Here is a 51,411-nt window from a genome sequence, read left to right on the forward strand (position 1 = left end):
CAACCAGCGCGGCGAGGTCGCGCTCGAGTGGTGCCGCTGGGTGATGGTGCACAAGCGGGATGTGGACGCTCCCGCCCCCGAGGCGATCTTGCCCGAGCTGAAGCCGGCACTGGCCGCGACCGACCTGGTGATCCCGGCGGGGCTGGACTTCTCGGCGTACGACTTCGTGGCAGCGGGCGAGCCGCACCGGTACGACGACTACGCGGTCGGCGAGAAGATCGACCACGTCGACGGCGTCACGCTCAGCGACTCCGAGCACAAGATGGCGACCCGGCTCTGGCAGAACACCGCCAAGGTCCACTTCAACGTCGAGGCCCGGCCCGACGGGAACTGCCTCATCTACGGCGGTCACATCATCTCGATGGCGCGCGCGCTGTCCTTCAACGGCCTCGCCAACGCCCAGCTGGTCGTCGGCATCAACGCCGGCTCGCACGTGGCCCCGGCGTTCGCCGGCGACACCGTCTACGCCTGGTCCGAGGTCCTCGACAAGGCCGAGATCTCCGACTCCGTGGGCGCGCTCCGGCTGCGGCTGGTCGCGACCAAGGGCCGCGACGCGACCACCACGCTGCGCGGCGAAGACGGGAAGTACGCCGCCGGCGTGCTGCTCGACCTCGACTACTGGGTGCTCATCCCGCGTTGACGTCGCGGATCACGTAGGTCACGCCGGCGTCGGCGGCGCGCTGCATCGGGTTGACGGCGACGCTCCGCGGGGCGTCGGCGCCGGCCGGCCAGTCGACCTTCACGTCGCCCGACTGCGGGTCGTTGGCGATCGCGATGATGTCGTTGATCGTCTTCTTCACGTACGTCGGCACCGGGCCGCCCTTGTGCATCCCGCCCACGATCTTCGCGCCGGCGACCTGACCGTTCTTCACGGTGATGTCGACCGGGCCGACGAGCGGGCAGTAGCACAGGACCTGGAGTCGGTAGGTGTAGTCGGCCGGGGAGTAGAGCGGGTAGCTGCCGGCGCTGGCGGAGGTCGTCGTGGTCGGCGACGTGGACGTGGTCGCCGGGTCGGCGGCGACCTGGTCGTCGCTGCCGCAGGCGGAGAGCGCGGCGAGGAGGCCCGCCGCGGCTGCTGCGGTGACCAGGGGACGGTTCCAGGTGCTCATGCTTCCTCCGACGTTCGCGGGTCCCGATGGGTTCCGGTGCTCGCCAGCCGATACCGGTGAGGACCCCCGCTCTCGATCCTGGCACGGTTGACCCGTGGACAGCAGCGAACTCTGGATCGTCCGGCACGGCGCCACCGAGTGGAGCACCAACGGACGGCACACCTCCGTCACCGACCTCCCGCTCCTGCCCGAAGGGGAGGCCGGCGCGGCCGACCTCGCGCCACGGCTCGCGGGCGTCGGGTTCGCGCAGGTGCTGACCAGCCCGCTCGCGCGGGCCCGGAAGACGGCGGCGCTCGCCGGCTTCCCGGACGCCGAGGTCGACGACGACCTCGTCGAGTGGAGGTACGGCGACTACGAGGGCCTGACCACGCCCCAGATCCGCGAGTCCGTGCCGGGCTGGACGGTCTGGTCCGATCCGTGCCCGGGCGGCGAGTCCGCCGAGCAGGTGGGGGAGCGGCTCGACCGGGTGGTCGCCCGCGTCCGCGCGGTCTCGGGACGCACGCTCGTGTTCGCCCACGGTCACAGCCTCCGCGTGCTCACGGCGCGGTGGCTGGGACTGCCCGCCACCGAGGGCCGGCTGTTCCGGCTCGACACCTCGACGCTGTCCACGCTGGGCTACGAGCGCGAGAACCCGGTCGTCCTGCGCTGGAACGCTTGACGTCGGGCGCACCGCCCACCACGGTTGGGGCCATGAGCTCGCCCCTGGTCGCCGGATGCACCCGCTGCGCCGCACCGATCGCGCAGCTCGACGAGCTCACCTGGTCGTGCCCGGAGCACGGTGAGGTGATCCCGGTGTGGCGCCCCAGGGCCGCGACGTACGACGGCTTCGCGGCCCACCTGGAGCGGGCCGGCTCGTTCCCGACATACCTGCCGTGGCCGCTGGGCCCCGGCTGGACGGTGACCGACTTCGCGGTCGTCGCCAACGCCGAGTCCGCGCGCGCCACGCTGACGTGCGTCACCGGCAGCAGCGCGCTCGACGGACCCGTGGACGTGATCGTGATCAGCGAGGAGCCCGGCACCGGCCTCGGCGCCCGGGTGGCGGGCCTGCTCACGGGTGATCTCGGCGAGCGCGTGGACCCCGGTGGGGAGGTGGGCGAGGGGACCTCGCTGGTGAAGGTGCGGCTCGGCACCTATCCCGTCGGCCTGTGGCCGGTGTCGGTCAGCGGTGTCGGTGGCGAGCTCGACCGCTCGGTGCTCGCGGGCGAGGCCGAGGGGCGCTGGCTGTGGCTGGTGCTGCGGCCGGCCTCGGCGATCCTGCTGCTGCGCGACGACTGGATCCTGCGCGACGTCTCCGCGACCGGACCGCAGCTGGTCACGCTGCCCTTCGGAGGGCCGGCACCGCAGTGGTGAACCTCGTCCTGATGACCGAGGTCTTCGTGACGCTGTTCGTGATCATGGACCCGGTCGGCACGGTCCCGATCTTCCTGTCGCTCACGGCCGGCCGCTCGCCGGCCACGACCCGCCGCGCGGCCTGGCAGGCGGTCGGTGTCTCGTTCCTGGTCATCACCGCGTTCGCGCTCGTCGGCCAGCAGATCCTCAGCTACCTGCACATCACGCTGCCCGCTCTGCAGGGCGCGGGCGGACTGCTCCTGCTGCTCGTCGCGCTCGAGCTGCTCACTGGCAACGACCAGGAGCCCCAGGCGAACGGCGAGGTCAACGTGGCGCTGGTGCCGCTCGGCACCCCGCTGCTCGCCGGCCCCGGCGCCATCGTCGCCACCATGCTGTTCGTACGCCGGATCGACGGCGTATCCGACGGCCTGGCGGTCGCCCTCGGCGTGATCGGCGTGCACCTGACGATCTGGCTGGCCATGCGCTTCTCGCTGCCCATCGCCCGGATCCTGCGCGACGGCGGCGTGCTCCTGGTGACCCGGATCGCCGGCCTGCTGCTGTCCGCGATCGCGGTGCAGATGGTGGCCGACTCGGTCCGGGCCTTCGTCAACCAGGGCTGAGCTACTTGCGGCCCATGCCCTGCAGCCGCTGCAGCGCCGGGCGGGGGACCAGCCGGCTGACCGCCACGATCGCCTTGTAGCGCTTCGAGGGGATCGACATCGCCTTGCCGGCGTCGAAGTCGGCCAGCGCCTCGCGGACCAGCCGCTCGGGCTCGAGCCACAGCACCCGCGGAGCGCTCGCGTCGCGGTCGATGCCGAGCCGCCGGTGGAACTCGGTCTTCACGAAGCCCGGGCAGAGGGTCATCACGTTCACCCCGGCTCCGGCGTACTCCTGGTGCGCCCAGGCGCCGAAGCTGTTCACCCACGCCTTGGCAGCGCTGTAGGTGCCGCGCGGGAGGAACGCCGCGACGCTCGAGACGTTGATGACGCCGCCGTGGCCGCGCCGGACCATCCCGCCGAGCGCGGCGTGCGTGAGCCGTAGGACGGCGGTCACCAGGACGTCGTGCTGGGCGACCTCGAGCTCGACCGGGTTGTCGAGGAAGCGCTCCTTGAGCCCGAATCCGGCGTTGTTGACGAGCAGGTCGACCGGGCGGCTCGCGTCGGCGAGGCGGTCGGCGACGGTCTGGAGCTGGGCGGGGTCGGTGAGGTCCGCAGGGATCGTCTCCACCTGGACGCCGTACGTCGCCCGCAGGTGCTCGGCCACCTCGGCCAACCGGGCCGCGTCACGGGCCACCAGGACCAGGTCGTCGCCGCGGGCGGCGAGCTGGACGGCGAACTCGTGGCCGATGCCGGCGGTGGCCCCGGTGATCAGGTCGGTCGACATGCGGTCAGTCAAGCACGGGGATGCGGGCGCACGCGGGGTGAGTCCGGCATGATGGGCCACGATGTCCACGCCCCAAAGCACCGTGCTCGCCGTCGCCAACCAGAAGGGTGGCGTCGCGAAGACCACGAGCGTCGCCTCCATCGGCGCGGCGCTGGCCGAGGCGGGCCAGCGCGTCCTGCTCATCGATCTCGATCCTCAGGCCTGCCTGACGTTCTCGCTGGGCATCGACCCCGAGGACCTGGAGCTGTCGGTCCACCAGGTGCTGACCAAGGGCACGGCGGTCACCGACGTGATCATCACGACCGAGGACGGCGTCGACCTGCTGCCCGCCACGATCGAGCTCGCGCGCGCGGAGGCGGACCTGCTGACCCGCACCGGTCGCGAGCACGTCCTGCGCGGCGTGATCGAGGACCTCGTGGCCGCCGGCGAGCACTACGACTGGGTGCTGCTGGACTGCCCGCCGTCGCTCGGCGTGCTCACGGTCGCGGCGCTCACGGCCGCGAACGGCGTGCTGGTGCCGCTGCAGTGCGAGACCCTGTCGCACCGCGGTGTCGGCCAGCTGCTCGACACCGTGCACGACGTACGCCGCTTCACCAACCGCGACCTCGAGGTCTGGGGCGTCCTCCCCACGCTGTACGACGGACGCACCAACCACGCGCGCGCCGTGCTCGACACGATCAGCGACACCTACAGCCTCGAGGTCATCGAGCCGCCGATCCCGAAGACCATCAAGTTCGCGGAGGCCCCGGCCGCGGGCCGGTCGATCCTCGCGACCAGCCGCACCAGCAAGGGCGCGGCGGCCTACCGCGAGGTCGCGGCCAACCTGATCGAGCGGGCAGGACGTCGTGGCCGCCGGTAAGCGCGCCGCCCGTCCCGAGCCGAAGCGGCGCGCGACGCCGCCGAGTGGCCGGCACCGTGCGGTCAAGCCGCGCTACGGACGCATCGTCGCCGCCTCCATCGCCGCGGTCGTGACCCTGGTCGCGGTCGTGGGCGGATTCGGTTGGCTGCCGCATGGCGGCTCGCCGTCGGCGGCAGCGGCACGTCAGGCGGCCGCCCAGGTCCGGCAGCCCACACCCCCGGCCACGACGCCGAGCAGCAGCCCGTCGACCACGGCCTCAACCAGCGTGACGCCCCGCACCACCCAGGCCCGCACCGTGGTCCCGAGCACCGCCCTGCCCGCCGACTCAGGCAGCGGTCGACGCGTCGTCTTCAGCCAGAGCGAGCAGCGCGTCTGGCTGGTCAACCACAACGACGACGTACGCCGCACCTACCTGGTCTCGGGAAGCGTCACCGACAACCTGCAGCCCGGCACCTACCAGGTCTACTCGCGCTCCCGCTGGGCCGTCGGCGTCGACGACTCCGGCACCATGCAGTACTTCGTGCGCTTCACGCACGGCCCGACCGGCGCGGCCATCGGCTTCCACACCATCCCGCAGAAGGACGGCCAGCCGCTGCAGACCGCGTCCCAGCTGGGCACGCCGCAGTCGCACGGCTGCATCCGCCAGGCCACGCCGGACGCCATCGCGCTGTGGGACTTCGCGCCCGAGGGAACGACGGTCGTCGTCACGCCCTGACGGCCACCAGAGCCCAGGAACGCAACAGGCCCCGAGGCGAACCTCGGGGCCTGGTTGCATTGCATCAGCTCGCGTCGGCGGCGGGCTTGGAGCCGCTCGAGCGCCGGCGGCGGCGCCGGTTGCCCGAGCCGGCCGGCTTCTCGCCCTCGGCCTTGGGCCCGGACGCGGCGGGCGCGCCGCCCTCGACCGGGGCGCCACCGCGGGTGCGGGTGCGGTTCCGGTTGCGGTTGCGCGGGGCCGACGTACGCTCGCCGCCCTCGCGGGAGTCGCGCGGCTTGCGCTCGACGGGCGCCGGGGCGACGATGCGGCCCTTGGTGCCCTCGGGGATGCCCTGGTCGTGGAACAGGTGCGGCGAGGTCGAGTAGGTCTCGACCGGCTCGTCGAACGGCAGGTCCAGCGCCTTGTTGATCATCTTCCAGCGGTGCACGTCGGTCGCGTCGACCAGCGTGATCGCGATGCCCGAGGCACCGGCGCGGCCGGTGCGGCCGATCCGGTGGACGTAGGTCTTGTCGTCCTCGGGGCAGGTGTAGTTGACGACGTGCGAGACGCCCGCCACGTCGATGCCGCGCGCGGCCACGTCGGTCGCGACGAGGACCTGGATCTTGTCCTCGCGGAACTTCGCCAGCGCCTTCTCGCGCGCCACCTGGGCCATGTCCCCGTGCAGCGCGCTGGCCTTGAAGCCGCGCTCGACCAGGTCGTCGGCGACGCGCTGCGCCTGTCGCTTGGTGCGGGTGAAGACGACGATCTTGCCGACGTCCTCGGCCTGCAGGACCCGGCCGATGATCTCGGGCTTGTCCAGGTCGTGCGCCAGGTAGATGAACTGGGCGGTGGCGGGCACGGTCGCGTTCTCGTACGACGACTCCGCGCGGATGTTCATCGGGTGCCGCATGTGCATCCGGGCCAGCGCCACGATCGCGGACGGCATGGTCGCCGAGAACAGCATGGTCTGCCGGGTCTCCGGGGTGAGCCGGAGCAGCTTCTCGACGTCCGGCAGGAAGCCGAGGTCCAGCATCTCGTCGGCCTCGTCCAGCACGAGCGCGTGCACGTGGGAGAGGTCGAGGACCTTGCGGTTCGCCAGGTCGATGAGACGTCCGGGAGTGCCGACGACGATGTCGACGCCCGCCTCGAGGGCCTCGATCTGCGGCTCGTAGCCGACACCGCCGTACACGGCGAGGGTGCGCAGGCCGCGGTCCTCGGAGGCCAGGGTGACGTCGCTGTAGACCTGCAGCGCGAGCTCGCGCGTCGGCGCGACGATGAGCGCCTGCGGCTTGCCCTGCGGGATCTCGGAGTAGTCGGGGTCGCTCGGCGCGACGCTGCGCTGGATCACCGGGATGCTGAAGGCCAGCGTCTTGCCGGTGCCGGTGCGTGCCTGGCCGATCAGGTCGGTGCCCATCAGGGCGACCGAGAGGGTCATCTCCTGGATGGCGAAGGGATGCACGATCCCCTTGCGCTCCAGTGCGTCGCAGATCTGCGGCATGACGCCGAGGTCGCGGAAGGTCGGGGTGGTGCTCTGTTCAGTAGTCAGTGTCGTGTCGCTCTCAGGAGTGTCGTCAGCCGGTCGGCAGGCGCCAAGGTTTCGAAGCGGCTGACTCACACTCAGCCGCGCACATACGTGGGTCGGGGTGACCCGGGCGGGCGGCCCGATCGCTCTCTCGAGCGGCCCGGGCAGCGTCTCACCGGTTTCGATGGTATCGGTACCCTGCGCGCATGCCTGCATCCAGCGGCTCGGGGGACGGCACGGAGGTGCCGGAGGACCCGACGTACCGGGCGGCCGTGGTGGACCTGCTCGGCGCCGTCGCGTACGGCGAGATCTCCGCGTTCGAGCGGATGGCGGACGACTCGCGGCTCGCGCCGACCCTCGAGGACAAGGTCGCGCTGGCCACGATGGCGAGCACCGAGTTCGGCAAGGTCGCCCGGCTGCACCAGCGGATCCGGGACCTGGGCGGCGACCCGTTCGCCGCGATGGCGCCGTTCCGCTCGCCGATCGACGACTTCCACGCCCACACCGGCCCGGCCGACTGGTTCGAGGGCCTCGTCAAGGCGTACGTCGGGGATGGGCTGGCCGACGACTTCTACCGCGAGATCGCGGCGACCCTCGATCCCGAGACCCGCGACCTGATCCTGTCCTCGATGCAGGAGGGACCGCACGCGGCCTTCGTCGTGGCGCGGGCGCGTGCCGGCATCGAGGCCGACCCGCGGCTCGGTGGACGCTTGGCCCTGTGGTCGCGCCGGCTGATGGCCGAAGCGCTCACCCAGGCCCAGCGGGTCGCGGCCGAGCGCGAGTCGCTCACGGCCTTCCTGGTGGGCGGGGCCGCCGGCGTACCGGCCTGGGACCTGGTGGAGATCGGCCGGATGTTCGGCAGGCTCAGCGACCGCCACGCGGAGCGGATGCGACGACTGGGTCTGCAGCCGTAGGTCGGCTTCGCCGACGGCTCGCAGGCTCGCCGAAGGCGCTCGCTCCGCTCGCCGCTCAGCTGTTCCGCGCGACCAGGCTCGCTTCGCTCGCGGTCTCGCGGGGCATCCACCCGGGCGGCCCGAACACGTAGCCCGCCCGCTCCCGCCAGCTCGACGTCGACCGGACGCTGCGGATGATCTGCGCGTAGTCGCCGTACTGCAGCTTGAGCATGTTGTAGGTGTTGACCGGCTTGGTGAGTCCGTACGTCGGCCGCTGGAGCTCGGGCTGGAAGGTGCCGAACATCCGGTCCCAGATGATGAGGATGCCCGCGTAGTTCTTGTCCAGGTAGATCGGGTCCGAGCCGTGGTGCACCCGGTGGTGCGACGGGGTGTTGAAGACGAGCTCGATCGGGCGGGGGAGCTTGTCGATCTGCTCGGTGTGGGTGAAGAACTGCCAGATCAGGTTGATCGAGAACGCCAGGTAGAGCGTCCACGGCGCGAAGCCCAGCAGCGGCAGCGGCAGGAAGAAGACCGCGTCGAACCAGGGGTTCCACTTCTGGCGGAGGGCCGTGCCGAAGTTCATGTACTCCGAGGAGTGGTGGGCCTGGTGGGCGGCCCAGCCGAGGTTCACCCGGTGCACGAAGCGGTGCACGGTGTAGAAGCACAGGTCGAGCCCGGCGATGACGAGCACCCAGTACCACCAGGTGTCGGTGGGGAGGTGCCAGGGCGCGAGGTGGTCGTAGGCCCAGACGAACAGGAAGAACGAGGCGATCTTGAAGCCGGTGGTGAAGACGAGCGAGATCGCGCCCATGCCGATGCTCGTCCCGGCGTCCTTGGCGTTGTAGCCGGTCGACTCGTCGTGGTCGAGCCACTTCAGCGCGGCCAGCTCGAGGGCGATGCTGAGCAGGAAGAACGGGATCGCGTACGTCAGCGGGTTCTTCCAGGGGTCCAGCAGCTCGTGCATCGGTCGTCCTCGGGCGGTCGATGGGATGTGACTTGGCGGTAAGTTACCACGAAGTCATATCGCGCGCTAGGGTGTTCCCGTGACCAGGGCGAAGACGGGTGGACGCACCGGGACGAAGGGTGTCGCGCGGGCCGACCGGGAGGCGCAGATCCTCGCGGTCGCCGGCGAGGTCTTCGCCGAGCGCGGTGCCGCGCTGGCGTCGGTCGCCGAGATCGCCGAGCGTGCGGGCATCTCCAAGCCGCTGATCTACAACTACTTCGGCTCCCGCGAGGGCCTGCTGTCGGCGTGCCTCGCGCACGCCGCGGAGGTCATCGTCGCCGAGATCGAGCGCTCGGCGGGCCTCGGCGAGGTGGGCCTGGCACGCGCCCTGGTGACCCTCGACGGCATCTTCGTCGCGCTCGCGGACCGCCCCTGGATGTGGACCCTGGTCAACGACCCGACGCTCGCGTCGGTGGCGGAGGTGGCTGACGTGCTGGCGCCGTACCGGCACAAGGTCGAGGCGCTCGCCGTCGATGGCGTCGGCGAGCTGATGCACCTGGCCGGCGACGACGACGAGGACGACGTGTCCGCGATGGTCGCCGTGTGGAGCAGCGTCTTCGACGCGCTGGTCACCTGGTGGGTCGCCCACCCCGGCACGACCGCGGAGGAGATGAGCGCACGGTGCGCTCGGCTGTTCGGGGCCGTCTTCGGGGCGATCCTCGCCTCGGCCGACCCGGTCAGCGAATGACGGTGGCCGCCAGGGCCGTGAGGACCAGCAGCCCGACGCCGACCGCGAAGACCATGCCGCCGGTGAAGCCCGGCATGGAGGCGCCGGTCCGCACCGCCACCTCGGTACGCCGCCACCGCAGGTAGGCCTGGCTGACGGCGACGGCCGCCAGCACCAGGGCGATCACGGACAGCGTGACGCTCACCCACGTGGGGAACCCGAGGGCCGGTGCGTGCACGGCGACGGCGCCGCCGGTCAGGGCCAGGGCGGTACGGATCCACGCCAGGAAGGTGCGCTCGTTGGCGAGCGAGAAGCGCGGGTCGGGGTCGGTGCCGCGGTCGTACACGCTGTGGGGGAGGCGCGGGGTCACGGCGCACAGCATGGCACCGCACCATGTCGTCGCGCTCAGGCCGTGTCGCCCGCACGGTGGGTGCTGCCGGATCCGGCCGGTCGCGGCGACTAGGGTTGCGTCACGACAGCCCCCTCCCAACTTCCTGGAGCAACGCACGTGGCAGCGATCGAAGCCGTCGGAGCTCGCGAGATCCTCGATTCTCGCGGCAACCCCACCGTCGAGGTCGAGGTCCTGCTCGACGACGGGTCCTTCGCCCGGGCCATGGTGCCCAGCGGCGCCTCCACCGGTGCCTTCGAGGCCGTCGAGCTGCGCGACGGCGGCGACCGGTACGCCGGCAAGGGCGTGCAGAATGCCGTCGACGCGGTCATCCAGAAGCTCGGCCCGGCGCTCGAGGGTCTCGACGCGGCCGACCAGCGGCTGATCGACCAGACGATGCTCGACCTCGACGCCACGCCGAACAAGGCGAACATCGGCGCCAACGCGATCCTCGGCGTCTCGCTCGCGGTCGCCCGCGCCGCGGCCGACTCCGCGGACCTCCCGCTCTACCGGTACGTCGGCGGCCCGAACGCCCACGTCCTGCCGGTGCCGATGATGAACATCCTCAACGGCGGCGCGCACGCCGACACCAACGTGGACATCCAGGAGTTCATGATCGCCCCGATCGGCGCTCCGACCTTCCGCGAGGCGCTGCGCATGGGCGCCGAGGTCTACCACGCGCTGAAGTCGGTCCTGAAGGACCGCGGCCTGTCCACCGGTGTGGGCGACGAGGGCGGCTTCGCCCCCGACCTGGAGTCCAACCGGGCCGCGCTCGACCTGATCGCCGAGGCCGTCGGCAAGGCCGGCTACGAGCTCGGCAAGGACGTCGTGCTGGCGCTCGACGTGGCGGCCACGGAGTTCTGCACCGACGGCTCGTACACCTTCGAGGGCGCGCAGAAGTCGGCCGACGAGATGATCGCCTACTACGCCGACCTCGTCGCGAGCTACCCGATCGTCTCCATCGAGGACCCCCTCGACGAGGAGGACTGGGACGGCTGGAAGTCGATCACCGACCAGCTCGGCGGCAAGACCCAGCTCGTCGGCGACGACCTGTTCGTGACCAACGTCGAGCGGCTGCGCCGCGGCATCGCCGGCGGCCAGGCCAACGCGATGCTGGTCAAGGTCAACCAGATCGGCTCGCTCACCGAGACCCTCGACGCCGTCGAGCTCGCCCACCGCAGCGGCTACCGCAACATGATGAGCCACCGCTCCGGCGAGACCGAGGACACCACCATCGCCGACCTCGCGGTCGCGACGAACTGCGGCCAGATCAAGACCGGCGCCCCGGCCCGGTCCGAGCGGGTGGCGAAGTACAACCAGCTGCTCCGCATCGAGGACGAGCTCGGCGACGCCGCCGTGTACGCCGGCGCGTCCGCCTTCCCGCGCTACCAGGGCTGATCCGGAGGACTCGCCATGGCCGACCCGCGTCGCACCAGCCGCAAGCCGGGGCGCCCCGCCAAGGGACGCACCAGCCCGGCAGCGGCGGCGCGGTCGGCCGAGGCGGTCGCCCGGCGGGACGCCCAGCGGGAGAAGGTCGCCGCCCGGGCCAAGGCCGTGGCGGAGGAGAAGCACCGCACCCGGCTGACCGGTCGGGCCGCGATCCTCGTGCTCGTCCTCGCCGCGCTGGCGGTCTCCTACGCCTCGTCGCTGCGTGCCTACCTGGCCCAGCGCAGCCAGACCGACCAGACGTTGAGCCACATCAACGCGGTGACGGGCAGCATCACCGAGTCCCAGCGCGAGATCGAGCGCTGGAAGGACCCGGCGTACGTCGCGCAGCAGGCGAAGTCGCGCTTCGGGTACGTCGCCCGCGGTGAGACGCCGTACGTCGTCGTCGACGGCAACGGCAGGCCGCTCGACGGCACCTCCCAGCTCTCCGACCCTGCGACGGTCGGCAAGGCGTCGACCCCGACCTGGTACTCCACGGCCTGGGCGTCGATGAAGGTCGCGGGTGACCCGCCGACGACGATCCCCGCCCCGCAGGACGGCACCATCACCGCGCCGAAGGGATCGACCGCCCAGTGAACGACTTCGCCGGCCCCTTCACGGCCGACGACGAGGCGGCCGTCGCCGCTCAGCTCGGTCGTGAGTCCCGTGGCGTGCACGCCGTCGGTCACCGCTGCCCGTGCGGCAACCCCGACGTGGTCGTCACCGAGCCCCGGCTCCCGAACGGCACGCCGTTCCCGACCACCTACTACCTCACGTGTCCGCGGGTGAACTCCCTGATCGGGACCCTCGAGCAGTCCGGGCTGATGCGCGAGATGCAGGAGCGGCTCGGCACCGACGAGGAGCTCGGCGCGGCGTACCGTGCCGCGCACGAGGCCTACCTGCGCGACCGCGCCGAGGTCGGTGCCGCGCACGATCTCGACGTCCCCGAGATCGAGGGCATCTCGGCCGGCGGCATGCCGGACCGGGTCAAGTGCATCCACGTGCTCGTCGCGCATTCCCTGGCCGCGGGCCCGGGCGTCAACCCGCTCGGTGACGAGGCGCTCGAGCTGCTCGGCGACTGGTGGAGCAAGGGTCCGTGCGTGTAGCGGCGATCGACTGCGGCACCAACACCATCAAGCTGCTGATCGGCGACCTGCCCGAGGTGTCGGTGCGAGAGAGCCGGATGGTGCGGCTCGGTCAGGGCGTCGACGCCACCGGACGGCTGGCCGACGAGGCACTGGTCCGCGTGTTCGCGGCCATCGACGAGTACGCCGCACTCATCCGCGACGCCGGCGTCGAGCGGATCCGGTTCTGCGCCACCTCTGCCACCCGCGACGCTTCGAACGCTGCGGTGTTCACAGCCGGTGTCCAGGAGCGGCTCGGCATCACGCCCGAGGTGCTCTCGGGCGAGGAGGAGGCCCGGCTGTCGTTCGCGGGGGCCGTCCTCGGGTTGCCCGACCTCGCGACGCCCGTGATGGTCATCGACATCGGTGGTGGGTCCACCGAGCTCATCCTCGGTACGCCGGACGGCGGGCCGACGCACGCGCACTCCATGAACATCGGCTCGGTGCGCCTGCACGAGCGCCGGCTCGGTGGCGACCCGCCGACCGACGAGCAGATCGCGGCCTGCGTCGCCGACATCGACGCGGCCCTCGACGCCTGCCCGGTCGACCCTGCCGACGCTGCCACGATCGTCGGCGTGGCCGGCACCATCACGACCATCGCCGCGGGCGTGCTCGGCCTGGCGGCGTACGACCGCGAGGCGATCGACCGCCAGGTCCTGGACGTCGCCGACGTGCAGCGGCAGGTCGACGAGCTCGTCGCGATGGCGGTGGCCGACCGCCTCACCCTCGGCTGGATGCACCCGGGTCGTGCCGACGTGATCGACGCCGGCGCGCTGGTGCTGTCGCGGATCCTGCGTCGCTCGCAGCTGTCCACCATCACCGTCGCGGAGACCGACATCCTCGACGGCATCGCCTGGTCCATAATCGGCCGGTGACCTCCGACCTCTACGCCGTGACCGTGCTCGGCCACGACCGCCCGGGCATCATCGCCGCCACGACCGCGGGTCTGGCCGGCCTCGGGCTCAACGTCGAGGACTCGACGATGACGCTGCTGCGCGGGCACTTCTCGATGATGCTGCTGTGTCGCGGCGACGTCGCGGCCTCCGACATCGAGGCGGCCCTGGCGCCGCTCGCGGCCGACGGCTCGCTCGACGTCGCGGTGCGGCCGGTGGGCGACGACCCGGCCGCCACCGCCCCGGGGTCGCAGTGGGTCCTCACCGTGCACGGTGGCGACCGCCCCGGGATCGTGTCCGAGGTCGTCGGCGAGGTGGCCGCGGTCGGCGGCAACATCACCGACCTGACGACGCGGCTGGCCGGCGAGCTCTACCTGCTCGTCGCCGAGATCGACCTGCCGGCCTCGGCCGACGCGCAGGCGCTGGAGCGGGCCGTCCGGGAGGCCGCGGGGCGGGTCGGTGTCACCGCGACGCTGCGCCCGATCGAGGCCGACGAGCTGTGAGCGAGGGCCCTGGGGCGAGCGAAAGGCTCGCTGCCTGGACCGAGGCCGAGCTCGGCGTCGAGGGCAGGGTGCGCGACGTCGTACGTGCTCCTGCGGAGGTCCTCTCCGTCCGCGGTGCCGACGTCGACCCCACCGATCCCGAGGTCGTCCAGCTCGCGGCCGACCTCGTCGCCACCCAACGCGTCAGCCCGGGCTGCGTGGGGCTGGCGGCCAACCAGGTCGGCGTCTCGGCGCGGGTGTTCAGCGTCGACGTCTCCGAGCACCCGAAGGCCCGCACCCACCACGGCATGTTCGTGCTCTGCAACGCCGAGGTCGTCGCCGCGTCGCGCAACGAGAAGGCGCGCGAGGGCTGCATGAGCGTGCCCGACCTGACCGGCGACGTGAAGCGCGGGTCGCGGATCACCGTGCGCGGTCAGCTGCCGGGCACGGGGGAGTGGGTCGAGGTCGCCACCGATGCCTTCGAGGCGCGGGCGCTGCAGCACGAGATCGACCACACCGACGGCTACCTGTTCCTCGACCGGGTCGCCGGTGCGCACGCGATCTTCGCGCGCCAGACCTACTTATGACCGGGATGACACAGTGAGCGCACGCCCCCGTAGCCCAATCGGTCAGAGGCAGCTGCCTTAAAAGCAGCCCAGTCTGGGTTCGAGTCCCAGCGGGGGCACATGGCCGAACCGCACCGCCACCACGAACCCCATCACCACGACGCCCACTCCCTCGAGGAACTGCGCGCCAACCTCACCGCGCGCGTCTGGGACGAGAGGTACGCCGGCAGCGACCGCGTCTGGTCCGGCAACCCGAACGTCCGGCTGGTCGAGCAGGCCGCCGACCTGGCGCCCGGACGCGCCCTCGACGTGGCCTGCGGCGAGGGTGCCGACGCGATCTGGCTCGCCGAGCAGGGGTGGACCGTGACGGCCGTCGACGTGTCACCGGTGGCGCTCGGCAAGGTGCGGGAGCACGCGCTGAGCCGGGACGTCGCCGTGACGACCGCCTCCTGGGACGCGCTGGGTGACGAGGTCCCCGGAGGCGAGGCGTCCTTCGACCTCGTGACGGTCAGCTTCCTGCACGTCCCCGTGGAGGACTTCGCCGGCATCTATCGGCGGATCGCCGCTGCCGTCGCCCCCGGCGGGCGCCTGCTGGTCACCGCCCACCACCCGCACGACGTCGACTCCGGCGTACGACGCCCGCACGGGCCCGGTCTGCTGTTCGAGCCGGACCGGGTGCTGGCGGCGCTCGACGTCGGTGCCGGTGGCTGGGAGGTCGAGGTCGCCGACACCCCGACCCGCACCCAGCACGGTCCGGACGGGCCGATGGAGGTGCGCGACACCGTCGTACGCCTGCGGAGGTCGTGACCAGCGGGAACGCGAAGCGATCGCCGTACGTTGACACGGGTGAGCCCTAGACTGGCTCGCACAACCCTGGCCGTTCCTGGAGGAGACCATGCAGAGCAACAACCCGGTGTTCCGGCGTTCGGACGAGTTCAAGGCCGGCAACGCCTACGGCAACCCCACGTACGCCGGCAACGGCGCGCCCTACCAGGGCTTCGGCGACCAGCCGACCTACAGCCAGTACGGCACGCCCACCCACACGCCGTACGGCGGGACCGAGGCCGACACGGGCCGGATGACCATCGACTCGGTCGTCCAGAGCACCGCGCTCACGCTGCTGGTCACGATCGTCGCTGCGGCGATCACCTGGGTGGTCACCCCGCCGGTCGACTCCTTCACCGGTGAGGTCCCGCGCGCGCTCATCGCCGCGTCCGTCATAGGCTCGGGCCTGGCGTTCGTGCTGTCGATGGTCAACTCGTTCAAGCGGGTCATCAGCCCGGCCCTGGTGCTGGCCTTTGCGGCCGCCGAGGGTGTCGCGCTCGGCGCGGTCAGCGAGTACTTCAACACCTACGCGCCCGGTGTCGTCATCCAGGCCGTCCTCGGCACCTTCGCGGCCTTCGGCGGCACGCTCGCGGTCTACAAGTTCATGAACATCCAGGTCGGCGACCGGTTCCGCCACGGCGTCATGGCCGCGATGTGGGGCATGGTCGGCCTGAGCATCATGGAGCTCGTCCTCAGCATGTTCGGTGCGGGCCTCGGCCTGTTCGACAGCGGCGCGATCGGCCTGCTCTTCGCCGTCGCCGGCCTGGTGCTCGGTGTGTTCATGCTGATCCTGGATTTCGACTTCGTCGAGCAGGGTGTGCGCAACGGCCTGCCGCGTCGCGAGTCGTGGCGCGCCTCGTTCGCCCTGCTGGTGAGCCTGGTCTGGATCTACACCAACCTGCTCCGCATCCTCGCCTCGCTGCAGAGGAACTGACCCACAACGCGAACGCCCGGCCCCGATCGCATCGGGGCCGGGCGTTCGGCATGTCCGGGAGCTACTCGTTCGCCTCGGGTGCCTCGCCGACGACCTGGGCGCGGCGCTGGCGGTGGCGCAGCTCCACCCACAGCCCGCGGACGCCGGCGCGACGCCCGGCGATCTCGGTGCCGTCCAGCTCGGTACCCGGCTGGCGCACGGCCTGCACCGCGGCACGGGTGATCGGCAGGACCCCCTCGCCCCGGTACGCCGCCAGCACCGACTCGGTCTCCGGCTGCTCACCCACCGAGGCCAGCAGGGTCGGGATCAGGACGTGCGCGAGGGCGCGGTAGCCCTCGGCCGACGGGTGGAAGTGGTCGGGCCCGAAGAACAGCGCGGGCGCGGCCGCGAACTCGGGCCCGAGCAGCGATCCGATCGACACGGTCCGGCCGCCGCCCTCGACGACGGCGATGGTCTGCGCGGCGGCGAGCCGCCGCGACCAGGAGCGCGCGATCTGCCGCAGCGGCGGGGCGATCGGCTGGACCGTGCCCAGGTCGGGGCAGGTGGCGACGACGACCTCGGCACCGGCCGCGCGGAAGCGACGTACGGCCTCGGAGAGGTGGCGCACCGACTGCGACGGCGAGACGGTGTGCGTCACGTCGTTGCCGCCGATGATGATCACGACGAGCTCCGGCTCGATGGGCAGCGCCCGGTCGACCTGCGCCCCGAGGTCCGAGGAGCGCGCCCCGACCACGCAGAACTCGCGCAGGTAGACGCGGCGGTCGGCGTGCTCGGCCACGGCGCTCGCGATGAGGGCGCCGGTGGTCTCCTCGACCCGGTCCACCCCGTAGCCGCACGCGATCGAGTCACCGAGGAGCGCGATCCGGATGGCCGGCCCGGGCCGGCCGCGGCCGTACCACCCCGTCGAGTCCGGCGGCGGGTCCTCGCGGACGGGCCCGATCACCTTCCGCGCCAGCTTCGCCTCGCCGACCAGGACGCCGTACAGCCCCGCCCCGACGACAGAGAGCCCGCCGCCCCCGTACAGGGCGGCGGACGCCAGCTTTCTAGCCGCCCCAGCCTTGCTCACGCGGCAACTTTACGGACCGCCCACTAGGTTGACTCCATGGAGTACGTCGAGTCGCTTCTGGACCTGATCGGCAACACCCCGCTGGTGCGGCTGAACCGCAGCCTGGACGCGGAGGACAGGGATGGCCCGCTGGTGCTGGCCAAGGTCGAGTACCTCAACCCGGGCGGCTCGGTGAAGGACCGGATCGCGACGCGGATGATCGACGCGGCGGAGGCGTCCGGAGAGCTGCAGCCCGGTGGCACGATCGTCGAGCCGACGTCCGGCAACACCGGTGTCGGGCTGGCGATGGTGGCGCAGAAGCGCGGCTACAAGTGCATCTTCGTGTGCCCCGACAAGGTGAGCGAGGACAAGCGCAACGTCCTCAAGGCGTACGGCGCCGAGGTGGTCGTCTGCCCGACCGCCGTCGCTCCCGAGCACCCCGACAGCTACTACAACGTGTCCGACCGGCTCGCGAGCCAGCCGGGCGCCTGGAAGCCGGACCAGTACTCCAACCCGAACAACCCGCGCTCCCACTACGAGGAGACCGGTCCGGAGATCTGGCGGCAGACCGAAGGCAAGATCACCCACTTCGTCACCGGCATGGGCACCGGCGGCACGATCAGCGGCGTCGGCCGCTACCTCAAGGAGCAGAACCCCGACATCCAGGTCGTCGGCGCGGACCCCGCGGGGAGCGTCTACTCCGGCGGCACCGGCCGCCCCTACCTGGTCGAGGGGGTGGGCGAGGACTTCTGGCCCGACACCTACGACCGCTCCGTCGCCGACCGCGTCATCGAGGTCTCCGACGCCGACTCCTTCGCCTTCACCCGCCGGCTCGCCCGCGAGGAGGCGCTGCTGGTGGGTGGATCGGCCGGCATGGCGGCGTACGCCGCGAAGCAGCTCGCCGCCGAGCTGGCCGCCGAGGGCCGCACCGACGCCGTGATCGTGGTGCTGCTGCCCGACAGCGGCCGCGGCTACCTGAGCAAGGTGTTCAACGACGACTGGCTCGCGCAGTACGGCTTCGCGACCGGGGGCGAGCAGTCGGCGCAGACCGTCGGCGAGGTGTTGCGCACCAAGTCCAAGGGGCTGCCCGCGCTGGTGCACACCCACCCCACGGAGACGATCGCCGAGGCCATCTCGATCCTGCAGGAGTACGGCGTCTCCCAGATGCCCGTCGTCCGGGCCGAGCCCCCGATCGTGGCGGCCGAGGTGGCCGGCTCGGTCTCCGAGCGTGCCCTCCTCGACGCCCTGTACGCCGGCAAGGCCCGCCTCGCCGACTCCGTCGAGCAGCACATGTCGGAGGCGCTGCCGACGATCGGCTCCACCGAGGCGGCGACCGACGCGGTGGCGATGCTCGAGAACGCCGACGCGGTGCTGGTCCACGAGGACGGCAAGCCCGTCGGTGTGCTCACCCGGCAGGACCTGCTGGCCTTCTTGGCCAAGGGATGATCCGCGAGGCCACGCCCGCCGACGTCCCGGACGTGCTGCGGTTGATCCGCGCGCTCGCGACGTACGAGCGCGAGCCGGACGCCGTCGTCACGACCGAGGACGACCTGCACCGCTGGGTCTTCGGCGACGACGCGGTCGCGTCCGTCCTGGTCGCCGAGGCCGAGGGACGGGTCGTCGGGATCGCCCTCTGGTTCCGCAATTTCTCGACCTGGACCGGGCAGCCGGGCATCTACCTCGAGGACCTGTTCGTGGAGCCCGAGCACCGGGGGAGCGGCCTGGGGCTGGCGCTGCTGAGCGCCCTCGCCCGGATCGCGACCGAGCGCGGCTACGCGCGGGTCGAGTGGGCGGTGCTCAACTGGAACCAGCCCTCGATCGACTTCTACGAGTCCCTTGGCGCCGAGCGCCAGGACGCGTGGTCGACGTACCGGCTCACGGACGGGGCGCTGGAGTCGCTGGCCCGTCGATGACGGTCAGTGAAGGTGGTCGGTGAGCGTTCCCTGCTCGCCGAACAGCCGCGCCCGCCACTCCTCGAGCACGACGGTGTCGTCGTGGTCGTCGGGGTGGAAGCCGGTACGCCGGTAGTCGCGCAGCCGGGCGATCACGTCCCGCTCCAGGAACGGCGAGTGGCGCAGCGCGGCCAGGCTGCGCCCGAGCCGCAGCGGGTTCCACGCGGCGCGGTCGCGCAGCAGCGACAGCAGCGTCGCCACGACCACGAGGCCGATCAGCCCGACGCTCTGGATGGCGAACCCGAGCCGGCGTACGCGCTCGGAGCCGCCGGCCGCGCGGAACACGTCGAACGCCACGGCCTTGTGCTCGGTCTCCTCCAACGCGTGCCAGAGCAGGATGTTGCGCACCTCGGTCTCGCCGAGGAGGCGCTGGGCGTCCGGTTTGCCGAGCAGCGCGGAGGCGATCGTGGCGGTGTAGTGCTCGAGCGCGGCCGTGTAGGACAGGCACAGGATCGCGGGAGCCCGCTTCGTCGCGTCCGCGAGCGACCACTTCACGAACCGGGAGACGCGGTGGGTCGGGTAGCCCATCTCCTGCAGCCGCCGGTTGAGCTCGCGGTGCTCGCGGCCGTGCGTCACCTCCTGGCCGATGAAGCCGCGCACCTGCTCGGCGAGCACGGGGTCGGTGACCCGGTCGGCGTAGCGGCGTACCGACCGCACGAAGAAGTCCTCGCCGGGTGGGAAGGTCGCCGACAGCACCGCGACCACGTGGCTCATCACCAGGTCCCCGTCGGCCTCTCCGGGGCGCGTCGACGGGACGTAGTGCTTGCGCAGCGACCCCTCCGGATAGCTGAACCGGATGCGCCGTACGTGGAGGTCCCGCGGAGCGGTCATGCCGCCAACCTACGCCGCCCGGTTCGCATCTGCGCCGCGTTTGTGATCTGGTGCAGGGGCAGACCACGACGACCGACAGCCGATTTCTCCGGGGCGGACGGGCGACCCCGACGTGGTCCGCAGGAGGTCTCGGGACCGTGTGGCAGTTCATCAGCGACCGCAGAGGCGTGATCGCTTTCAACACCTACCAGCACGCGTTGCTGGTGTTCGAGGCCGTGCTCCTCGCGACCGTCGTCGCGGTGCTGCTCGCGGTCGTCGTGACCAGGTTCCGCTGGCTCGACGGCGTCGCGAACCAGCTGAGCGCGATCGCCCTCACCATCCCGTCGTTCGCACTGATCGGCCTGCTGCTGCCGGTGCTGTCGATGGGCCCGGCGCTGGGCTTCGCGGCCGTCGCCTTCTACGCCGTGTGGCCGATCCTGCGCAACGCGGTGGTCGGGCTGCGCGGGGTCGATCCGGTGCTGCTGGAGTCCGCGCGCGGCATGGGGATGGGTGAGCTGGCGACGCTGTGGCGCGTCCGGCTCCCGTTGGCGTGGCCCGTCATCCACGCGGGCATCCGCATCTCGACCCAGATGTCGATGGGCATCGCGGCGATCGCGGCGTACGCCCTCGGCCCCGGCCTGGGCTCCTACATCTTCACCGGCCTGAGCAAGGGCGGCACCGCCGCCAACGGCCTCAACTACACCGTCGTCGGCACCGTCGGGATCGTCGTCGTCGCACTCATCGCCGACGGCCTGCTCCTGCTGCTCGGCCGCCTGACCGTCTCGAAGGGGATCCGCTGATGACCGAAGACCACGTGAGCGGCGCCGAGATCGTGCTCACCGACGTGACCAAGAGGTACGCCGGACAGGACGCACCTGCCGTCGGCGGCCTCTCGCTGACGATCCCCGCGGGGGAGATGGTGATGTTCGTCGGCCCGTCGGGCTGCGGCAAGACCACGTCGCTGAAGATGATCAACCGCCTGATCAACCCGACCTCGGGCACGATCGAGATCGACGGCAAGGACATCCGCACCCAGAGCGAGAACCAGCTGCGCCGGCAGATCGGCTACGTCATCCAGGGCGGCAGCCTTTTCCCGCACATGACCGTCGAGAAGAACATCGGCATCGTGCCGCAGCTGCTCGGCTGGGACCGCGACCGGATCCGCGACCGGGTCACCGAGCTGCTCGACCTCGTCGGGCTCGACCCGGCCCGCTACCGCGACCGCCACCCCAAGGAGCTGTCCGGCGGGCAGCAGCAGCGCGTCGGCGTCGCGCGGGGCCTCGCCGCGGACCCGCCGGTGATCCTCATGGACGAGCCGTTCGGTGCGGTCGACCCGATCACCCGGCAGCGGCTGCAGGACGAGCTGATCAGCATCCAGCGCGAGCTGCACAAGACCATCGTCTGCGTCACCCACGACATCGACGAGGCGATCAAGCTCGGCGACCGGATCCTGATCCTGCGCGAGGGTGCGCAGGTCGCGCAGTACGACACCCCCGAGGTGGTCCTCAGCGCGCCCGCCGACGACTTCGTCGCCGACTTCGTGGGCGCGGGCTCCTCCCTCAAGGCGCTGACCCTGGCGCGCGTGAGCGACGTCGAGCTGCGGCACCCGACGACGGCCACGATCGGAGAGTCGGTGGCCGAGGTGCGCGAGCGGGTGCAGGCCAACGGCGACACATCGGTCGTCGTGCTCGACGACCGTGGCCGCCCGGTCGGCTGGCCGATGCTGCGCCAGCTGCGCGGGGACCGGATCGTCCGACCGACGGCCGAGCTGTACGACGTCGACACCCGCGCGACGCTCAACGACGCCCTCGACGCGATGCTGAGCAGCAGCCACGGTGCGGCGATCGTGACCGGGGAGCGCGACCAGTACGTCGGCGTGGTCGACTTCCACGCCGTCACCGAGCACATCCGGCTGCTCGAGGAGCAGGCCCATGGGTGACCCGAAGCGCCGTACCGCCGTCGCCGGTCTCGTCGCGCCGCTGGCGCTCGTCGTCCTGATCCTCGCGGGCTACGTGTGGTGGCGGGAGACGGCGCACCTCAACGCCACCGAGCTGCGCCAGCTCAGCTGGCCCACGATCCGGTCGCAGGCCTGGGACCACGTGCTGCTCACGGTGTGCGCGTCGGTGCTGGTGGTCCTCATCGCCGTGCCGCTCGGCATCCTGCTGACCCGGCGCGGCACGTCCGCGCTCGCGCCGGTGGTGGTGGGCATCGCGAACGTCGGCCAGTCCGCGCCGGCGGTCGGCCTGCTGGTGCTGCTCTACATCTGGCTGAACAGCCACCCGTTCTGGACCGGCTTCCGGGTCTCGGTGCTGGCGCTCACGCTGTACGGGCTGCTGCCGGTCCTGCGCAACACCATCACCGGGCTCCGCGGTGTCGACCCCACGCTCGTCGAGGCGGCCCGCGGCGTGGGCATGTCCGTGCCGTCGGTGCTGTTCCGGGTCGAGCTCCCGCTCGCGCTGCCGGTGATCATGGCGGGCATCCGCACCACCCTCGTGCTCGTCGTCGGCACGGCCACCCTCGCGACCTTCATCAGCGGCGGCGGCCTCGGTGACACGATCTCGTCGGGGATCTCGCTGTACCAGTTCCGGGTGATGGTCGCGGGCGCCGTGCTCGTGGCCGCGCTCGCCCTGCTGGTCGAGTGGGTGGGCCGCGTGCTCGAGGTCGTCATCCGGCCGAAGGGGGTGTGAGCGTGCGACGTACTCATCGACCGCTCGCCGCCGTCGCCCTCGTCCTGTCCCTCCTGGTCGCCGGCTGCGGCCTGGCGACCGCCGGCGGCCCGATCCCCAGCGGCACGCTCGGCGGCCCGCTGGCCGGCACCAAGAGCCTGAGCGGGGCGAGCGTCGCCGTCGGCTCGAAGAACTTCAGCGAGAACGTGGTGCTCGGCAAGATCGCGCTCATCCTGCTCAAGTCGGCGGGCGCCGACGTCGAGGACCTCACCAACATCCCCGGCAGCGCGTCCGCGCGCCAGGCGCAGCTCGGCGGCGACATCGACGCGATGTGGGAGTACACCGGCACGGCCTGGCTGGAGTACCTCGGCCAGGAGCACGCCATCAAGGACCCGACCCGGCAGTACGCCGCCGTGCGCGACCTGGACCTGAAGGAGCACCGGCTGGTCTGGCTCCCGCCCGCACCCATGAACAACACCTACGCCTTCGCGGTCACGCAGGCGAGCGCGAAGAAGTACGGGCTGACCAGCCTCTCCGACATCAGGAAGGTGCCGGTCGCACAGCGCACGTTCTGCGTCGAGCCGGAGTTCCGCAACCGCAACGACGGCCTCGAACCCATGCTCAAGACGTACGGCGTGCCGCTCGGCTCCGGTGTGCCCCAGGGCAACCTGAAGACGTTCCAGACGGGCGTCATCTACGACGCGACCGCGTCGGGTCAGTGCACCTTCGGCGAGGTGTTCACCACCGACGGCCGGATCCTCGCGCTGCACCTGAAGGTGCTGCGCGACGACAAGAGGTTCTTCCCGAACTACAACGTCTCCCTGGTGGTGCGCCAGCCCCTCCTGCAGCGCTACCCGCAGATCGCCGACCTCATGGCGCCCGTCGCGAAGCGGCTGACGAACAAGGTGCTGCTGCAGCTGAACGCCGAGGTCGACGTGGACGGCAAGGAGCCGACCGACGTGGCCTACGACTGGCTGCGCTCGGAGGGCTTCGTCAGCTGACCGGCAGGTAGTACCGGCACACGTGGTGGACGGCGAAGCCGAGCCCGTCGTACAGCGCGCGGGCCTCGGCGTTCGCGGTCTCGACGTGCAGCCACGCCGACATCGCCCCGCGCTCGGCGCCCCAGCCGAGCAGCTCGGCCATCAGCGCCGTGGCGTGCCCGCGCCGGCGATGGCCCGGGTCCACGGTCAGGCTGTGGATGCCGAGCCAGTCGCCGTCGACGTACGCCTCTCCCTCGGCGACCGGGTCGCAGCCGGTGCCGACGCTCGCGACGGCGCGATCCCCGGTCACGGTGAGCTCCACGGGGGTGGAGGGGGCGACGATGCTGCGGCGTACCCGTGCGACGGAGGCGATCCGCAGCTCGGCCTCGCCGGTGGGGTCCTCGGTCCAGCCGAGTGCGCGCACGCCCGCCTCGACCTCGCCCTCCGCCTCGACCTGGACGTACGCCGCCCTGCCGAGCCCGGCGTAGAAGTCGGTGACCTGCGTCAGCGCCTCGGGGAGCGGCATCCCCGGGTCGCCGATCGCCAGGCACGAGTTGGCGCGCCGCCGGGGGCGGCCGACCGGCGCGGGGTCGTTGCGCAGCACCCAGTCGCCGAGCGGGACCGTGAGCACCCGCTCCCACAGCGCCGCGGTCCGCACCTCGAGCTCGCGCGCGGACACCCGGCCGCGGACCGACGGCCGCGCCGGCACCGGCTTGCCCGACACGATCAGCTCCACCGGGATCGGCACGGCCGGGCCGTCCTCGGGCTGCACCACGCACACCTGCCCGTCCCACGACAGGCAGGTGCCCAGCAGGTCCGCGAACGCCGGTCCTCCGGTGGGCCCGGTCTCGCCCGGCACCAGGCGCCGTACGACGACCCGCTGTCCGACGACGTGGGGTCCTAGCATCCGAGGCATCCCCGGATACTAGAGTGAGTCCCGCACGAAACAGTTTCGTGAACCCTCAGTCGTTGCAGTCCCAGGAGGAAGTCGATGACCTACGTCATCTCCCAGCCGTGCGTTGACGTCAAGGACCGTGCGTGCGTCGACGAGTGCCCCGTCGACTGCATCTACGAGGGCAAGCGGATGCTCTACATCCACCCTGACGAGTGCGTCGACTGTGGCGCCTGCGAGCCGGTCTGCCCGGTCGAGGCGATCTTCTACGAGGACGACGTCCCGGAGGAGTGGAAGGACTACTACGACGCGAACGTGAAGTTCTTCGACGACCTCGGCTCGCCGGGCGGTGCCGCCAAGATGGGCGAGATCGACAAGGACGCCGAGTTCGTCGCCGCTCTCGGCCCGCAGAACCAGGACCACTGAGTCCCCTGGTGGTGCAGCGCGTCGAGACCTCGCGGGTCTCGGGCCGGTTGCCCGACTTCCCCTGGGACAAGCTCGCTCCGTACGCCGAGCGGGCCCGTGCCCATGCCGACGGCATCGTCGACCTCTCGATCGGCACGCCTGTCGACCCGACGCCGCAGGTCGCGCGCGACGCGCTGGTCGCGGCCGCCGACTGGCCGGGCTACCCGACGACCATCGGCCTGCCCGAGACGCGCCAGGCGATCAGCGACTGGTTCGCCCGCGTCCACGGCGTGACCGGCCTCGGCCTGGACCAGGTGCTGCCGGTCGTCGGCACCAAGGAGCTCATCGCCCAGCTGGCGCTGCACCTGGGCGTCGGCCCGGGTGACCTGGTCGGGTTCCCCGAGGCGGCGTACCCGACGTACGAGGTCGGCGCGGTGCTGGCCGGCGCGACTCCGGTGGCGACCGACGCGCTGACGACCTTCGGTCCGCAGACGCCGAAGGTCTTCTGGCTCAACAGCCCCTCGAACCCGACCGGCCGGGTGCTGCCGCCCGAGCACCTGAAGAAGGTCGTCGACTGGTGCCGCGAGCGCGGCGTCATCCTGGTCTCCGACGAGTGCTACCTGGACTGCGTGTGGGAGGGCGAGGCCGTCTCCGTGCTGCACCCCTCGGTCTCCGGGGGGAGCGCTGACGGCATCCTCGTCGTCCACTCGCTCTCGAAGCGCTCCAACCTGGCCGGCTACCGCGCCGGCTTCGTGGCCGGTGACGCGGCCCTGGTCGGCGAGCTGCTCGCGGTGCGCAAGAACCTCGGCCTGATCGTGCCGGGCCCGGTCCAGCAGGTCATGACCGCGGTGTACGCCGACGACGCGCACGCGGCCGAGCAGCACGCGCGGTACGCCGCCCGGCGAGCCCGCCTCAAGGCCGCGCTCGAGTCGGCGGGCTTCACCGTCGACCACTCCGAGGCGGCCCTCTACCTGTGGTCCACGCGCGGGGAGGACTGCTGGACGACCGTGGCGGACCTGGCCGACCTCGGCATCCTGGCCGCTCCGGGGGACTTCTACGGCGTTGCCGGCCGCCAGCACGTCCGGATCGCCATCACCGCGACCGACGAGCGCATCGACGCTGCGGTCGCGCGGCTCACCTCTGCCTGATCGGCATCACATGGAGCCGCGGCGGATCCCGCCGTTGGTGGTGTAGCGGTGGGCGCGGGTCGTGCCGATCCAGCCCCACGCCTGTCGGGTCCCCCTGCCGGTGAGCCGGTTGTGGGCGCGCAGCCGGGCGGCCGCCTGGCTGTACGCGATCGCCGATGCCCACTCCTGGCCCTTGCCGTTCACCGCGCGGTAGACCACGGCGAGGTAGCCGTTGGTCACCCAGCCGGCGTGGCGGCACGAGGTCGCGGCCGGCCGTGCCTGGCAGCGGGCCCACGCGTCGTGGATGGCGCCCCGCTTGGTCGCGCGATCGGTGACGACGAACGCGTGGCCGGTCGTGATGTTGACCGTCATCGCGGCGAAGCAGCGGTGGCTGTGCCGCCAGCACCACGGAGCGGTCGTCGTTGCGGCCCCGGCCGGCGCGGGGGTGCTGAGGCACGCCAGCACGAGGACGACCGGTGCGATGCAGGCAGCGAGCAGGGTCCGGATCCGCGAGAACATGGGCAAAAGCCTGCCGCATCGCGGCGGGCCGGTGCGGGTGGACACGCGGCGCGACCGGAGGTCAGCCGAAGACCTCGACCCGCACCTCGTGCGACGAGGCGGTGGCGGGCTGCCAGCCGCTGCGGCCCGCGCGCCACTCCTGCCCGGCGAAGTCGATGGTGCGGATCTGCAGCCGGCCGGCGTTGCCCGCGAGGTACTGGGCGAGTGCCCAGCCGTAGGTCTGCGGGTCCGCCTGCGCGGAGACGTCGACCCGCAGCGTCGTACCGGACCGGCCGGCGCGGTGGATCGGCAGGAAGCCGAAGCGGGTGCGCAGGTCCTCGCGGACGGCCGAGGCGCGGCCGCTCAGCCCGCTCGAGGTCAGCACCGCGTCGGTGGACGGCGCGCCGCCGGACAGGTCGCAGCTGAACGTGGCGGGCGAGTAGCCGGTGAGCGCCGAGGCCAGCGCGCGGGCGTCCTCCTCGTGGGCCGCGTAGGCACTGGGGTACGCCGAGCGCTGCACCTTCTGGGCCGCGACCGTGATCTCCATCGACTCGTAGCCGTCCACCTTGACGAGGGCGTCGAAGAACGCGTTCGTGGCGTACACGCGGTCCATCAGCTGAGCGCGGGTGCCCCAGCCCTGGGAGGGCCGCTGCTGGAACAGGCCGACGGAGTCGCGGTCGCCACCGCCGATGTTGCGCAGCTTCGACTCCTGCATCGCGGTCGCGAGCGCGATCGACGTCGCGCGGGCGGGGAGCCCGCGCCGGATCGCCACCGACGCGATCAACGTGGCGTTCTCCGCCTGGTCGCGGTCGATCTCGACGGTGTGGCCGTTGACGGTCGCGGTGCAGTCACCCGTCGGACCGAAGCCCAGGTTGTTGGTCGCGCGCAGCACCCCGATCCCCACCCCGGCGATCACGGCGAGCACCGCGAGGCCGAAGAGGATGGAGAACAGGCGCTTCGACACGGATCCAGTCTGGGGTGCGGGTGGTGAAGGTCAGTTCGCGTGCAGCGCGGCGTTCAGGGCGATGCCCTCGCCCTGCCACGGAACGGCCTCGACCGCACCGGTCAGCGAGTTGCGCCGGAACAGCACGTTGCTGGCGCCGGAGAGCTCCAGCGCCTTGGCGGTGCGTGGCTCCTTGCCGGGCTCCAGGACGGTCACCTTCGTGCCCGCCGTGACGTAGCAGCCCGCCTCGACGACGCAGTCGTCGCCGAGCGAGATGCCCAGGCCCGAGTTGGCGCCGAGCAGGCAGCGCCGGCCGACCGCGATGACCTGCTTGCCGCCGCCGGACAGGGTGCCCATGATCGAGGCGCCGCCGCCGATGTCGGAGCCGTCCCCGACCACGACGCCGGCCGAGATCCGGCCCTCGACCATGGAGGTGCCGAGCGTGCCCGCGTTGAAGTTCACGAAGCCCTCGTGCATGACGGTGGTGCCCTCGGCCAGGTGTGCGCCGAGGCGGACCCGGTCGGCGTCGGCGATCCGGACACCGGTGGGCAGCACGTAGTCGACCATCCGCGGGAACTTGTCGACGCCGTGCACGGTGACGTGCTGGCCGGCTGCCCGCAGCCGGGCGCGGGTGGCCTCGAAGCCGTCGACCGCGCACGGGCCAGCGGAGGTCCACACGACGTTGGCGAGGAAGCCGAACTGGCCGTCCAGGCTCAGGCCGTGCGGCTGGACCAGCCGGCTCGAGAGCAGGTGGAGCCGCAGCCAGACGTCCTCGGTCGAGGTCGGGGCGGCGTCGAGGTCGGCGATCTCGACCAGGTTGACCTTGGTGGTCACCCCGCGGACGTCGTCGGCGCCCTCGAGCGCGGTGAGGTCGGCGGGCGCGGTCGCGTCGGCCGGCGTCGCGCCGAGCGCGGGGGAGGGGAACCAGGTGTCGAGGACGGTTCCGTTGGCGTCGTACGTCGTCAGGCCGAAGGCCCAGGCGGAGCGGGTCACGTGAGGGGAGTCTAGACGGGGTTCACTCGGCCAGGATCGCCAACTGCCGGCTCTGGGCGATGAGGCGTCCCTGCTCGTCCCACAGCTCGCAGTCCTCGTCGTGGTAGCCCGCGATGACGTGGCGGGTCGTGACGTGGCCGAGCGCCCACCTGGTCTCCGGCCGGCGGCGGTAGTGGACGGTGAGCTGGATCGTCGCCGAGGCGAGGTGCCCGATCTCCGCGGTCACGGGCGGGAAGGCGTCGGTCATGGCTCCGGCGAGCAGGGCGTCCACCGGCCGACCGTCGGTCGCGCCGATCCAGCACAGCGACTCGGTGGTGCCGCTCGGGTGCCCCTCCATCCAGCCCGGGATCGCGGCGGCGCGGTAGGTGTAGCGCTCGAGGATGGGGGCCGTGCCGAGGGGGATCACCGTGCTGAGGTCGGCGCACGCCTCGGGCCGCGGCATCGCGGGAGCCGCGTGCGGGACGTGCTCGACGGTGCCGGCCTTGTCCCAGTCGTGGGCGCTGACGACCGCGTGCGCGATCTCCCGGCCGTCCTGGGTCAGCAGGGCGTCGTACGTCGAGACCCGGCGACCCGCCCGGACCTGCCGCACCTGCACCTCGGCCGGTCCCGCCTGGGCCGGGCGGAAGTAGGTGACGGCGATGGTGAGCGGGTCGGGGTGGGTCGCGTCGAGCATCGTGGCGTGCTGGAGCACGGCCAGGATGTAGCCGCCGTTGGGCGTCCGGTTGGCCGTGTTCCAGTCGGTGGTGAGCCGGACGGCGTACCGGCCGTCACCGACGGGCTCTGCCGCGACGGCGCTGTCGAGGAGGAAGGTCACCCCGCCATCCTCGCGGGTCCGTCGGTTACTGCCCGACCCGGCCGTCGATGCACTCGCGCAGCAGGTCGGCATGGCCACAATGCCGTGCGTACTCCTCGATCATGTGCACCACGATGTCGCGGATGCTCGCGGTCTGGCCGTCGGCGTTGTAGACGACCTCGTCGCCGAGCCGGTCGTCGGTGAGCGTGTCCAGGTAGGCGTCGGCCTTCCCGATCTCGCGCTCCCAGACCTCGATGGCCTCCTCGACGCACTCCTTGGTGCCGACGGCCTCGTCCCAGTCGAGGTCGCGGCGCTCGGGGTCGAACAGCCGCGGCTGGTCGAGGTTGCCCTGGAGCGCCCGCTGGAACCAGCTGTTCTCCACCTTCGCCATGTGCCGGATCATGCCCAGCAGGCTCATCGAGCTCGGCGGCACCGACCGCGTCGCGAGCTGCTCGGGACTCAGCTCCTCGCACTTCATCGCGAGCGTGAGCCGGTAGTTCGTCAGGTACTCCCGGTAGGTCGCGAGCTCGCCCTTCGGGTTGTCCGAGGTGCGGGGATCGTTCTCCGAGTCGGTCCACATGTCAGCCATGTCCTAAACTCTGCCTCACAGGCGTTGGAGCCGTCATCAGCGGCGAGCCCGGGGAAGAAAGCTCTCGAGCAAGTAGAACCCCGCGGGTAGGCCCGTCACAGCCGTGAATGAGTGGTCGACGCAGGTCGGCAAGCCAGGTGGTACCGAGGCGAGAGTCTCCCTGGCAGCCAGGACCGGACCGACCGCAGGAGCCCCGATGACCTACCCGAAGGTCAGCACCGACTCGACCACGACCGTGCCGAGCAGCCCGAAGTTCCCCGAGATCGAGGAGCGCGTGCTCGCCTACTGGGCCGAGGACGACACCTTCCGCGCGTCGGTCGAGCAGCGCGACCCTGGCGCCGACGGCGCGAACGAGTTCGTCTTCTACGACGGCCCGCCGTTCGCCAACGGCCTCCCGCACTACGGCCACCTGCTGACCGGCTACGTCAAGGACATCGTGCCGCGCTACCAGACGATGCGCGGCAAGCGCGTCGAGCGCCGCTTCGGCTGGGACACCCACGGCCTGCCCGCCGAGCTCGAGGCAATGCGCCTCAACGGCATCAAGACCACCGACGAGATCGTCGAGATGGGCATCGACCGGTTCAACGACGCCTGCCGCGCGTCGGTCCTGAAGTACGCCGACGAGTGGCGCGCCTACGTCACCCGGCAGGCGCGCTGGGTCGACTTCGACAACGACTACAAAACCATGAACCCCACGTTCATGGAGTCGGTGCTGTGGGCGTTCAAGAGCCTGTACGACAAGGGCCTGGTCTACGAGGGCTTCCGGGTCCTGCCGTACTGCTGGCAGGACGAGACGCCGCTGTCCAACCACGAGCTGCGGATGGACGACGACGTCTACAAGATGCGTCAGGACCCCGCGGTCACGGTGGGCTTCGAGATCACCACGCCCGGCGAGCTGCAGGGCGCCAAGCTGCTGATCTGGACGACCACGCCGTGGACGCTGCCGAGCAACCTCGCGGTCATGGTCGGCTCCGAGATCGACTACGTCGCGGTCGAGGACTACGGCGTCCGCTACCTGCTGGCCGAGGCGCGGCTCCCGGCGTACTCCCGCGAGCTGGGCGAGGAGCCGAACGTGGTGTGGCGCGGCACGGGCGCCGACCTGCTCGGGCTCACCTACACGCCGCCGTTCTCCTACTACGAGGGCCACGAGAACGCCTTCCGCGTGGTGCCGGCCGACGACGCCGTCACCACGACGGACGGCACCGGGCTCGTCCACTCGGCGGGCGCCTTCGGTGAGGTCGACAAGGAGGTCACCGACCGCGAGGGCATCGCGCCGGTCATGCCGGTCGGCAAGGACGGCCGGTTCACCGCCCCCGTCGACGAGTACGCCGGCATGCAGGTCTTCGACGCGAACCTGCACATCATCGACGACCTCAAGAGCCACGGCGGCTCGGTCACGCCCGGCACGGTCCTGCTGCGTCGCGAGACCTACGACCACTCCTACCCGCACTGCTGGCGCTGCCGGCAGCCGCTCATCTACAAGGGCGTGAGCAGCTGGTTCGTCGAGGTCACCAAGTTCAAGGACCGGATGGGCGAGCTCAACCAGGAGATCCGGTGGGTCCCCGAGCACATCAAGGACGGCCAGTTCGGCAAGTGGGTGGCCAACGCCCGCGACTGGTCGATCACCCGCAACCGGTTCTGGGGCTCGCCGGTGCCGGTGTGGAAGTCCGACGACGAGGCGTACCCGCGCATCGACGTCTACGGCTCGTTCGAGGAGATCGAGCGCGACTTCGGCCGGCTGCCGGTGAACAAGCAGGGCGAGCCGGACCTGCACCGGCCGTGGGTCGACGAGCTGACCCGACCCAACCCGGACGACCCGACCGGGAAGTCGACGATGCGCCGCGTCACGGACGTGCTCGACGTGTGGTTCGACTCGGGCTCGATGTCGTTCGCCCAGGTGCACTACCCGTTCGAGGCCAAGGGCTGGTTCGAGCACCACTTCCCGGCCGACTTCATCGTCGAGTACATCGGCCAGACGCGCGGCTGGTTCTACACGCTGCACATCCTGGCGACCGCACTCTTCGACAAGCCGGCGTTCCAGTCCTGCATCAGCCACGGCATCGTGCTCGGTTCCGACGGCAACAAGATGTCGAAGTCGCTGCGCAACTACCCCGACGTCGCCGAGGTCTTCGACCGCGACGGCGCCGACGCGATGCGCTGGTTCCTCATGGCCTCGCCGATCCTGCGCGGCGGCAACCTGGTCGTCACCGAGCAGGGCATCCGGGACGCCGTGCGCCAGGTGATGATCCCGCTCTGGAACACCTGGTACTTCTTCGCGCTCTACGCCAACGCCGAGGGCTACACGGCCACGGGCCGCACCGACTCCACCGACCCGCTGGACCGCTACCTGCTCGCCAAGACGCGGCAGTACGTCGAGAAGCTCACCGCCGAGCTCGACGACTACGCCGTCGCCGACGCGTGCGAGACGACGCGGACCTTCATCGACGTGCTGACCAACTGGTACGTCCGCCGTTCCCGCGAGCGGTTCTGGGAGGGCAAGGCCGAGGCCTTCGAGACCCTCGCCGCGGTCCTCGACGTGGTCTGCCGGACCGTGGCGCCGCTGCTCCCGCTGGTCTCGGAGGAGATCTGGCGTGGTCTCACCGGCGGTCGCTCGGTGCACCTGGCCGACTGGCCGGATGTCTCGACGCTGCCGGCCGACGACGCCCTGGTGGCGGCGATGGACGAGGTCCGCGAGGTCTGCTCCTCGACCTCGGCGCTGCGCAAGGCCGCGAAGCTCCGCAACCGGCTGCCGCTGGCCGGCCTCACCGTGGTCGTCGACGACGTGGCCGGGCTGGAGCCGTTCACGGCGATCATCGCGGACGAGATGAACCTCAAGTCGGTTCGCCTCGTCGCGGCCGACTCCGACGAGGCGGCCGGCTACGGCGTCGAGCAGAAGCTCACCGTCAACGCCCGCGCGGCCGGCCCGCGCCTGGGCAAGGACGTGCAGCTGACGATCAAGGGCTCCAAGTCCGGCGACTGGTCGGTCGCGGCCGACGGCACCGTGACCGCGGGCGGCCTGGCGCTGGTCGAGGGCGAGTACACCCTCGAGACGGTCGTCGGCGAGGCCGCCGAGGGTGTCGCGACCGCGATGCTGCCGGGCGGCGGCTTCGTCGTGCTCGACACCGTCGTGACGCCGGAGCTCGCCGAGGAGGGCCTGGCCCGCGACCTCATCCGGGCGGTCCAGCAGGAGCGCCGCGACACCGGGCTCGAGGTCACCGACCGCATCGACCTGCGTCTGACCGGGACCTCCGCCGTACGCGCTGCCGCCTGGGCGCATTCGCGGATGATCGGTGCCGAGACGCTGGCCACCCAGATCTACATCCACCACGAGGATGGTGGCGTCGACGGCACCACGGTGGACCTCGGCGACGGCCAGCAGGCGACGATCTCGGTCACGCGCGTGTGAGGTCCTGATGACTCGGGCAGTGGTCGCCGACTCCCTCGGGGTCGGGGTGGCGACGGGCGCGTACGGCGTGTCCTTCGGCGCCCTCGCGACCACCTCTGGTCTCGACGTGTGGCAGGCGTGTGCCCTGTCGCTGCTGGTCTTCACCGGGGCGTCCCAGTTCGCGTTCGTCGGGGTGGTCGCGGCCGGTGGTGCACCGCTGACGGGGGCGGCCACCTCGGTGCTGCTCGGCAGCCGCAACCTCTTCTACGGCATCGGCCTGGCGCCGACGCTGCGGATGCGGGGCTGGCGACGGCTGCTCGGCGCACAGCTGGTCATCGACGAGTCGACCGCGATGTCGCTGGGCCAGCGCGATCCGGACGACGCACGGCTGGCCTTCCGGCTGACCGGCCTTGCGGTGTTCGTTCTCTGGAACCTGATGACCCTCGTGGGCGCGCTCGCCGGCACCGCCATCGGCGACCCGCGCACCTTCGGGCTGGACGCGGCGGTCGGCGGCGCCTTCCTGGCTCTGCTCTGGCCGCGGCTGACGGCCGTCCCGCAGCGAGTCGTCGCTCTGGTCGGTGCCGCGGTCGCGACCGGGCTGGTCCCGCTGACCGCCGCCGGCCTGCCGATCATCCTCGGCGGCGCGGCCGCCGTGCTCGTGGGGATGGCGCTGCGGTGATCTGGATCGGCATCCTCGCCACGGCCGCGGGCTGCTACGCCCTCAAGCTCACCGGCCTGTCCGTCCCCGACCGGCTGCTCACCCACGCCGCGACCCAGCGCGTGGCCGGCCTGATCCCGCCCGCCCTCCTCGGCGCCCTCATCGCCGTCCAGGTCCTCGCCGACGGCCAGCGGCTCGTCCTGGACGCCCGCCTCGCCGGCCTCGGTGCCGCCGTGCTCCTGCTGGTGCTCCGCGCACCGTTCCTGGTGGTGGTCGTCGGTGCCGCCGCGACCGCCGCCCTCCTCCGCGCCCTCTGACCGCGAATGGACAGCTCCGGCCCCGCGAATGGGCAGTTGTGTTCCTTCGAGATCGCGATCTCGAAGGAACACAACTGCCCATTCGCGGGGCCCGGAGGCTCCTTTCGGCGGGCCGGAACCCTTCTTTCGCGCTAGGAGGCGACCCGCGAGGCCAGCTTGTCGAGGTAGGCGAGCACGGTGGCCTCGTCGGCGTCCGGGACGCCCCAGATGAGCTCACTGGCCTGGGCCGCGGCCCAGTCGGCGAAGTCTTCGGCCGTCGGCTTCTTCGCCACCAGGATCCGTACGTCGGGAGTGCCGGCCCGGCCGGCCTCGGCCCACTCCTTGCGCAGGGCGTCGGCCTTCGCGGCGATGTCGGTCTCGATCGGCGTGGTCATCCACCCGTCGGCGTACCGGGCGATCCAGCGCAGCGTCTGCGGGCCGCCGCCGGCGCCGATGACGACGGGGATCCGGCCCTGCGGGGGCTTGGGGTAGGCCCAGCTGGGGCCGAAGGAGACGAACTCGCCGTCGTACGACGCCTCCTCCTCGGTCCACAGCGCCCGCATCGCCTCGAGGTACTCCTTGAGCACCGTGCGGCGGCGGTCCGCCGGGACGTGGTGGTCCGCGAGCTCGTCGGTGTTCCAGCCGAAGCCGGCGCCGATGGAGACCCGCCCGCCGGACAGGTGGTCGAGGGTCGCGATCGCCTTGGCGAGGGTGATCGGGTCGGACTCGACCGGCAGCGCGACGGCCGTGGAGAGCCCGATCCGCGAGGTGACCGCGGCACAGGTCGCCAGCGACACCCACGGGTCGAGCGTGCGCAGGTAGCGGTCGTCGGGCAGGTCCTCACCGCCGGTCGGGTGAAGCGCGTCGCGGCGTACCGGGATGTGCGTGTGCTCCGGCACGTAGATGGTGTCGAAGCCGCGCTCCTCGGCGGCCTTCGCCAAGGTGGCCGGCGCGATGCCGCGGTCGGAGGTGAAGAGCACGATGCCGTTGCGCATGCACGCACCTTAACTAGAACCTGTTCTACTTACCAGGGGTGCTTGACTGTGCGTGTGCCCCAGCTCGACCTGTCCGACGTCGTCTCCCTCACCGAGCAGCTCGTCGACATCGAGTCGGTGAGCCTGGACGAGCAGCGGATCACCGACCTGGTCGAGGAGGCGCTGGCGGGGCGTGACCACCTGCACGTGCAGCGCTTCGGCAACACCATCGTCGCCCGCACCCGGCTGGGCCGGCCCGAGCGGGTGATCCTCGCGGGCCACCTCGACACGGTGCCGATCAACGACAACCTGCCCAGCCGCAACGACGGCGAGTACCTGCACGGCCTCGGCGCGAGCGACATGAAGGGCGGGGACGCGGTCATCATCAAGCTCGCCGCCGAGCTGACGAATCCCAACCGCGACCTCACCTACGTCCTGTACGACGCCGAGGAGATCGCCGCGATCCACAACGGCCTCGGCAAGCTGTCGACCGAGCACCCCGAGCTGCTCGAGGCGGACTTCGCCATCCTCATGGAGTCCTCGCGCGCCGAGATCGAGGCCGGGTGCCAGGGCACGCTGCGGGTCGAGGTCAGGACCCGGGGGGAGCGCGCCCACTCGGCGCGCGCCTGGACCGGCAGCAACGCGATCCACGCGGCCGCGCCGATCCTCGCGACGCTCAACGCCTACGAACCGCGTCGCCCCGTGATCGACGGCCTCGAGTACCACGAGGGCCTCAACGCGGTCGCCATCAGCGGCGGTGTCGCCGGCAACGTGATCCCCGACGAGTGCGTGGTCACCGTCAACTACCGGTTCGCGCCCGACCTCTCCGAGGCAGAGGCGCTCGCCCACGTGCAGCAGGTCTTCGAGGGGTACGACGTCACCTGCACCGACTCCTCCCCGGGCGCCCTGCCGGGCCTCGAGCTCCCCGCCGCCAAGGCGTTCGTCGAGGCCGTCGGCCAGCCGGTCAGCCCGAAGTTCGGGTGGACCGATGTCGCTCGGTTCAGCGCGCTCGACATCCCGGCGGTCAACTACGGTCCCGGCGACGCGGCGTACGCGCACAAGAAGGACGAGAAGGTGCTGATCTCCCGCATCCGGCAGTGCGAGGACGCGCTGCGTGCTTGGCTGACCGCTGAGTCCACCGACGAGGAGTCCCGATGACCCGGCGCAGCAACCCTGGCCCGCGGCCCAGCAAGGGCCGCCCCGAAGGCAGCTCCTCCGACCAGCGCCTGCTGGACACCCGCGGCGACGAGGGGTGGGTGCACACCGATCCCTGGCGGGTGCTGAAGATCCAGGCCGAGTTCGTCGAGGGCTTCAACGACCTCGCGGAGCTGGGGCCGGCGATCTCGGTGTTCGGCTCGGCCCGGATCTCTCCGGAGCACCCCGGCTACCAGGCCGGCGTGAAGATCGGGGCCGCCCTGGTCGAGGCCGGCTTCGCGGTCATCACCGGCGGCGGGCCCGGCGCCATGGAGGCGGCCAACAAGGGTGCCAAGGAGGCGGGCGGCGAGAGCATCGGCCTGGGCATCGAGCTGCCCTTCGAGAGCAGCCTGAACGAGTACGTCACCTTCGGCCTGGACTTCCGCTACTTCTTCGTGCGCAAGACGATGTTCGTCAAGTACAGCCAGGGGTACGTCGTCCTCCCCGGCGGTGTCGGCACCCTCGACGAGCTCTTCGAGGCGATGACGCTGGCGCAGACCAAGAAGATCACGCAGTTCCCGATCGTGCTGATGGGCGTGGACTACTGGTCGGGCCTGCTGGACTGGATGCGCGGCAGCATGCTCGACGACGGCCGGATCAAGCAGTCCGACATCGACATGCTCACCGTGACCGACGACGTCGACGAGGCGGTGGCGCTGATGGTCGCCGCCCGCGACCGGCACGCGTGAGCGGACGGGCGGAGGAGGGGTGAGCGAGACCATGATGTGGGTCTTCGCGGTCATGATCGTGCTGGTCATGGGCGTCATCGCGATGCTGGCCGCGGGGCACGGCGACCCGATGGCTCCGGCGTACGACGACCGGCCCGACGCCGTCGTACCGGACGACCGCCCGCTGGCCGCCGAGGACCTGCGCACGGTCCGGTTCTCGCTGGCGTTGCGCGGCTACCGGATGTCGGAGGTGGACGCGCTCCTGGAGCGACTCGCCCACGAGATGAGCGGTGACACCGCGGGCTCCACGCAGCCCGACGACGACGCCGAGTGACCCCCTTCGGCTGTGCGCCACCACACCCATAGGCGATAATGGTTCTGCTTCCACGCGCGTGGGGGCGAACGATCCCACCTGCAGCGAGAAGAAGGGGTGCCGCATGGCGGCGATGAAGCCTCGGACCGGCGACGGTCCGCTCGAGGTCACCAAGGAAGGTCGCGGCATCGTCATGCGCGTCCCGCTCGAGGGTGGCGGCCGTCTGGTCGTCGAGCTGAACGCCGAGGAGGCCGGCGCTCTCGGCGAAGCTCTCAAGAACGTCGTCGGGTGACCTCACCCTCCCTTCCCGCTCAGGTTTCACCACCGCAGTTCGCGCTCAGCGCGGAATCCCTCGGTGTCGTCGCTCGCGCCCGTGGCGTCGAGGCGGCGGCGGTGCCTGTGCTTCCCGGCGAGGACGGCGACGTCCTGCTCGGTCCCGGTGCCGCCGATCTCGGTGACGCGCTGGGGATCGACCTGCTCGCCGCCGCGGACGTGCACGGGCTGACCGGTGCGGTGGGGGAGGCGACCGTCGTCCCGGTGCTGGCGCCGGTCGACGGTCTCGAGGACCTCCGCGTGGTGGTCCTGGTCGGTGTGGGCGAGGCCCGCCCGATCGACGTACGCCGAGCGGGCGCGGCACTGGCCAAGGCCTGCCGCGACCGCACGGGCGTCGTCACCTCGGTGCCGGACGTCGCTGCCGAGGACGACGCCGTGGACGCGGCCATCGAGGCCTTCGTGGTCGGCATGACGCTCGGCTCCTTCGACTTCCACTGGCGCTCCGAGGGCCCGCAGCACCGACCCGTCGAACGCGTCGTGATCGCCACCCAGGGCGGTCCCGCCGACCGTGCGCTGCTCGAGCGCGCCGTGGCGATCGGTGGCGCCGGATGGCGCTCGCGGATGCTCGCGACCGTCCCGTCGAACCTGAAGAACCCGGCGTGGCTCGCCGACCAGGCCGAGCAGATGGCCGCCGACGCCGGTCTGACCGTCAAGGTCTGGGACGACAGCGCGCTGCTCAAGGAGGGCTTCGGCGGCATCGCAGCCGTGGGCCGCGCCTCGGCGACCCCGCCGCGGCTCATCCGCCTCGACTACACCCCGCGCGGCATCTCCGCCCGCGCCGCCAAGAAGCTGCCCACCGTCGTGCTCGTCGGCAAGGGCATCACCTTCGACAGCGGTGGCCTCAACATCAAGCCGGGCCAGAGCATGGCCACGATGAAGCGCGACATGACCGGCGGTGCCGTGGTCCTCGCGACCATGGCCGCGCTGGCCGACGTCGACTGCCCGGTCCGTGTGATCGGCCTGGTCGCCGCCGCCGAGAACGTCATCTCGGGTGACGCGCTGCGACCCGGCGACGTCATCACCCACTGGGGCGGCCGCACCAGCGAGGTCGGCAACACCGACGCCGAGGGCCGGTTGGTCCTCGCCGACGCGCTCGCGTACGCCGTCTCCGAGCTCGAGCCCGACGTCCTCGTCGACGTCGCGACCCTGACCGGCGCGGTCAAGGTCGCGCTCGGCCAGCAGGTCGGCGGCCTGTTCGCCACCGATGACGTCCTCGCCGCGCGGCTGCGCGACGCGGGCGAGCGTGCCGGGGAGCCGCTCTGGCGGCTGCCGTTGTACGACGGGTACGAGGACTCGCTCGCGTCGAAGATCGCCGATGCCCGCAACGACCCGCCCGGTCCCGGTGCGCTGACGGCCGCGCTGTTCCTGCGCCACTTCGTCGGCGACGTGCCGTGGGCCCACCTCGACATCGCGTCCGTCGGCGACGTCGAGAAGGAATGGCACGAGTGGACGCCGGGCCCGTCCGGGTTCGGCGCCCGTCTGTTGCTCGCCTGGCTCGGCACCCCGGATCCCCTGGAAGGAATCAAGCACTGATGCGTGGACTCACCGTTCGCTGGTCCCTCACCGCGGCGCCCGAGGGCGTCGAGCAGCAGCTCCGCGACTACGTGGCGGACACCTCGCACGCCCGCTTCCAGGGCATGGACGGCCTGGCCTACAAGACCTGGCGGATGGTGCCGGGCGAGTGGTTCGAGGGCTGCTACGTGTTCGCGGACGCCGCCGCGCGGGAGTCCTTCCAGACCACCTTCGCCGCCGGCGCGGCCGAGGCTCCGGGCTCGAAGATCATCGGCAGCGCGCCGGTCCTGATCGAGCCGTGCGAGGTCGTCTCGATCGCCGCGGGCGCGGCCGGCTTCGCCGTCGCCCCACGCGGCGAGTAGCTCGCGCCACAGGGGTCACTCCGGCCCCACAAGTGCGCAGGAATCCCCGGTCGACCGGGGATTCCTGCAGCTCAGTCGGCCTCCGGCGTCCAGACCTTCTTCGCGACGAGCAGCCCGTCGCCGACGGGCAGCAGCACGGGAACCAGGCCCTCGGTCTCCGCGACGGCCTGGACCAGGTCGCGGATGGCGACGGTCTCCGCGTCGCGCTGGGACGGGTCCGCGACCCGGTCGTGCCAGAGCGCGTTGTCGAACGCCAGCACGCCACCGGGGCGCAACAGCCGCATCGCCTCGGCCAGGTAGGCGGCGTACTCGCGCTTGTCGCCGTCGGCGAACACCAGGTCGTAGTGGCCGTCGGTGAGCCGGGGGAGCACGTCGAGCGCGGCGCCGGCGATCGTGCGCACGCGCTGGGCGGGGATGCCGCCCTCCTTGAACGTCTCGCGGGCGAGGCGCTGGTGCTCCGCCTCGACGTCGACGGTCGTCAGCACCCCGTCGGGACGCATGCCGCGCAGCAGCCACAGCCCGGAGACGCCGGTGCCGGTGCCGATCTCGACGACCGCCCGCGCCTCGAGCACCGCGGCGAGGAAACGCAGCGCGGCGCCACCGCCGGAGCCGATCGACACCACGCCGACCTCCTCGGCGCGGGCGCGCGCTGCGGCCAGGACCTCGTCCTCGGTCACGTAGCTCTCGGCGTAGGTCCAGCTGGTCTGGTTCATCGGGGTGACGGCCACACGCTCACCCTAGTGTGAGAGATGCCGAACAGGCATGAGGCGAGGCGGGCCGGGGAACACCGAACGCACGTTGTTCGTTGATCGTCTTCACAGGGAAGTCTCAGGCACCACTTCTAGCGTGAGGGGAGCGATCAGGTTGGTCGTGCGGAAGAAGAGGTTGGTAGCCATGTCGGCGCAGACGGTGGACAGCTCGGAGCCCGAGGTGCGGACCGACCCCGACGCGTGGGCGCGGATCGTCGAGGACCACTCCGACCGCGTGTTCCGGCTGGCCTACCGGCTCACCGGCAACCGGCACGACGCCGAGGACCTCACCCAGGAGGTCTTCGTCCGGGTGTTCCGCTCGCTGCACACCTACACGCCCGGCACCTTCGAGGGCTGGCTGCACCGGATCACCACGAACCTGTTCCTCGACCAGGCCCGCCGCAAGCAGCGGATCCGCTTCGACGCCCTGTCCGACGAGCGTGCCGCCCGGCTCGCCAGCCCGACGGCCGCACCCGACACGGCGTACGCCGACGGCACGTTCGACGACGACGTCGAGTCCGCCCTCGCCGCGCTGCCCCCGGACTTCCGCGCCGCGGTCGTGCTGTGCGACATCGAGGGCCTGAGCTACGAGGAGATCGCCGACATCCTCGGCGCCAAGCTCGGCACGGTCCGGTCGCGCATCCACCGCGGCCGGGCCTTGCTGCGGTCGGCGCTGGCGCACCGTGCGCCGGCCGCGGGCCGTACCAGGTTCGCCGGCCCGCTGCCGCAGGTCACCGGCGCATGATGGGCCACCTCGGAGCGCGCGTGAGCGCCCTGCTCGACGGGCAGCTCAGCCCCGCCGACGCCGAGGAGGCCTGGCGACACGTCTACGGCTGTCACGCCTGCCGTGACCTGGTCGAGCGCGAGGGGTGGGTGAAGTCACGCCTCGCGGGTCTCGCCGCCGGCGCGGACGACGCGTCGCTGCACGACCTGAAGGGCTCGCTGCTCAGCCTCACGCCCGGGGATGCCTACCTGACGCCCGGGCGGGAGAGCATGGCGCGCCGGGTGGGCATCGGCGCCGCCGCCGTGGGCGGCGGAGCCATCGGTGCCGCGCTGTTGGGCGTCGTCGCGCTCGGCATGGCCCCCGGCTCGGGTGCGGGCGACGTACGTCCGCCGGTGTCCCAGATCGGCAACGCCACACCGACGCCCGCCGCCACCACCGCCTCACGCCAGCGCCGCCAGTCCCCGGCCCGCCTGCACGTGGTGCACCGCGGTGTCAGCGAGAGCGTCGTGCACACGTTCCGCTGATCCCCGTCTGGGTCCCATCGGTCATGATGGGGGCGTGAGCGACGAGCAGAACCCGGCCGAGGAGACGCAGCCGATCCTCCCCGACCCCGCGCAGGGATCCTCGCCGTGGGCTCCGCCCGTCCCGGGCGCGCAGCCGCTGATGCCCCCGGTCGGCGCACCCGCTGCCGCGCCGTCGCAGCCGGTCGCCGAGGAGCCGCCGGCCGAGCCGCCTTCCGCCGACCTGCCCCCGGCCCCGGAGCGGCCCCCGGCCGCCGTACCTCCGGCTCCGCCGTCGCCGACCCAGCACCTCACCCTCGGGGGCGGCTTCCCGCCGCCCAGCGCCCGCCCGCGTCGTACGCCGGGATGGGCCTGGCCCGCCGTGGCGCTCGTCGCGCTCGTGATCGGCCTGCTCGGCGGCCTCGGAGGCGCCGCGGTCTACCACCACTTCTCGACCCAGGGCGGCCAGGTCTCCGCCGGGCTGGGCGGCGTCGACCTGGCCACCGAGCCGCCGCTGCCCAGGAGCGGCTCGGTCGCGGCCGTGGCCGCCGCGGTCCTGCCCAGCACCGTCCAGATCGTGGCGGAGTACGGCGGTGAGGACGACGGCGCGACCGGTTCCGGCTTCGTCCTCGACACGCAGGGCCACGTCATCACGAACAACCACGTGATCCGGGCGGCCGCGATCGACAGCGGCCCGATCACCGTGATCTACCAGGACGGCAAGCGCTACCCGGCGACGATCGTCGGCCGCAGCACCGTCTACGACCTCGCGGTCCTCTACGTGAAGAACGCGCCGAAGGAGAAGCCGGCCGCGCTGGGAGCCTCGAAGGTGATGCGCGTGGGCGACCCGGTCGTCGCGATCGGCTCCCCGCTCGGACTGGACGCCACGGTCACCTCCGGCATCGTGAGCGCCCTGCACCGGCCCGTCCAGACCGGGGAGAGCGCCACCGACCAGTCGTTCATCGACGCGATCCAGACCGACGCCGCGATCAACCCCGGCAACTCCGGCGGCCCGCTGGTCAACATGCGCGGGCAGGTCATCGGCATCAACTCGGCCATCGCCACGAGCGGCGGCACCGGCACCACCTCGGGCCAGGCGGGCAACATCGGCCTGGGCTTCGCGATCCCCGTCGAGCAGGTACGGGTCACCGTCGACCAGATCCTGCGCACCGGCAAGGCGCAGTATCCCTACATGGGCGTCAAGCCGAAGGCCGACAGCGGCGTGAACCTCGCCGGCGCCACGATCGAGAAGGTCTACCCGGGGACCGCTGCCGACGCGGCCGGTCTCGAGACCGGTGACGTGGTCACCTCGATCAACGGACAGCCTGTCACCAGCTACGTCAGCCTGATCGTCATCGTGCGGACCTTCCAGCCCGGGGACCACCTCACGGTCACCTACCGGCGCGGGGGCTCGGACCACACCGCCGAGGTGACACTGGGCGGCAAGGTCGGCTGACCGGCGCCAGCACGATATCGATCTCGCGCTGGCGCCGGCGGCGTCAGCCGATGCGTCCGGTGGACAACGCTGCGACGATGCCGAGGACCAGCGCACTGATCAGGGTCAGTCGTCGGAATGGTCGGGAGCGGTCCCAACCTCGCCAATCGGCGAGCAGGGCCACGAGCATCATGACGGCCAAGGGGACGATCAACGCCCCGTCGGAGAGTGACCAGGTCCTCACGAACATGGCGTCCACGGCAAGGTAGGCGGTGAGGTAGGCCGTGAGAACTGGCGCGAGGAGACGCGTGCGGTTGTGCTCGTGGGCACGATCAAGCAGCGCCCGCCCCTCTGATCGGTCGCGAGAGGGCATCAGAAACAGGCGTCCGCGACGGCGGAGATGCCGAGGATCTCACCGGCGAGACCAGGAGCGGCTGCTTTCAGGTCTGCCCAGGTGCCGGCCTTCACGATCAGCTCGGCCGACTTGCGGATCCCACCGAGCTCCCGGACGAAGCGGGCGGCCTTCGCCATCGGCACGACCGCCACGATGACCGCGGACACGCACTTGGTCACCTTCCAGGTGTTGGACCAGAAGGTCGGAGAGGCGATCCAGGTCCAGCCCCACCCCCGCGCGGCGACAGGACGCGCGATGATGCATCCGTTTTCACGGACTGCGCTCGAGCCGTCCTCGAAGACGCGCATCACGTAGCTGGTCCCTCCATAGCACTCGGGAAGCGAGCGCGATCGCGCGGGTCGGAGAGTGAGCTCGCGCTTGATCATGTTGAACTTGCGGCTCCCGTAGGCGAAATTGACGGCCTTGTAGCGGCACGGGATCTCCGACGTACGGCAGTTCTGGATCGTGCGCGCGGCCACGTGCGCGGCTGGCTGCGTGCTCGTCGCGTGCACTGCGGCGCTCGCTGCCGGTGTTGCTGCGGTCGCGCCGGCGCAGATCCCGACGGCGAGAAGTCCAGCGAGCACGATGGCGATGAGATGGCGGGCGGGTCGGAGAGGTGCGCGCATGTGCGTGCCTTTCTGATGGGGGATGCCCACCACCGAGTGGGCGGACATCGGAGGACTCCCCGCGACCTGGAGCTCTCGAACGCTCACGCGTCGACGTCGGTCGTGCTCTCCTCGAAGGGGTGGTCGGCGACGAACTGGCGGGCGTCGGCGTACATCCGGGCGATGTAGTCCTCGAGCTTGTCGGCCTCGACGCGCCACTGGCCGCGGCCGCCGATCTTGATGGCGGGCAGGTCGCCCCGGCGTACCAACGCGTAGACCTGGGCGCTGGAGGTGTTGAGCACCTCGGCCACGTCGGCCAGGGTCAGGAAGCGAGGGGTGCCTGCCATGGCCCCATCGTGTCACTCCGCGCCCCCGACCCGCGGGACCGGTGCGGCCCGCTGTGGACAACATGCGTGACGGATCGGCGCGCGCGGCGCATGATGGCCGCGTGTCCAGTCTCGGGAGTCCGGGCACGTCGACGCCCCTTCCGGCCCAACGGGTCGGGCGGGCCGGGTGGCGTGACCCCAGGTTGTGGATCGGTGTCGTGCTGGTGACCGCATCGGTGGTCGCGGGCGCGCGGTTGCTGGCGGGGGCGGACGACACCGTCCGGGTGTGGGCGCTGGTCCACGAGGAGGGAGCGGGCGCGCACCTCGGCTCCGCCGACCTCGTCGTACGCCGGGTGCGGTTCGCCGACGCCGGCGACCTCGACCTCTACTACTCGGCGGACGAGGACCTGCCCGGCGACCTCGTCCTCGGCCACACCGTCGGCGCGGGCGAGCTGCTCGCGCGGTCGGCGGTCGTCGCCGCGGGGGAGTCCACCACGGTGCGGGTCTCCATCGAGGTCGAGCCGGGCCACGTCGACCCCGAGGTGCACGCCGGGTCGGTCGTCGACGTCTACCTCGACGACAAGAGCTCCGGTCCGTCGGCCGACGGCAAGGCGCTCGCGGGCGTGACGGTGCTCGCCGCGCCGCCGTACGACGAGACGTACGCCGTCACCGGGGACCGGCAGCTGGTGCTCGCCGTGCCGCGGAGCCAGGTGGAGCGCTTCGAGCGCACGCGCGCCGCCATGCAGGCCCCCGAGATCAACGTCAACGTCTACTGAGGGCGGTGCGCGCGTGATCGTCGTGGTGATGGTCGAGTCCGGCGCCGGTTGGGAGCAGCAGGCGCTCGCGACCCTGTCCGCCGATCCCGGGATCGTGGTGCTCAAGCGGTGTGTCGACGTCGACGACCTCGTGGCGACCGCGAGCACCGGGCAGGCCGAGGTGGCGGTTCTCGGGGCCGACCTGCCGGGGTTGGACCGGACGGTGGTCGACGCCCTCGCCGCCCACGGCGTGCGGTTGGTCGGGGTGGCGCAGGACCCCGACGCGACCCGGGTCCGCGCGAGCAGGATCGGGCTCGAGGCGCTGCTGGCCGTCGACGACCTGGCCGACCTGCCGGCCGTCGTGCGGGAGCCCGCGTCGGCGACGCGGCCCGCGGTCGTCGTACCGGAGGAGCCGGAGGCGGTGCCGTCGGTGCCGGTCGGTCGTGAGGGCCGGGTCATCGCGGTGTGGGGTCCCGCCGGCGCGCCTGGACGTACGACGGTGGCGGTCGGCCTGGCCGCCCAGCTGGCCCGACGTGGGCTGAGCACGGTCCTCGTCGACGCCGATCCGTACGGCGGCGCCGTGGCCCAGCACCTGGGTGTGCTGGACGAGGTCTCCGGTCTGCTCGCGGCGGCGCGGCTCGCAGCGTCGGGCGCCCTGGCCGCGCGCTACGCCGAGGTGCCGCGCCGGCTGTCGGACCGGCTCCACCTGGTGACCGGCCTGCCCCGGCCGGATCGTTGGCGGGAGGTGCGTCCCGGCACGCTGGAGGAGCTCGTCGGCTGCGCGCGGCAGGGCGCTCAGGTCGTCCTCGACACCGGCTTCGACCTCGAGGTCGACCCGATGGCGGACCCCGGCGTCCGCCCGGAGCGCAACGGACTCACCTTCGAGGCGCTCGCCCTCGCCGACGAGGTGGTGGTCGTCGGTTCGGCCGATCCGGTGGGCTTGGCCCGTCTGGCACGGGCGATCCGCGACCTCGCCGAGCACCTGGCCCGCGAAGAGGCACATCCGACCGTGCGGGTCGTCGTCAACCGGATGCGGTCCAGCCTGGGGTGGCGCGAGGCCGACGTGGCTGCGATGCTCGCCGGCTTCGGCGCGGCGGGCGACGTGCGCTTCCTGCCCGACGACCAGCCCGCGGTGGATCGCGCGCTGGTCGCCGGGAGGTCGTTGGTGGAGTCGGGGGAGTCCCCGTTGTCGAAGGCGATCGCGTCGCTGCTCGACGCGATGGCCGGTGCCCGCGGCGCCTAGGGTGAGCAAGTCCGAGGGGGCGCACGCTACGACGCGCTCAGCGCGCACGCTGGCTGCGTTGTCGTCAGTCGTCGGGCCTCCGGCCCGCCTCCCTCCTCCGCCTTGCCATCGCACGCCCTGAGCACGTCTCGCTTGCACGCCCCCTCGGACTTGCTCACCCGGTCAGGCGCTGAACAGCAGGTAGAGCCCGCCCGCGGTGAAGCCGACCATCGCCAGGAGGACCGGCAGCTGGCCGAGCACGTGCCACCTCCGCGGCAGCACGACGAGTGCCCGGTCGTGTGACGACGCGGCGGCCGTCACGTGACCGATGACCACGGCGACGACCTTCATGGACGCCAGGAACGTCGGGTGGTAGCTGAACCAGTAGTTCGACGTGAAGCTGTCGGTCCCGAGGATGTCCCAGCCCTTGCCGAACGGATCGCTGACCCGCGCCAGCGTCTGGATGCCGTTGTCGATGAGGAAGGTCAGGTAGTGGGCCAGGATGTACGCCGCGATGATCGGCACGATCGTGTGCGCGAACTGGCGGGGCAGCAGCCGCTGGGGCGTCGTACCGCCCGGGGTGAGGAGGCACGCGACGGTGAGGACCAGGCCGGCGCCGCAGCAGAAGCCCAGCAGGCCGAGGTTGTTGATGACGTTGCCGTTGATCGAGGACGTCTGGATCATGTGGATCCACCGGTTCGACTCCTTGAAGGAGTCGAAGGCCGTCGACCCGAAGAGCACCGCGACGACGGCCACGAGGCCGGGTCGGGCCGGCAGCGTCGCGAGGTTGGCCAGCGGGCTGCGGACCACGAGCCGTCCGTCCTGCTTGGCCCACACCGACAGGTGCGCCATCGCCGTGGAGTAGACCTCGAACGGGTCGGCCCGCGCGAACCAGCGCTGGCCGAACAGCATGCCCCCGACGAGCATCGCGCCGCCGTACACCGCACACCACAGCCGCAGGCTGTTCAGGTCCGTGGGGTTGCTGGAGACCAGCTCCTGCCACACGAACGCGAACAGGCCGAGCGCCGCGGGCCAGTTCCCGAGCCACTCGGGGTAGGCGAGCATCCCCTGCCGCGGGTCGCCGCCCGAGAGCCGGGTGAGCCCGGCGGTGATGGTCCGCATCGGGTTCAGCGCCCGCCAGACGGGTCCGAAAAGCAGCGCCGCGGCCGGTACGCCGACCCAGAGCCACACGAAGAAGATCCCCATGAAGGGGTTCGTCGTGTACGGCTGACCCCACAGGGCCGTCGCCACGCAGTAGAGCAGGCCGATGATGCCGAGCGTGCGCAGCACCACCAGGCTCGCCGCGGAGCCGGCGATCCGGTCGAGCAGCGCCGACGCCGGACGCCCGCCGGGTATGACGTAGCGCGGGCTGCGCCACGCCAGGATCAGGACCGCGAAGGACAGCACCAGCGCGGCGACCGCGCCGGAGATGGCGAGCCCGAGGGGGATCGGCAGGTCGGCCTGACCGCCGAACCCGTGGGCCTCGATCACCGGACCTCGAGCTGGAAGAGCGTCTCCTTGAGCTCCTCGACCTCGACTTCGACCTGGCCCGGGCGGGTGATCGTGAAGCTGTAGTCGTGCGTGCCCTTCGACACCTCGATGGGCTGGCCCGCGCCGCCGCTGTGGACGTGGATCTCGTGCGCGCCGTCCGAGGTGACGTGCAGGACGATCTTCTGGTCGACCGCGGCGTCGATCCGGGTGCCGTTGGGGGTGATCGAGGTGCCGTTGATGGTGACGTCGATCGTGAGCGGCTTGCTCGTGTCGGTCGTCGACGACCCTGCCTTCGTGCCGCAGGCCGTCGCGAGGAGGAGCACGGCGGCGAGCGCGATCGCGGCGCGGAACGTGGTGCGCAAGGGTGGAGCCTTTCGGGACGGAGAACACAGCGAGACGGCGGCAGATCGCCGTCCGGCGTCTGACACAATCTCATGCGGGTCTGAATGGCTCCTGAGATTCCGGAGGTGGTCGCCCGTGGTGGACCGGGTACGCCGGCGAGACCTCGCCTTCCTCACCGAGGAGACGGCCGAGACGCCCCTGCACAACGCGACGATCGAGATCTTCGAGCCCGGTGAGGCCGAGGAGTTCGACTACCGCCGGCTGCTCACCCTCATCGGCGACCGGCTCGCGTTCGTCCCGCGCTACCGGCAGCGTCTCCTCACCGTGCCCGCGCACCTGGCGAACCCGGTGTGGGTCGACGACGAGTCGTTCGACCTGACCTTCCACGTACGTCGCTCCGCCCTGCCGCGGCCGGGCAACCACGAGCAGCTGATGGACCTCGCCTCGCGCATCGTGTCGCGGCCGCTGGACCGCACCCGCCCGCTGTGGGAGATGTACTTCATCGAGGGTCTCGAGGGCGGCCGCGTCGCGCTGCTGTCGAAGACGCACCAGGCGCTCGTCGACGGCATCCACACCGTCGACCTGGGCCAGCTCCTGCTCGACCCGTCACCGGAGCCGCGGATCCTCGAGTGCGACGACTGGCAGCCGCACCGGGCTCCGAGCCCGACGCAGCTGCTGCTCGGGGCGGTCGAGGACACGCTCACGTCGCCCGAGGTCATCATCGACACGCTGCGCACCCGGGGTCGGGCGGTCGCGCGGCTGGCGGACCAGGGTTCCCGGCGTACCAGGGCGTTCGCGGCAGCGCTGGCCAACCGGGCCGGCAAGAAGGGCACGCCGATCAGCGGCGGGCTGTCGCAGCAGCGCCGCGTCGTCGCGCTGCAGACCTGCCTCAAGGACTACCGCAAGGTGCGCGCGGCGCACGGCGGCACGGTCAACGACGTGATCCTCGCGGCCATTGCCGGCGGTCTGCGGGCATGGCTGATGACGCGCGCCGAGTCGCTCGGCGGCCTGCGTCAGGTGCGGGTCCTCGTGCCGGTCTCGGTCATCGACGAGGAGCTCGAGGCGACCTCGCTCGGCAGCCAGATCGCCGCGCACTTCGTGGACCTGCCGATCGGTGAGTCCAGCCCGGTCGTGCGGCTGCACCAGGTCTCCTACTCCTTCCAGGCGCACAAGGAGACCGGCCGCAGCGTCGCCGCCAACCGGCTCGCCGGTGTCGCCGGCTTCGCCCCGACCACGTTCCACGCGATCGGCTCACGGGTCGCCGCGGACGAGCTGCGCCGCGGCTACCAGCTGTCGGTCACCAACGTCCCCGGTCCGCAGTCGCCGCTGTACGCCGCCGGCGCGAAGATGGTCGCCAGCTACCCGGTCCCGCCGCTGCTCCCGGGCCACCCGCTCTCGATCGGCGTGACGTCGTACGACGGCGGGGTGTTCTACGGCATCACCGCGGACCGGGACTGGGTGCCGGACGCGGAGCTGCTCGCCACGTGCCTGCGCGAGGCCCTGGAGGAGCTGGTCGACGTCTCGTCCGACACCCGCCCGCAGGCGCCCCGCGGCAGGAGCACCACGGACGCATGATCCCTCTCCACCTGGGTGCGCTGCACCCCTACGAGCGTGTCCTCGTGCTGGTCTTCGCGATCGGCCCGTTCGTCATCCTCGGTATCGCGATCTGGATCCGGGCGCGGCAGGACCGCGCCGCCGCCCTCGCCGGGGAATCGCCCGAGGTGGTCGAGCCGGTCGAGACCCCGGACGATCCGGACGTCAGCGACTGAGTCGATCCGGCTTGGCAAGTTAACTTGCCGCAAGTAACCTTGTCATGGTGGACGACGAGCCCGGCGCGCCGATCATCCTCGAGTCGGCGTATCGCCACGGCGTGAGCGACGAGGAGATGCTCCACGCTCTGAGGTTCGCGGTCCATCACGTCCGGCAGGACGACAACATGGTCATGTTCATCGGGCCTGATCCAGCAGGGACGCTGGTCGAGGTCGGTGTCGTGATCTGGTGGGGTGGCGAGCTCGCCATCGCCCACGCACTACGACCGGCGCGATTGAAGTATCTGAGGTGACCACCGTGCGACGTTCCTTGAGTGACCTGATCAGCAACGCTGACCGTCTTGCCGACGCGTTCGAGAATCACGAGCCGGAGCCGGCGGACTTCGGCGCGCCGTTGCCGCCACTGATGGCGGTCAAGCTGGCCGCCTTCAGGCGGGCATCCGCCGAGAAGGAGCTGGCTGAAGCGATCGCGGCGGCACGCGAAGCGCACCTGTCGTGGCGCGAGCTCGGCGAGGCGATCGGCACGAGCGGCGAGGCCGTCCGTCAGCGGTATGCCGCTTCCTGACCCGATCAGCGACTGAGCCAGTCGACACCGGTCCGCTGCTCGGCGACCAGCGCCTTCTTCAGCAGCCCGGCGATGAGCTCCTCGAGCTTGCCGGCGACCAGTGGGATCTTGACCGTGACCTGCAGGTCGACGGTCTCGGTGGTGACGCCGTCCTTCTCGACGAGGATCGCGGTGCCGACCATCTCGCCGGGCTTGCCCGGGATCGTCACGTTGATGTCGCCGTGGGTCGGGCTGGTCCAGGACTCGTCCTGGGCGATCGGGACGGTCTCGCCGATGAACTTCTTCGCGAACGCGGGCACCTTCTCGGTCGGCTGCTCCATGCGGATGCTGACCTTCTTGGCGTCCACGTCGCCGTCGATGCTGACGCTGTGGGTGACGGCCTTCTGGGCCCGGCAGACCTCCTCCCGGAACGCCGGGTCGGACAACATCGCGGCGACCTTCTCGGCCGGGGCGTCGTACACCATCTCGTGCAGCAGTCGGGTCGGCATGGCGCCATCATCCCCTACCCGCGGTCCTTCCCACCGCCAGCATGAGCGTTCGCGAATTCGGGCGTTTGCGCGACAGGTGTCGTCGCAGCGTCTAGCGTGATCGCCGGCGTCGGTTACGCGGGGGTTGGCGCCGCTCGGTGTCTTGGGAGGGGTGCCATGTCGCGTCGGTTCTTTGGTGCCGGGCTGCGCGTTGTCCTTCGCGCGCTCCTGGTGTTGGCCGTGGTCGCGGCGTTGATGCGGGTGGTGACGGTGTCGGCCATGGCTGACGTGCCGGGTTCCTCAGTGCCGGCCGGCGCACCAACGATCTGCTCCCCGAGTGAGACGGTCACAGGATTGTCTTCAACAGGGACGGCAAGCCCGAATCCGAAGTACGCGGTCCTGAGCGTGCCCGACGGCGCGGACGTGTACATGACCGCGTCGGGCACGATTCAGATGAGCCGCTACTTCGGAGGCGCCTATTCAACCTGTCCTGCCCCCCGATTCTCGGTCCACATCTCGTGGGAGTGCTCGAAACTTTGAGAGTCCTTGTGGAGGTGTGTGATGGCTGCGGCGAAAAGGTTCA

At 71.5% G+C, this 51,411-nt stretch carries 64 protein-coding genes and 1 tRNA gene (1 of these 65 cut by a window edge); 44 read left to right on the plus strand and 21 right to left on the minus strand.

Going from position 1 to position 51,411, the window contains the following annotated elements:
- A protein-coding gene (locus ACYVAQ_RS18495) for a MaoC family dehydratase (RefSeq protein ID WP_460791925.1) crosses the window boundary here: on the plus strand, positions 1–640 show its 3' portion. 404 nt of this gene lie to the left of the window's left edge; the window shows 640 of its 1,044 coding nt (coding positions 405–1,044); its start codon lies beyond the left edge, outside the window; its stop codon occupies positions 638–640.
- On the opposite strand, the gene ACYVAQ_RS18500 is transcribed toward ACYVAQ_RS18495, so the two are convergent.
- Complete coding sequence (locus tag ACYVAQ_RS18500; RefSeq protein ID WP_460791926.1) at positions 627–1,109, minus strand: DUF6174 domain-containing protein; 483 nt, start codon at positions 1,107–1,109, stop codon at positions 627–629. The two genes, ACYVAQ_RS18495 and ACYVAQ_RS18500, sit on opposite strands and share 14 nt — an antisense overlap.
- A 94-nt stretch (positions 1,110–1,203) precedes the next feature.
- Here ACYVAQ_RS18500 and ACYVAQ_RS18505 point away from each other — a divergent pair, with 94 nt between their 5' ends.
- The 3 genes from ACYVAQ_RS18505 to ACYVAQ_RS18515 are packed head-to-tail and all read left to right on the plus strand — an operon-like array spanning position 1,204 to position 3,058.
- On the plus strand, positions 1,204–1,767 hold the full coding sequence (locus tag ACYVAQ_RS18505; protein WP_460791927.1) for a histidine phosphatase family protein: 564 nt from the start codon (positions 1,204–1,206) through the stop codon (positions 1,765–1,767).
- A 32-nt stretch (positions 1,768–1,799) separates the two neighbouring features.
- Positions 1,800–2,459, plus strand: a complete 660-nt coding sequence (locus ACYVAQ_RS18510; protein ID WP_460791928.1) for a DUF6758 family protein — start codon at positions 1,800–1,802, stop codon at positions 2,457–2,459.
- A gap of 11 nt (positions 2,460–2,470) precedes the next feature.
- Positions 2,471–3,058, plus strand: a complete 588-nt coding sequence (locus tag ACYVAQ_RS18515) for a MarC family protein (RefSeq protein WP_460791929.1) — start codon at positions 2,471–2,473, stop codon at positions 3,056–3,058.
- Between the two features lies 1 nt (position 3,059).
- Here the strand turns inward: ACYVAQ_RS18515 and ACYVAQ_RS18520 are convergent, their stop codons facing one another.
- A complete protein-coding gene (locus ACYVAQ_RS18520; protein WP_460791930.1) occupies positions 3,060–3,821 on the minus strand; it encodes an SDR family NAD(P)-dependent oxidoreductase in 762 nt (253 codons plus the stop codon).
- Between the two features lie 61 nt (positions 3,822–3,882).
- Here ACYVAQ_RS18520 and ACYVAQ_RS18525 point away from each other — a divergent pair, with 61 nt between their 5' ends.
- Together ACYVAQ_RS18525 and ACYVAQ_RS18530 are read left to right on the plus strand one after the other, a co-directional pair.
- The gene (locus tag ACYVAQ_RS18525; RefSeq protein WP_460791932.1) at positions 3,883–4,680 is read left to right on the plus strand and encodes a ParA family protein; all 798 of its coding nucleotides are present in this window, start codon (positions 3,883–3,885) and stop codon (positions 4,678–4,680) included.
- Entirely contained in the window at positions 4,667–5,395 is a 729-nt protein-coding gene (locus tag ACYVAQ_RS18530) for a L,D-transpeptidase (protein WP_460791933.1), read from the plus strand. The genes ACYVAQ_RS18525 and ACYVAQ_RS18530 overlap by 14 nt, the downstream gene beginning before the upstream one ends.
- A 64-nt stretch (positions 5,396–5,459) precedes the next feature.
- On the opposite strand, the gene ACYVAQ_RS18535 is transcribed toward ACYVAQ_RS18530, so the two are convergent.
- Complete coding sequence (locus tag ACYVAQ_RS18535) at positions 5,460–6,809, minus strand: DEAD/DEAH box helicase (protein ID WP_460791997.1); 1,350 nt, start codon at positions 6,807–6,809, stop codon at positions 5,460–5,462.
- Positions 6,810–7,102: 293 nt separating this feature from the next.
- Here ACYVAQ_RS18535 and ACYVAQ_RS18540 point away from each other — a divergent pair, with 293 nt between their 5' ends.
- Positions 7,103–7,810 carry a ferritin-like fold-containing protein gene (locus tag ACYVAQ_RS18540; RefSeq protein WP_460791934.1) on the plus strand — a complete coding sequence of 236 codons (708 nt, stop codon included), beginning with the start codon at positions 7,103–7,105 and terminating at the stop codon, positions 7,808–7,810.
- 55 nt (positions 7,811–7,865) lie between these two features.
- On the opposite strand, the gene ACYVAQ_RS18545 is transcribed toward ACYVAQ_RS18540, so the two are convergent.
- On the minus strand, positions 7,866–8,753 hold the full coding sequence (locus tag ACYVAQ_RS18545; RefSeq protein ID WP_460791936.1) for a sterol desaturase family protein: 888 nt from the start codon (positions 8,751–8,753) through the stop codon (positions 7,866–7,868).
- A 79-nt stretch (positions 8,754–8,832) separates the two neighbouring features.
- On the opposite strand from ACYVAQ_RS18545, the gene ACYVAQ_RS18550 reads away from it, so the two are divergent.
- The gene (locus ACYVAQ_RS18550; protein WP_460791937.1) at positions 8,833–9,480 is read left to right on the plus strand and encodes a TetR/AcrR family transcriptional regulator; all 648 of its coding nucleotides are present in this window, start codon (positions 8,833–8,835) and stop codon (positions 9,478–9,480) included.
- On the opposite strand, the gene ACYVAQ_RS18555 is transcribed toward ACYVAQ_RS18550, so the two are convergent.
- Positions 9,470–9,829, minus strand: a complete 360-nt coding sequence (locus ACYVAQ_RS18555; protein WP_460791938.1) for a YidH family protein — start codon at positions 9,827–9,829, stop codon at positions 9,470–9,472. The genes ACYVAQ_RS18550 and ACYVAQ_RS18555 overlap by 11 nt on opposite strands.
- 138 nt (positions 9,830–9,967) lie before the next feature.
- On the opposite strand from ACYVAQ_RS18555, the gene eno reads away from it, so the two are divergent.
- From eno to ACYVAQ_RS18600, 9 genes are all read left to right on the plus strand, one after another.
- Positions 9,968–11,245 (plus strand): phosphopyruvate hydratase, encoded by a 1,278-nt coding sequence (gene eno / locus ACYVAQ_RS18560; protein ID WP_460791939.1) that lies wholly within the window; start codon positions 9,968–9,970, stop codon positions 11,243–11,245.
- Positions 11,246–11,260: 15 nt separating this feature from the next.
- Positions 11,261–11,869: an FtsB family cell division protein gene (locus ACYVAQ_RS18565; RefSeq protein WP_460791940.1), complete on the plus strand. Its 609-nt coding sequence runs from the start codon at positions 11,261–11,263 to the stop codon at positions 11,867–11,869.
- On the plus strand, positions 11,866–12,378 hold the full coding sequence (locus ACYVAQ_RS18570) for a DUF501 domain-containing protein (RefSeq protein WP_460791941.1): 513 nt from the start codon (positions 11,866–11,868) through the stop codon (positions 12,376–12,378). The genes ACYVAQ_RS18565 and ACYVAQ_RS18570 overlap by 4 nt, the downstream gene beginning before the upstream one ends.
- Complete coding sequence (locus tag ACYVAQ_RS18575; protein ID WP_460791942.1) at positions 12,369–13,271, plus strand: Ppx/GppA phosphatase family protein; 903 nt, start codon at positions 12,369–12,371, stop codon at positions 13,269–13,271. The genes ACYVAQ_RS18570 and ACYVAQ_RS18575 overlap by 10 nt, the downstream gene beginning before the upstream one ends.
- Complete coding sequence (locus ACYVAQ_RS18580; RefSeq protein WP_460791943.1) at positions 13,268–13,792, plus strand: glycine cleavage system transcriptional repressor; 525 nt, start codon at positions 13,268–13,270, stop codon at positions 13,790–13,792. Before ACYVAQ_RS18575 ends, ACYVAQ_RS18580 begins: the two co-directional genes overlap by 4 nt.
- On the plus strand, positions 13,789–14,358 hold the full coding sequence (locus ACYVAQ_RS18585) for a peptide deformylase (protein ID WP_460791944.1): 570 nt from the start codon (positions 13,789–13,791) through the stop codon (positions 14,356–14,358). The genes ACYVAQ_RS18580 and ACYVAQ_RS18585 overlap by 4 nt, the downstream gene beginning before the upstream one ends.
- A gap of 23 nt (positions 14,359–14,381) precedes the next feature.
- A tRNA-Leu gene (locus tag ACYVAQ_RS18590) sits at positions 14,382–14,456 on the plus strand.
- A gap of 1 nt (position 14,457) precedes the next feature.
- Positions 14,458–15,144: a class I SAM-dependent methyltransferase gene (locus ACYVAQ_RS18595; protein ID WP_460791945.1), complete on the plus strand. Its 687-nt coding sequence runs from the start codon at positions 14,458–14,460 to the stop codon at positions 15,142–15,144.
- An 88-nt stretch (positions 15,145–15,232) separates the two neighbouring features.
- Positions 15,233–16,096, plus strand: a complete 864-nt coding sequence (locus ACYVAQ_RS18600; RefSeq protein WP_460791946.1) for a Bax inhibitor-1/YccA family protein — start codon at positions 15,233–15,235, stop codon at positions 16,094–16,096.
- Positions 16,097–16,157: 61 nt separating this feature from the next.
- On the opposite strand, the gene ACYVAQ_RS18605 is transcribed toward ACYVAQ_RS18600, so the two are convergent.
- Positions 16,158–17,162, minus strand: a complete 1,005-nt coding sequence (locus tag ACYVAQ_RS18605; protein ID WP_460791947.1) for an SGNH/GDSL hydrolase family protein — start codon at positions 17,160–17,162, stop codon at positions 16,158–16,160.
- Positions 17,163–17,198: 36 nt separating this feature from the next.
- On the opposite strand from ACYVAQ_RS18605, the gene ACYVAQ_RS18610 reads away from it, so the two are divergent.
- Together ACYVAQ_RS18610 and ACYVAQ_RS18615 are read left to right on the plus strand one after the other, a co-directional pair.
- The gene (locus tag ACYVAQ_RS18610; protein WP_460791948.1) at positions 17,199–18,587 is read left to right on the plus strand and encodes a cystathionine beta-synthase; all 1,389 of its coding nucleotides are present in this window, start codon (positions 17,199–17,201) and stop codon (positions 18,585–18,587) included.
- Positions 18,584–19,054 (plus strand): GNAT family N-acetyltransferase, encoded by a 471-nt coding sequence (locus tag ACYVAQ_RS18615; RefSeq protein WP_460791949.1) that lies wholly within the window; start codon positions 18,584–18,586, stop codon positions 19,052–19,054. Before ACYVAQ_RS18610 ends, ACYVAQ_RS18615 begins: the two co-directional genes overlap by 4 nt.
- Before the next feature lie 3 nt (positions 19,055–19,057).
- Here ACYVAQ_RS18615 and ACYVAQ_RS18620 read toward each other — a convergent pair whose 3' ends face one another.
- Positions 19,058–19,924, minus strand: a complete 867-nt coding sequence (locus tag ACYVAQ_RS18620; protein ID WP_460791950.1) for a metal-dependent hydrolase — start codon at positions 19,922–19,924, stop codon at positions 19,058–19,060.
- 167 nt (positions 19,925–20,091) lie between these two features.
- On the opposite strand from ACYVAQ_RS18620, the gene ACYVAQ_RS18625 reads away from it, so the two are divergent.
- From ACYVAQ_RS18625 to ACYVAQ_RS18640, 4 genes are read left to right on the plus strand one after another with little or no spacing between them, the layout of a single operon-like run.
- A complete protein-coding gene (locus ACYVAQ_RS18625) occupies positions 20,092–20,703 on the plus strand; it encodes an ABC transporter permease (RefSeq protein WP_460791952.1) in 612 nt (203 codons plus the stop codon).
- Positions 20,703–21,842 carry an ATP-binding cassette domain-containing protein gene (locus ACYVAQ_RS18630; RefSeq protein ID WP_460791953.1) on the plus strand — a complete coding sequence of 380 codons (1,140 nt, stop codon included), beginning with the start codon at positions 20,703–20,705 and terminating at the stop codon, positions 21,840–21,842. Before ACYVAQ_RS18625 ends, ACYVAQ_RS18630 begins: the two co-directional genes overlap by 1 nt.
- Entirely contained in the window at positions 21,835–22,590 is a 756-nt protein-coding gene (locus ACYVAQ_RS18635; protein WP_460791954.1) for an ABC transporter permease, read from the plus strand. The genes ACYVAQ_RS18630 and ACYVAQ_RS18635 overlap by 8 nt, the downstream gene beginning before the upstream one ends.
- A gap of 2 nt (positions 22,591–22,592) precedes the next feature.
- Positions 22,593–23,570 carry a glycine betaine ABC transporter substrate-binding protein gene (locus ACYVAQ_RS18640; RefSeq protein ID WP_460791955.1) on the plus strand — a complete coding sequence of 326 codons (978 nt, stop codon included), beginning with the start codon at positions 22,593–22,595 and terminating at the stop codon, positions 23,568–23,570.
- Here ACYVAQ_RS18640 and ACYVAQ_RS18645 read toward each other — a convergent pair.
- Positions 23,563–24,465 (minus strand): GNAT family N-acetyltransferase, encoded by a 903-nt coding sequence (locus ACYVAQ_RS18645; RefSeq protein WP_460791956.1) that lies wholly within the window; start codon positions 24,463–24,465, stop codon positions 23,563–23,565. The genes ACYVAQ_RS18640 and ACYVAQ_RS18645 overlap by 8 nt on opposite strands.
- 75 nt (positions 24,466–24,540) lie before the next feature.
- Here ACYVAQ_RS18645 and fdxA point away from each other — a divergent pair, with 75 nt between their 5' ends.
- Both fdxA and dapC read left to right on the plus strand, forming a co-directional pair.
- The gene (fdxA, locus tag ACYVAQ_RS18650) at positions 24,541–24,867 is read left to right on the plus strand and encodes a ferredoxin (protein ID WP_460791957.1); all 327 of its coding nucleotides are present in this window, start codon (positions 24,541–24,543) and stop codon (positions 24,865–24,867) included.
- Between the two features lie 8 nt (positions 24,868–24,875).
- Complete coding sequence (gene dapC / locus ACYVAQ_RS18655; RefSeq protein ID WP_460791959.1) at positions 24,876–25,994, plus strand: succinyldiaminopimelate transaminase; 1,119 nt, start codon at positions 24,876–24,878, stop codon at positions 25,992–25,994.
- A 6-nt stretch (positions 25,995–26,000) separates the two neighbouring features.
- On the opposite strand, the gene ACYVAQ_RS18660 is transcribed toward dapC, so the two are convergent.
- The 5 genes from ACYVAQ_RS18660 to ACYVAQ_RS18680 form a co-directional block, all read right to left on the minus strand.
- Complete coding sequence (locus ACYVAQ_RS18660; RefSeq protein ID WP_460791961.1) at positions 26,001–26,492, minus strand: hypothetical protein; 492 nt, start codon at positions 26,490–26,492, stop codon at positions 26,001–26,003.
- Positions 26,493–26,553: 61 nt separating this feature from the next.
- Positions 26,554–27,435, minus strand: coding sequence for a hypothetical protein (locus ACYVAQ_RS18665; RefSeq protein ID WP_460791962.1), 882 nt, complete (start codon positions 27,433–27,435; stop codon positions 26,554–26,556).
- A 30-nt stretch (positions 27,436–27,465) separates the two neighbouring features.
- Positions 27,466–28,407, minus strand: coding sequence for a 2,3,4,5-tetrahydropyridine-2,6-dicarboxylate N-succinyltransferase (gene dapD, locus ACYVAQ_RS18670; RefSeq protein WP_460791963.1), 942 nt, complete (start codon positions 28,405–28,407; stop codon positions 27,466–27,468).
- 22 nt (positions 28,408–28,429) lie between these two features.
- Positions 28,430–29,221, minus strand: a complete 792-nt coding sequence (locus ACYVAQ_RS18675) for a thioesterase family protein (RefSeq protein WP_460791964.1) — start codon at positions 29,219–29,221, stop codon at positions 28,430–28,432.
- Between the two features lie 25 nt (positions 29,222–29,246).
- A complete protein-coding gene (locus ACYVAQ_RS18680; RefSeq protein WP_460791965.1) occupies positions 29,247–29,789 on the minus strand; it encodes a DinB family protein in 543 nt (180 codons plus the stop codon).
- 196 nt (positions 29,790–29,985) lie between these two features.
- Between ACYVAQ_RS18680 and ileS the strand changes: the two genes are divergently transcribed.
- Genes ileS through ACYVAQ_RS18695 form a run of 3 tightly spaced genes read left to right on the plus strand, consistent with a single transcriptional unit; the run spans position 29,986 to position 34,149 of the window.
- On the plus strand, positions 29,986–33,195 hold the full coding sequence (gene ileS / locus ACYVAQ_RS18685) for an isoleucine--tRNA ligase (protein ID WP_460791966.1): 3,210 nt from the start codon (positions 29,986–29,988) through the stop codon (positions 33,193–33,195).
- Positions 33,196–33,202: 7 nt separating this feature from the next.
- Complete coding sequence (locus tag ACYVAQ_RS18690; protein ID WP_460791967.1) at positions 33,203–33,853, plus strand: AzlC family ABC transporter permease; 651 nt, start codon at positions 33,203–33,205, stop codon at positions 33,851–33,853.
- On the plus strand, positions 33,850–34,149 hold the full coding sequence (locus ACYVAQ_RS18695; protein ID WP_460791969.1) for an AzlD domain-containing protein: 300 nt from the start codon (positions 33,850–33,852) through the stop codon (positions 34,147–34,149). Before ACYVAQ_RS18690 ends, ACYVAQ_RS18695 begins: the two co-directional genes overlap by 4 nt.
- A gap of 131 nt (positions 34,150–34,280) precedes the next feature.
- Here the strand turns inward: ACYVAQ_RS18695 and ACYVAQ_RS18700 are convergent, their stop codons facing one another.
- Positions 34,281–35,123 (minus strand): LLM class F420-dependent oxidoreductase, encoded by an 843-nt coding sequence (locus ACYVAQ_RS18700; protein ID WP_460791970.1) that lies wholly within the window; start codon positions 35,121–35,123, stop codon positions 34,281–34,283.
- 54 nt (positions 35,124–35,177) lie between these two features.
- On the opposite strand from ACYVAQ_RS18700, the gene dapE reads away from it, so the two are divergent.
- The 6 genes from dapE to ACYVAQ_RS18730 all read left to right on the plus strand — a co-directional run bounded on the left by dapE (position 35,178) and on the right by ACYVAQ_RS18730 (position 39,484).
- Positions 35,178–36,260 carry a succinyl-diaminopimelate desuccinylase gene (dapE, locus tag ACYVAQ_RS18705; protein ID WP_460791971.1) on the plus strand — a complete coding sequence of 361 codons (1,083 nt, stop codon included), beginning with the start codon at positions 35,178–35,180 and terminating at the stop codon, positions 36,258–36,260.
- Positions 36,257–36,985 carry an LOG family protein gene (locus ACYVAQ_RS18710; protein WP_460791972.1) on the plus strand — a complete coding sequence of 243 codons (729 nt, stop codon included), beginning with the start codon at positions 36,257–36,259 and terminating at the stop codon, positions 36,983–36,985. Before dapE ends, ACYVAQ_RS18710 begins: the two co-directional genes overlap by 4 nt.
- A 19-nt stretch (positions 36,986–37,004) precedes the next feature.
- A complete protein-coding gene (locus tag ACYVAQ_RS18715) occupies positions 37,005–37,298 on the plus strand; it encodes a DivIVA domain-containing protein (protein WP_460791973.1) in 294 nt (97 codons plus the stop codon).
- Between the two features lie 103 nt (positions 37,299–37,401).
- Entirely contained in the window at positions 37,402–37,569 is a 168-nt protein-coding gene (locus ACYVAQ_RS18720; protein ID WP_136594384.1) for a DUF3117 domain-containing protein, read from the plus strand.
- Positions 37,570–37,670: 101 nt separating this feature from the next.
- Entirely contained in the window at positions 37,671–39,143 is a 1,473-nt protein-coding gene (locus ACYVAQ_RS18725; RefSeq protein WP_460791974.1) for a leucyl aminopeptidase family protein, read from the plus strand.
- Positions 39,143–39,484: a hypothetical protein gene (locus ACYVAQ_RS18730; protein WP_460791975.1), complete on the plus strand. Its 342-nt coding sequence runs from the start codon at positions 39,143–39,145 to the stop codon at positions 39,482–39,484. Before ACYVAQ_RS18725 ends, ACYVAQ_RS18730 begins: the two co-directional genes overlap by 1 nt.
- Positions 39,485–39,555: 71 nt before the next feature.
- On the opposite strand, the gene ACYVAQ_RS18735 is transcribed toward ACYVAQ_RS18730, so the two are convergent.
- Complete coding sequence (locus tag ACYVAQ_RS18735; protein WP_460791998.1) at positions 39,556–40,197, minus strand: O-methyltransferase; 642 nt, start codon at positions 40,195–40,197, stop codon at positions 39,556–39,558.
- A 181-nt stretch (positions 40,198–40,378) separates the two neighbouring features.
- Here ACYVAQ_RS18735 and sigE point away from each other — a divergent pair, with 181 nt between their 5' ends.
- Genes sigE through ACYVAQ_RS18750 form a run of 3 tightly spaced genes read left to right on the plus strand, consistent with a single transcriptional unit; the run spans position 40,379 to position 42,913 of the window.
- Positions 40,379–40,978 (plus strand): RNA polymerase sigma factor SigE, encoded by a 600-nt coding sequence (gene sigE, locus ACYVAQ_RS18740; protein WP_460791976.1) that lies wholly within the window; start codon positions 40,379–40,381, stop codon positions 40,976–40,978.
- Positions 40,979–40,998: 20 nt separating this feature from the next.
- Positions 40,999–41,481 carry a hypothetical protein gene (locus ACYVAQ_RS18745; RefSeq protein WP_460791978.1) on the plus strand — a complete coding sequence of 161 codons (483 nt, stop codon included), beginning with the start codon at positions 40,999–41,001 and terminating at the stop codon, positions 41,479–41,481.
- A 34-nt stretch (positions 41,482–41,515) separates the two neighbouring features.
- A complete protein-coding gene (locus ACYVAQ_RS18750; protein ID WP_460791979.1) occupies positions 41,516–42,913 on the plus strand; it encodes a S1C family serine protease in 1,398 nt (465 codons plus the stop codon).
- Between the two features lie 43 nt (positions 42,914–42,956).
- On the opposite strand, the gene ACYVAQ_RS18755 is transcribed toward ACYVAQ_RS18750, so the two are convergent.
- From ACYVAQ_RS18755 to ACYVAQ_RS18765, 3 genes are all read right to left on the minus strand, one after another.
- Positions 42,957–43,265: a hypothetical protein gene (locus tag ACYVAQ_RS18755; protein ID WP_460791980.1), complete on the minus strand. Its 309-nt coding sequence runs from the start codon at positions 43,263–43,265 to the stop codon at positions 42,957–42,959.
- Complete coding sequence (locus tag ACYVAQ_RS18760; protein WP_460791981.1) at positions 43,265–43,912, minus strand: hypothetical protein; 648 nt, start codon at positions 43,910–43,912, stop codon at positions 43,265–43,267. Before ACYVAQ_RS18760 ends, ACYVAQ_RS18755 begins: the two co-directional genes overlap by 1 nt.
- Before the next feature lie 83 nt (positions 43,913–43,995).
- Entirely contained in the window at positions 43,996–44,238 is a 243-nt protein-coding gene (locus tag ACYVAQ_RS18765; RefSeq protein WP_460791982.1) for a helix-turn-helix domain-containing protein, read from the minus strand.
- Between the two features lie 197 nt (positions 44,239–44,435).
- Here ACYVAQ_RS18765 and ACYVAQ_RS18770 point away from each other — a divergent pair, with 197 nt between their 5' ends.
- Both ACYVAQ_RS18770 and ACYVAQ_RS18775 read left to right on the plus strand, forming a co-directional pair.
- Positions 44,436–44,993 carry a hypothetical protein gene (locus tag ACYVAQ_RS18770; RefSeq protein ID WP_460791983.1) on the plus strand — a complete coding sequence of 186 codons (558 nt, stop codon included), beginning with the start codon at positions 44,436–44,438 and terminating at the stop codon, positions 44,991–44,993.
- A gap of 13 nt (positions 44,994–45,006) precedes the next feature.
- Positions 45,007–46,215, plus strand: a complete 1,209-nt coding sequence (locus ACYVAQ_RS18775) for an AAA family ATPase (RefSeq protein WP_460791984.1) — start codon at positions 45,007–45,009, stop codon at positions 46,213–46,215.
- 162 nt (positions 46,216–46,377) lie between these two features.
- Here the strand turns inward: ACYVAQ_RS18775 and ACYVAQ_RS18780 are convergent, their stop codons facing one another.
- Together ACYVAQ_RS18780 and ACYVAQ_RS18785 are read right to left on the minus strand one after the other, a co-directional pair.
- Positions 46,378–47,685, minus strand: a complete 1,308-nt coding sequence (locus tag ACYVAQ_RS18780; protein WP_460791985.1) for a hypothetical protein — start codon at positions 47,683–47,685, stop codon at positions 46,378–46,380.
- Positions 47,682–48,047 carry a hypothetical protein gene (locus ACYVAQ_RS18785; RefSeq protein WP_460791986.1) on the minus strand — a complete coding sequence of 122 codons (366 nt, stop codon included), beginning with the start codon at positions 48,045–48,047 and terminating at the stop codon, positions 47,682–47,684. The genes ACYVAQ_RS18780 and ACYVAQ_RS18785 overlap by 4 nt, the downstream gene beginning before the upstream one ends.
- A gap of 115 nt (positions 48,048–48,162) precedes the next feature.
- On the opposite strand from ACYVAQ_RS18785, the gene ACYVAQ_RS18790 reads away from it, so the two are divergent.
- The 4 genes from ACYVAQ_RS18790 to ACYVAQ_RS18805 are packed head-to-tail and all read left to right on the plus strand — an operon-like array spanning position 48,163 to position 50,361.
- Positions 48,163–49,602, plus strand: a complete 1,440-nt coding sequence (locus ACYVAQ_RS18790) for a WS/DGAT/MGAT family O-acyltransferase (RefSeq protein ID WP_460791987.1) — start codon at positions 48,163–48,165, stop codon at positions 49,600–49,602.
- Positions 49,599–49,796, plus strand: coding sequence for a hypothetical protein (locus ACYVAQ_RS18795; RefSeq protein WP_460791988.1), 198 nt, complete (start codon positions 49,599–49,601; stop codon positions 49,794–49,796). Before ACYVAQ_RS18790 ends, ACYVAQ_RS18795 begins: the two co-directional genes overlap by 4 nt.
- A 47-nt stretch (positions 49,797–49,843) precedes the next feature.
- Complete coding sequence (locus tag ACYVAQ_RS18800; RefSeq protein ID WP_460791989.1) at positions 49,844–50,089, plus strand: hypothetical protein; 246 nt, start codon at positions 49,844–49,846, stop codon at positions 50,087–50,089.
- Positions 50,086–50,361: a hypothetical protein gene (locus ACYVAQ_RS18805; RefSeq protein ID WP_460791990.1), complete on the plus strand. Its 276-nt coding sequence runs from the start codon at positions 50,086–50,088 to the stop codon at positions 50,359–50,361. The genes ACYVAQ_RS18800 and ACYVAQ_RS18805 overlap by 4 nt, the downstream gene beginning before the upstream one ends.
- 5 nt (positions 50,362–50,366) lie before the next feature.
- On the opposite strand, the gene ACYVAQ_RS18810 is transcribed toward ACYVAQ_RS18805, so the two are convergent.
- Positions 50,367–50,849, minus strand: coding sequence for a DUF2505 domain-containing protein (locus ACYVAQ_RS18810; protein ID WP_460791992.1), 483 nt, complete (start codon positions 50,847–50,849; stop codon positions 50,367–50,369).
- A 156-nt stretch (positions 50,850–51,005) separates the two neighbouring features.
- Between ACYVAQ_RS18810 and ACYVAQ_RS18815 the strand changes: the two genes are divergently transcribed.
- Positions 51,006–51,368 carry a hypothetical protein gene (locus ACYVAQ_RS18815; RefSeq protein WP_460791993.1) on the plus strand — a complete coding sequence of 121 codons (363 nt, stop codon included), beginning with the start codon at positions 51,006–51,008 and terminating at the stop codon, positions 51,366–51,368.
- The last annotated feature ends 43 nt before the right edge of the window (positions 51,369–51,411 follow it).

Source organism: Nocardioides maradonensis (genome assembly GCF_054777115.1).

Coding starts and splice junctions, on each gene's coding strand:
- ACYVAQ_RS18500 (WP_460791926.1), bottom strand. CDS start 1,109: ATGAGCACCTGGAACCGTCCCCTGGTCACCGCAGCAGCCGCGGCGGGC.
- ACYVAQ_RS18510 (WP_460791928.1), top strand. CDS start 1,800: ATGAGCTCGCCCCTGGTCGCCGGATGCACCCGCTGCGCCGCACCGATC.
- ACYVAQ_RS18515 (WP_460791929.1), top strand. CDS start 2,471: ATGACCGAGGTCTTCGTGACGCTGTTCGTGATCATGGACCCGGTCGGC.
- ACYVAQ_RS18520 (WP_460791930.1), bottom strand. CDS start 3,821: ATGTCGACCGACCTGATCACCGGGGCCACCGCCGGCATCGGCCACGAG.
- ACYVAQ_RS18525 (WP_460791932.1), top strand. CDS start 3,883: ATGTCCACGCCCCAAAGCACCGTGCTCGCCGTCGCCAACCAGAAGGGT.
- ACYVAQ_RS18535 (WP_460791997.1), bottom strand. CDS start 6,809: ATGACCCTCTCGGTCGCCCTGATGGGCACCGACCTGATCGGCCAGGCA.
- ACYVAQ_RS18540 (WP_460791934.1), top strand. CDS start 7,103: ATGCCTGCATCCAGCGGCTCGGGGGACGGCACGGAGGTGCCGGAGGAC.
- ACYVAQ_RS18545 (WP_460791936.1), bottom strand. CDS start 8,753: ATGCACGAGCTGCTGGACCCCTGGAAGAACCCGCTGACGTACGCGATC.
- ACYVAQ_RS18565 (WP_460791940.1), top strand. CDS start 11,261: ATGGCCGACCCGCGTCGCACCAGCCGCAAGCCGGGGCGCCCCGCCAAG.
- ACYVAQ_RS18595 (WP_460791945.1), top strand. CDS start 14,458: ATGGCCGAACCGCACCGCCACCACGAACCCCATCACCACGACGCCCAC.
- ACYVAQ_RS18600 (WP_460791946.1), top strand. CDS start 15,233: ATGCAGAGCAACAACCCGGTGTTCCGGCGTTCGGACGAGTTCAAGGCC.
- ACYVAQ_RS18610 (WP_460791948.1), top strand. CDS start 17,199: ATGGAGTACGTCGAGTCGCTTCTGGACCTGATCGGCAACACCCCGCTG.
- ACYVAQ_RS18615 (WP_460791949.1), top strand. CDS start 18,584: ATGATCCGCGAGGCCACGCCCGCCGACGTCCCGGACGTGCTGCGGTTG.
- ACYVAQ_RS18620 (WP_460791950.1), bottom strand. CDS start 19,924: ATGACCGCTCCGCGGGACCTCCACGTACGGCGCATCCGGTTCAGCTAT.
- ACYVAQ_RS18630 (WP_460791953.1), top strand. CDS start 20,703: ATGACCGAAGACCACGTGAGCGGCGCCGAGATCGTGCTCACCGACGTG.
- ACYVAQ_RS18635 (WP_460791954.1), top strand. CDS start 21,835: ATGGGTGACCCGAAGCGCCGTACCGCCGTCGCCGGTCTCGTCGCGCCG.
- ACYVAQ_RS18645 (WP_460791956.1), bottom strand. CDS start 24,465: ATGCCTCGGATGCTAGGACCCCACGTCGTCGGACAGCGGGTCGTCGTA.
- fdxA (WP_460791957.1), top strand. CDS start 24,541: ATGACCTACGTCATCTCCCAGCCGTGCGTTGACGTCAAGGACCGTGCG.
- ACYVAQ_RS18660 (WP_460791961.1), bottom strand. CDS start 26,492: ATGTTCTCGCGGATCCGGACCCTGCTCGCTGCCTGCATCGCACCGGTC.
- ACYVAQ_RS18680 (WP_460791965.1), bottom strand. CDS start 29,789: ATGGCTGACATGTGGACCGACTCGGAGAACGATCCCCGCACCTCGGAC.
- ileS (WP_460791966.1), top strand. CDS start 29,986: ATGACCTACCCGAAGGTCAGCACCGACTCGACCACGACCGTGCCGAGC.
- ACYVAQ_RS18690 (WP_460791967.1), top strand. CDS start 33,203: ATGACTCGGGCAGTGGTCGCCGACTCCCTCGGGGTCGGGGTGGCGACG.
- ACYVAQ_RS18700 (WP_460791970.1), bottom strand. CDS start 35,123: ATGCGCAACGGCATCGTGCTCTTCACCTCCGACCGCGGCATCGCGCCG.
- ACYVAQ_RS18710 (WP_460791972.1), top strand. CDS start 36,257: ATGACCCGGCGCAGCAACCCTGGCCCGCGGCCCAGCAAGGGCCGCCCC.
- ACYVAQ_RS18720 (WP_136594384.1), top strand. CDS start 37,402: ATGGCGGCGATGAAGCCTCGGACCGGCGACGGTCCGCTCGAGGTCACC.
- ACYVAQ_RS18730 (WP_460791975.1), top strand. CDS start 39,143: ATGCGTGGACTCACCGTTCGCTGGTCCCTCACCGCGGCGCCCGAGGGC.
- ACYVAQ_RS18735 (WP_460791998.1), bottom strand. CDS start 40,197: ATGAACCAGACCAGCTGGACCTACGCCGAGAGCTACGTGACCGAGGAC.
- sigE (WP_460791976.1), top strand. CDS start 40,379: ATGTCGGCGCAGACGGTGGACAGCTCGGAGCCCGAGGTGCGGACCGAC.
- ACYVAQ_RS18755 (WP_460791980.1), bottom strand. CDS start 43,265: ATGCCCTCTCGCGACCGATCAGAGGGGCGGGCGCTGCTTGATCGTGCC.
- ACYVAQ_RS18760 (WP_460791981.1), bottom strand. CDS start 43,912: ATGCGCGCACCTCTCCGACCCGCCCGCCATCTCATCGCCATCGTGCTC.
- ACYVAQ_RS18765 (WP_460791982.1), bottom strand. CDS start 44,238: ATGGCAGGCACCCCTCGCTTCCTGACCCTGGCCGACGTGGCCGAGGTG.
- ACYVAQ_RS18795 (WP_460791988.1), top strand. CDS start 49,599: ATGATCCCTCTCCACCTGGGTGCGCTGCACCCCTACGAGCGTGTCCTC.
- ACYVAQ_RS18810 (WP_460791992.1), bottom strand. CDS start 50,849: ATGCCGACCCGACTGCTGCACGAGATGGTGTACGACGCCCCGGCCGAG.
- ACYVAQ_RS18815 (WP_460791993.1), top strand. CDS start 51,006: ATGTCGCGTCGGTTCTTTGGTGCCGGGCTGCGCGTTGTCCTTCGCGCG.